The following is a 56,642-nucleotide window of genomic DNA, read 5'->3' on the forward strand; positions in this document are numbered from 1 at the left end:
ATGAGCAGAATCCCAATCCCCCCGGGATCACCATAGACTCTTTGGTCAATTCTGTAAAAAGTGTTTTAGGGCAGCTTGAGACCCAGGAGAGGCAGTACCGTATGGAATTGAAAAGACAGGAAGACCAGTTACTGGCCAATGAAATTCAGCTTAATAACAGGTTAAGAACCTTACTAAGTACTCTGGAAGCCGAAGAAAGAATGGCATCAATGAACCAGGTAGAGGCCTGGCAGGATACTATAGAAGACACCTCAACGACAATTCTCTTCCTGGGAATAGCAAGTCTCCTGGTCATTTTAACCTTTGTTTTTCTTGTGGTCAAGGACGTTTCCAGGAGCCAGCAGTACCGGCAGGAACTGGAGGCGGCAAAAACTTATGCCGAATCCCTGCTTTCCAGCCGCGAACAATTTATGAATACGGTTACCCATGACCTCAGGTCTCCCCTAAACACAGTTATTGGCTACACCGGGCTGCTTGAAAAGAGTGACCTCAACAAATCCCAGAACAGATACCTGCGGCAGCTCAAGCAATCTTCCAATTATCTATTGCGCCTGGTGAACGATTTGCTGGACCTCTCCAGGCTGGAAGCAGGAAAAATGTCTATTGAAGAACTGGCATTTAACCCAAAGAATCTCATTGAAGAAACCGTTGAAAATGCAGTTCCTCCCGAAAAACCCAGGGATGTCGAGGTGATAATAGACATAGCGCCCGACTTGGATCGACCAGTGATCACAGATCCTTTTCGTCTAAAACAGATACTTATTAATCTTGTAAACAACGCCTGTAAATTTACTCCGCAGGGAAGCGTAGAAGTAAAGGCCTGGCTGCGACAGGGAAGAAAAAACCCTGTGCTGTGTATTCAGGTAAAAGATACAGGGATTGGGATCTCAACGGAACAAAAGGAGAAGGTTTTTGAAGAATTTTCTCAAGAAGACAGCAGCATAGAAAAACGTTATGGTGGCACCGGGCTGGGCCTTGCCATTAGTAAGAAACTCACAGATCTTTTGGAAGGTAAAATAAATTTAGAGAGCGAACCGGGAAAAGGCAGTACTTTCCTTGTCGAAATCCCGGTAGAATATGCCGCATCCAGTGAGCCCGCTCTACCGGCAAAAGCCCTGGCTGTAAAAGATCCTGAAAAAATTTCGGTTCTTATAGTAGATGATGAACCGGCCCAATTAGGATTGCTTAAAGAATTGATCCGTAATGCCGGGATGTCCTACCGCACGGCCCAGAATGGGAAAGAAGCATTAAAAATAATAAAGGCTACCTCCCCACACCTTGTGCTTACCGATATTCAAATGCCAAAAATGGACGGTTTTGAATTGCTTCGAAAAATAAGAAAAGACCCTTCCCGGGAAGATCTGCCTGTTATCGCCCTCTCCGGGCAACCCGATGTTAGTGCGGCAGATTATCTAAAAAAGGGATTTAGTGGCAGTCTTTTGAAACCTTATTCCTCGCAGGAATTGCTCAAGATCATAAGCGATCTTCTGGATCTTAAGTTGAAGACTGGGGCACCACCCACTCCTTCTCCCCAAAAACTGCAAAAAGGTTATACTTTATCTGAAATAAGGAATTTTGCAGGAGAAGATTCCGATGCCATGGATGCTATATTGACTGCTTTTATAGAAAGTACAAGATCAAATCTCCTCGCTCTGGAACTGGCGTATCAAAAAGGACAAAAAAAGAAGGTTTCTGCCGTAGCTCATAAAATGCTTCCCATGTTCCGGCAGTTACAGGTGCCAAAAATCGTAGAGAAACTGGCTATCCTCGAAAATGTGAACGGTGAAGAATACAAGAACGTCAATGTAGCTTCTCTTGCAAAAGAGATAAATGAACTTCTGGAAAACCTTCAGGAAGAGATTACAGGTTGATACCGTACTGCTTCAGCTTGTTGTACAGGGTTTTCCTGTCAATAGAAAGAAGTTTCGCCGCCTTACTTTTATTTCCGTGGGTTTTTTCAAGCGCATCGAGGATCATTTCCTGTTCATTCTTGTTCTTGAAAAGACTGTAATCATGTTCTTCGGGTTTTTCTTTGGCTGCAACTACTTCCGAAGGTAAACAGGAAGAAGAAATATAGTCCCCTTCTGAAAGTAAAACCGCACGCTTTACCACATTTTTCAACTCCCGGAGATTCCCCGGCCAGTTATAATTTCTAAAGGCAGCAATTGTCTTTTCTGAAAAACCGGAAATGTCTTTTTCCAGTTCCTCATTCGCACTGTCAAGGAAATAATTAGCAAAGACCATTAAATCTTCCTTGCGATCTTTTAGAGGCGGCACCTTAATCGAAAACTCATTAAGCCGGTGATAAAGATCTTCTCTAAAATCACCTTTTTTAACGGCTTCAAAAAGATCTTCATTAGTGGCAGCGATAACCCGAATATTTACGTGAATCTCCTCGTTACTGCCCACAGGCTTAACCTTTCGCTCCTGCAATGCCCGCAGCAACTGTACCTGGAGCTCGTAGTTAAGGTTTCCTATTTCATCAAGGAAAAGGGTGCCGCCATTTGCTGCCTCAAAATGCCCTGTTTTATTGGTTACCGCACCGGTAAAAGAACCTTTTACGTGTCCAAAAAATTCGCTGGAAGCCAATTCCCGGGGAATAGCCCCACAATCTACGGCCACAAAAGGTGCAGCACTGCGCTTACTTTTTTCGTGAATGCTTTTAGCGATCTGTTCCTTCCCGGTTCCACTTTCACCCATGATAAGCACAGACATATTTGTTGGGGCAACCAGGTCGATATAATTATTTAGTTTGGCCGAAGCCTCACTCCCTCCTTTAATATAATCGTCCTTTTTTACAGAAGTCTCTTTTTTCTTCGTCACAGGTTTCACGCTACCGGGACCTTCCAAAGCATCATTGATCGCTTTCATGATCACCTCGGGATGAAAAGGTTTGGCTATATAATCCAGTGCGCCCTCTTTAATGGCATTTACCGCCATACTAATTTCGGCATAGCTGGTCATCATTATCACTCCCGTTTTATCTCCTTTCTGGTTGACAGCCTGCAGGATCTCGAGACCTTCTTTATCGGGAAGACGAACGTCAGAAATTACTACGTCATACCTGTTTTTGGCCACCAGGTTAAGGGCTTCGGTCGCAGTATATACGGCATCTACCTCACAATCCTTTTTTACCAGGAATGTCTTGAGCATAGTGCAAAATGCTACGTCATCTTCAACTAAAAGAATTTTAGCCATGGGTATTTTTAAATATTGACAAAATTAGAATTTTTAAACCCCTCAGCATCAAAAATAAGCATAAAAAAGGGAGCTAATTTATTAGCTCCCTTTCCTAAACTCCATTTTTCAGATTTCCCTCAACCTGGTTCCGGTAAAAAAACCGGAAAATTAATTAACCTATTAACACATGTTCCCCGGGATATCTGCCACCAGGAGTCGGCTTCTCCTTTAAATGATGGGTTTGGTTAGATATTTCTTATTTCTTCCAGTCGTCTTCAGACTTTTCTTTTTTCTCTTTTTCAATCCAGTTTCCTTCAGCATCGGCATAAAGTTCTTTATCCTCACCCTCAGCTGTACTCACTTTTAGTTTGAATTTTTGTGTTCCTTCATGATCTTTCACATAAGCTTCAGCAATTGTAGCTCCGGCAAAATCACGCTCTACAGCTTGTTGAACTTCTGCAGGTAATTCCTGGACTTCAATCTTAGTGAATTCTTCCTGTGCTCTTTGAACTACAGTTTCTTCTACTTCTTTTGTGGGATCTACTTCCTGGGCGGTAAGGTTCTGAGCCGAAAATAACATTGCAGATGCGGCCAGTACGGTAAAACATAATTTTTTCATAGCTTAAATTTTAGGGTTTAATGTTTTAGTTTGTTGTTAAGTCTATTGACAAAATCGCGCCAGTTTGTAGCATCAATAAGAAAGCCCCTGTAAAACAAGGGCTTTGGCAATATTTTAAGAATAAGAAAACAGATAAAAGGTTGAGGTTTTTCCCCAATTCTGTGTGGAATTTCTCCCCAGGATTACTCTTTTAGAGGGTCTTTTCTAGTTGCTTTTTTTTCTGAAAGCTTCTTTTTCTCCCTAAGCCGCTTAAGTTTTGCAGCCCTTGGGGTTTTGGTTTTCTTCCGAACCTTAGGTTTTATCAAAGATTCCTTAACCAGAGTCAAAAATCTCCTGGTGACCAGTTCCTTGTTCTTGTGCTGACTTCTGGATTCATCACACTGCAGGATCAATTCACCTGAATTAGTGAGCCTGGAAGCCAACTTTTTTAAAGCTAGTTGTTTTTCTTCATTGGATAATGCCTGCGTCTCCTCCAACTTAAAATGGAGCTCAACCTTTGAAGACACCTTATTCACGTTCTGTCCTCCCGCACCCGAGCTTCTTACCGCTTTGTATTCGGTTTCCTGTATGAGCAGCTGTTCATCCACCTAACTCACCTGGTGTGAAGGTTTGAGAAGATCGGCCACAGTTTTCACGGGGTTGAAAGTCTCCACCGGTACCTCAACAAAAATGGTATTCCATTGCGCCATTCCCCCATTCCACAGCCCGGGCAGTTCCAGGGCCTTAAGTTCTTTCCCGTCCTTAGTTTTATTGGCAATAAAACTTGTGTCTTCATCTACATATTTCTCAAGATCGAACTTTCCTCCACGATAGTCACGGGTGGAGCAAACCACATCTACGGGATTAAAGTGAGTTGCCTCCAGTGCAATTTTACTTTGCTGATAATTATCGTGGTCAATTTGTGAGCTCTCCACGATCTGCAAGGAAATTTCTCCATTCTTTTGCGTTACCCAAAAAGGCCCACCCCCTGGTTCTCCTTCATTTTTCACCATGCCACAAACCCGTATTGGCCTGTTGAGCAATTCTTTTATGACCGAGGGTTTCTCCTCCTCATTGAGATCTTTAAAATTGATCCCGAGGCCTGCATTAAGTTCCTTCTGCAGAAAAGACTCCATTTCCTCAAAATGTTCTTCCCCTGCACCTTTTTCCAGCTTCCCCAGAAACTTAAAAGCTTTCTCCTGAAGCTGAAGCAACTTTCCTCCCAGCATCTTTTTATAGGAAGCAAGCAACGCTCTATTTTTAGGAGTAACCACGTTGTCGATATTTTTTATAAAAATAACATCGGCATCCTGGTCATTCAGGTTTTTAATAAGGGCACCATGACCACCGGGTCTAAAGAAAATATCTCCATTTTCATCTCTAAAGGGCTCATTGTCTTTGGTTACTGCAACAGTATCAGTTTTGGGATCCTGGTAAGAATAAGTAACTTCAAAATTGTAACCGGTTTCCTGTTCCAGCCTTGGCACAACTTCCCTGGCTTCTGCTTCAAATTTTTCCCTGTGTTCCTCGGCAACCGTAAAATGTATCCTAACCTTCTCTCCTGCCGCCGCATAATCTATGGCTTCCACTAAATGTTCCTCGAAAGCTGTGGCAAGATGATCCTCATACTTGTGGAATGGCACCAATCCTTTGGGTTGATCTCCCAGGTTGAGCCCATCTTCCTGCAGCATGTACTTAACAAAAAGGTATTTTTGGCTATCCTCCGGCATTTCTTCAAAACCGGGTTCAGCTTCTATAGCTTTCTTTCTCACCTTGTCATAAAATGGAAGATCTTTTATTCGGCTAAAGAAGATCTCCAGGCTCTGTTCATTCTTTTTATCAATATAATCCTCAAGGTCATCATTCTCGGGATCAAACTCCTTCAACAGGTTATAAAATGCTTTAAACATCCTGGTAGCTGCACCAGATGCCGGTATGAACTTTAAGATGTCAAGATTATCTTTTTTGGATTCGTAAAAGTCGGTGAGTTCTTTTTGCTCTTCTTCGGCAACGGCCAGGATTCCATTCTTTACTGTAGCTGCCTCCCGAATATTTACAACAATATTTCCTCTTTTGAATATCTCGATTTGCTGTTCTACTTTTTCGGGGCTTATTCCTTTTTCCCTAAAATGGGAAATGTCCTTTTCGCTAAAGTTCAATTTTCTGGTTTTTTAAGTTGATCAATAATTTTAACTGCCGTTTCAAAACGCTGCTGGATATTTCCTTCCAGAATGCGGTACGGCAAATCGTGCTCATCAAGGGCTTTTTTGAACCTGGCGAACATTTGATCCCTGCCTTTAGGGCGGTCGCGCAGATCATCTTCAACCCATGGAACATCAATATACGTTAAAAAATATAGATCGTACTGCGCTTTTAACGCATGTTTAAGAAGGGCCGGTTCTACAGTTTCGTCATAATAGGCACGGGAATAAACGACCAGTTCCAAAAGGTTGGTGTCGCAAAAAAGAAGCTCTTTGTGAGTCGATGCTGCTTCATTTTCAAGGGCCATTTGACCTCTCGCGATAGGCAGGAGATCATGGGGTTCACAAGCCTTTTGCTCTTCATCCCATTTTAACTGTAAGTATTCGCGCATATATTCCGGCACCCAGCCGGTATTATAATGGTCTGCCAGCAATTGGGCCAGGGTAGTTTTCCCGGTAGATTCGGGCCCAAAAAGGACAATCTTTACGAGACCACGTGTCCGCCGCTGCTCAAGCTTTTCTTCCATGTCTTATATCCGTAAAAGGCAATGATCGTAAATAACAAATATTGAAAACTGGTAAAGGTAAGGCCTTTGTAAAAGTACAGAGGCACAGAGATCACATCGCCTATGATCCAGTAGATCCAGTTTTCCAGTTTTTTTCGCGCCATTAACCACATCCCCACAAAGAAAATCCCTGTTGTTACAGTATCTACATAAGCTTTCCAGTTATTCCATTTATCAAAGTATTCATAAATACCAAAGGTGAATAAAAGTGTTGCTGCAAAAATAAGCAGGCTCCAAAAATGCTCTTTTTGAGTAGTCTTAGTAATCGGGATAAAATGCACTGCGTCAATCTTCCTCGTCCATACATACCAGCCGTAGATACTCATGGTAGAATAATAGACATTGATCATCATATCACCCAGCAATTCCCACTGCCAAAGGAGATATACAAAAATTACAGTGCTTATAATTCCCGTAGGATACACCAGAATATTTTCTTCTTTGGAGAACCAGACTGAAAGGAAACCGAAGATCACCGCAATGATCTCCAGTACAATGTAAAGCGTGGGATAATCTGAATACTGCTGAAAGAAAAAATCAAAAATCGGCTGCATAGTCGCTTCTGTTTCCCTTCACAATTTTTATTGTTAGCAGCACATGATCTGAAGCCTGAAAAGTTTCCCGGACTTCTTCGGTAAGGAATTCCATCACCTTGTCATACTCCCCATAAATTTGGGTGCTTAAAGGATTTTCCATTATGGTCAAACCTGAACTTCTTAATTTTTTGATGAAAGCTTTAATTGGAGCTTCAAAATCATCCTGCAGGGGAGTAAGAGCAAGTTCTACTGAAATTTGCATATTTATTAATTTTTGTCTTCTCAAAATTAGGAAGATTAAGGCGTAAAACCGGCCTTTTTCAAAACTTTCGAAATGGCTGAAGGAGAATTTACAGGAAAAAATCCCCTTTTTCGAAGGCAGTACCTATCACCACCATATTTGCTCCCGCTTCATAAGCGGCTTCAAACTGACAGCGATTCCTTATTCCACCTCCCACAATGACCGGGATCTGCACTGCTTCTTTTACTGCAGAAATTATCTCGGAGCCCACGGGAATTTCCGCGCCGCTTCCGGCTTCGAGGTAAATAAGTTGCTTTCCCGAATATTCCCCCGCCAGGGCAGTATCTACTATTAACTGAACGTCTTCCTGCGAGAGTGGAGTTGTTCTACTCGCCCGTTGAACCGCACATTCTTTTCCGCCATCAACAAGCAGATAGGCCGTGGGAATAATTTCAAGGCCGCTCTCACGTAAAAGAGGCACAGATCTCACCTGCTGTTCAATTAGATAATCGGGATTCCTTCCCGAGAGCAGGCTAAGGAAAAGCAATGCATCGGCTTTGGCTGAAATTTGTTGGTGATCACCGGGAAACAAAACTACAGGTAAACTGGTTACCGCCTTAATAGCTTTAGTACAATTCTCCAGCTCTTCAGGGGTAGCCGTACTCCCGCCAATGAAAATATGGGTAGTCAAAAATGGTATTTTCCGAAAGAAATTTTGAGCGTTGGAAGAATCAAATTTTTCAGGATCGATAAGCACTGCCAGTAATCTCTTATTAGATTTTTCAGCAAAAATGATTTCCTCGAGCACTTTGGGCATTAGGAGATCTGTCTAAGGGTATAGACACAGGTGAAGCCTTCAAATTCGAGAAATTCAAATTCAAACCAGTTCGTCTCCCCATTAAAAGTGATTTTTCCGGTTGTTTTTTGATCTTCGAAATCAAAGTCGGTAATATTAATATGTTGCAAAAAGCTTACTTTTGGCTGGGCATACAGCTTGTAAACCGCTTCTTTGGCGCCCCACACTATGGTGAGCTTCCTCACTAAGGCATCGTTATTGGCGAGGGTCCTGTATTCCTCTATAGGAGTAAATTTATGGGCGATCAAAAGTATCTTTTCCCGCTGCTTTTCAATATCGATCCCCACCTCCCGGTCACTAAGAATAATTCCTGAAAAACTAAAGGAGTGAGTAATCGAGATAAACCGGCCGTCCTTTAGGTGTGGCTTACCTGCCTCATCATAGTAGAGATCGCTGTCCTGGTAGCCTTCCTGGGCAAGGAGATGCCGCACGCTCATAAAACCACGGCGATGAATATCGCTTTTCATGCCGTCCACTCGCTCCCTGCACAATGGAGTGAGTTCCATACCTTTACTTAACTCTTCAAAAGGCTCTTCGATCTTCCAAATGAGCACTTTAGTAGCATGATTTATTGTTATTCTTTTGTAAAGGGGCATATATAACTCTTAGATATTCTGTATTTTTGCATTTCTGAAAATGCTAAATCAAATATAATAATATGTCAACGAAAACAGTGCCTTACACTAAATATAAAGTGAAAGATATTTCCCTGGCAGAATGGGGAAGAAAAGAGATCGAACTGGCCGAAGCCGAAATGCCGGGACTTATGTCCCTGCGCGAGGAGTATGGAAAAGAGCAGCCATTAAAGGGTGCGCGTATTGCCGGTTGTCTTCACATGACCATCCAGACTGCTGTTCTAATTGAAACCCTTGTAGTCCTGGGTGCAGAAGTAACCTGGAGCTCTTGTAATATATTTTCTACCCAGGATCAAGCCGCCGCTGCGATTGCCGCTGCAGGTATTCCGGTGTATGCCTGGAAAGGAATGAATGCTGAAGAATTTGACTGGTGCATAGAGCAAACCTTATTCTTTGGAGAAGAACGCAAGCCGCTAAACATGATCCTTGATGACGGAGGAGATCTTACTAATATGGTTTTGGACAAGTACCCGGAACTAGCTGAAGGGATCCAAGGACTTTCTGAAGAAACCACTACCGGAGTTCACAGGCTTTATGAGCGCATGAAAAATGGAACGCTTCCTATGCCTGCGATCAATGTAAACGACTCTGTTACTAAATCGAAATTCGACAACAAATATGGATGTAGAGAAAGTGCGGTAGATGCTATTCGTCGTGCTACAGATGTTATGCTAGCCGGAAAAAGAGTTGTGGTTTGTGGATACGGGGATGTAGGTAAAGGTACGGCTGCTTCTTTTAGAGGTGCAGGTTCAATCGTGACCGTGACCGAGATCGATCCAATTTGTGCATTACAAGCTGCAATGGACGGATTTGAAGTTAAGAAACTGGAGACAGTGCTTCCAAAAGCCGATATCGTAATTACTACAACCGGAAACAAGGACATTGTTCGTGCCGAGCATTTTAAGGCGATGAAAGATAAAACCATTGTTGCCAACATTGGACACTTTGATAATGAGATCCAGGTTGCATGGCTGAATGACAACTACGGAAACACAAAATCTGAGATTAAGCCACAGGTAGACAAATATACCATCGATGGAAAAGATATAATTCTTCTTGCTGAAGGTCGTCTTGTGAACCTTGGTTGTGCCACAGGACACCCCAGCTTTGTAATGAGTAACTCCTTCACCAACCAGACTCTGGCGCAAATGGAGCTTTGGAACAACAACGGGGAATACGAAAACAAGGTTTACATGCTTCCGAAGCACTTGGATGAAAAAGTAGCTGCATTACACCTTGAAAAGATTGGAGTGGAATTAACCAGTCTTTCTCAAGAGCAGGCCGAATACATCGGAGTGACGGTAGAAGGACCGTTTAAACCTGAGTACTATAGATATTAGATTTGAGATTTGAGATTTGAGATATTGAATCTCAGATTTCATTAATTCAAAAAAGAACCCTTCAAAATGCTATTTTTGAAGGGTTCTTTTATTTTCATAGCAGCGGGATTGTAACAAAGTATAAGTGAATTAAAAAAGCCTCCGAAATTCCCGAAGGCTCTAAAAATCTAATTTATTTAATTTACTTTGTACTGGCCAGCATGCATTCTTCATAAAGAGCGATCTTTCCGTTTAAAACAGCCAGACCTTCTTCTTTTGACACATCATTCTTGATCCTTACTTCTTCGCCGTCGGGCAAGTAAACAATGTAAAATCCTTCTTCATAAGAAGAAAGTTTGATTTTCTCCCCATCCTTAACGGCATTCCATGACTTATCTGCAGGATCGAAAACCATTTTAAGTTCTTTCCCTTCTCTTTCTCCCGATAGCACTTTGATCCTGATCTCATTTTTAGTGGCGATCATTTCATAATTCACTCCATTTCTTTCGATAAGCTGTTTTTGCACTTCCCCCTCATTCATGGCTATAGGATTTTCGCCGGTCCAGAATTCGACCAGATTAAAAATAAACACATCTCCTGCATAAAAGAGTGGATAAATAGGGATGATATTTAATCCCCAAAATATAGCGTTATTGACAAATTTGTTGTCGGCCGCATCTTCATTCCAATCCCTAAGGTTATTCCAGGCACTAAAGGAACCTAAACAACTCGTTGTTAAAAAAGCCAGAGATAATACAGAGCATAAAATTAGTTTTCTCATAATTAATTTATTTTTAGTTAGATACATAAAGCTAACAAAAAGAATTGCTTCTAGCTGCCATGAATTACTTTAACCTTAAATATTTATGATATAAAAAATAAGAAGAAAAAGATCTACTTAAGACATCCACAAATTAATAAGAAAAGCTGCTATCACCAGGCATATCATAGCAATAACAAACCAGAGCCAGAATTGGGACATAGATACTTCTCCCGTTCCGGGAGCGGGGTCTTGTATGAAACCATTAACCCGCAATAGCCCTTCGGCCCGTTTCACATCATTTTCATGCACCTGCACCCTGACACCTATGGCAAAATTAGTATTAGAAGATTCATCAAGGATCCTGTACCGCAAATTGTTCTGCTCAAAGATATTTTTAAGCAGCAATAATTGGTTCTGTTGTGCGGTTTGATAGACGGTAATAAAAGCCATTACAGGTTTTACTTTTTAAGATGGGAAAGAACCTTTTATTCCACATTCATAAACATGAGGATAACCATGGCTACTATGATGATAATAAACGCAGCCAAAAAGATGAAGATCCATTTCTTCCCAGGCATACGGCGATGAACCGGGGCATGAGCCTGGCTCGCAGTGAGAAAACCTGTTTGGTCAAGAAGTTCGCGGGCCCGCGTCTTGTCACCCTCGGCAACCTGTATTCTTTTCACCTCCCCTATCTCGTCTGTATCATCCAGGCGGTGATCAATCCCTTCTTCGCTATAGACCCTTTGCAGGACATCAATTTCATTTTTGTCCTTTGTTGAATAAATTGTGATGTAATCCATCTTCTTAGAGTGTTGATTACTCTAAAGATAAAAAAAACCCTCCTGAATAAATTCAGAAGGGTTCAATATCTATAAAAGAAATAATACTAAGCCTCGAACGGTTCTATAGAAACGTAAGACTTATTGTCTTTCTTTTTAGTAAATTTCACAAGACCATCAACTCTGGCATGTAAAGTATGGTCTTTTCCTGCATACACATTCTCACCTGGATTGTGAGCAGTACCTCTTTGTCTAACGATGATGTTCCCTGCAATGGCAGCCTGTCCTCCAAAGATCTTCACACCTAAGCGTTTCGATTCAGATTCCCTACCGTTCTTGGAACTACCAACTCCTTTTTTGTGAGCCATTTTATTTTACTTTTTACTGTTCAACGTTTAGCTTAAAGCAGCTATTAATTCGGCTTTTTTCATTGAAGAATAACCTTCAATCCCTTTTTCTTTAGCCATTTCTCTTAATTCAACAACTGTGTTGTTGTTAAGATCATTGTTTGAAGCGTCATCTTTAGTAGATTTTGCTTCTTCTGAAGTTGCTTTTTTACCGTTAACAGAAATTCCTTCAATAGAAATTTCGGTTAGTGCCTGGCGGTGACCATTCTTTACCCGGTAACCTTTTCTTCTTTTCTTCTTGAAAACAATGACTTTGTCTCCTTTAAGGTGTCTGGTGATTTTTGCTTCAACCAAAGCTCCTTCTATAGCTGGGGCGCCAAGAGTAATGTCATCACCATCACCTGTAAGAAGAATTTTATCGAAAGAGACACTGTCTCCTTCTTCTCCTGCAAGCCTGTGAACAAATACCTTTTGGTCTTTTGCAACTTTAAATTGCTGCCCTGCTATCTCTACAATTGCGTACATAGCGTCTTAATTAAGGGTTTACGTTCTCGCCCTGAGATTTTTCAAGGCGGGTGCAAATATACTCCTAATTAATTAATTTGCAAAGGCTTTATCAATAGGTATGTTTTTTTCCTTCGGAAGTATTCCAGGAAGGTTTGTAAAGTTGCATAATAGCTAAAGTGACCACCAGAGAAGTTGCAAACCCCATAAGGGCAACAGTGAAAACAAGCATACCTATGTTAACAAACCAATCTGTTTCCCACATGGTAATTAATTCTTCCGAAAACCGTGGATTAAGTTCACTTGTATAAACCGCAAAAAATGCGGTGAAAATAACAGTGGCTATAAACCCGGTAGTTAAACCAGCCATAAATCCTTTTTGATATTTGAATTTCCCGGCCTTTTTATCTCTGTATTTTTTTATGGCTAAAAATATTCCCCCGGCAGTAATGACCATGTTGAAGACGCTGTAAACAGGATTCCTGTGCAGGTCAAATATTGACAACAACAAGAAGTAGACGATTAATGCCACGGCTATAAAAATCCCATAGAGTAATGGAACAGATGATCTTTTCATGTAGTTGTTTTTTATGATTATTTATAAATTTCCAAAAAATAAGAGGAAATATGCCTTAATAGCTTGTTAATTTAGAATTTTAAACAACTCTCAGGAAAATTAAATTCTAAAAACTTTGTAACAAAACAGCCTTTAGCACTACTTATCAAACGTATTTAATAATAAACCTTTATATAATGATCAACAAACTTAAATTAGCTGCCTTTGGCTTATTCCTGGGATTAACAGGAATGGCACAGGAAGTTGAATTTGTCGAGTACACGCTCGATAATGGTCTTGATGTAATACTTCATCAGGACAATTCTGCACCCGTGGTAACCACCGCCGTAATGTATGACGTGGGAGGAAAAGACCGAATTAACAACAAAACTGGTTTTGCCCACTTTTTCGAACATCTACTTTTTGAGGGCACAGAAAATATTGGCCAGGGAGAATGGTTTAAAATGGTTTCTTCGAATGGAGGATCAAACAATGCCAACACTTCCAATGACCGCACTTACTATTACGAGATATTCCCGTCAAACAATCTTGAACTGGGATTATGGATGGAATCTGAAAGAATGATGCATCCTGTAATCAAACAATCTGGAGTTGACACTCAGAATGAGGTTGTAAAAGAAGAAAAAAGAATGCGTTACGATAATGCCCCTTATGGAAATCTTATCAACGAGATCTCTTCCAAGCTTTTTGAAAAGCACCCATACAAGGATCCAAACGTAGGCTACATGGAGGATCTTGATGCTGCTACTCTTGAAGAATTTAAGCAATATTTCGACATCTATTACAAACCAAATAATGCCACTTTGGTGGTTGCAGGTGACATTGATATCTCTGAAACTAAAAAAATGATCCAGGATTATTTTGGTCCTATTCCTGCCGGAGAAGAAGTAACCCGAAACTTCCCTCAAGAAGAGCCTATTACTGAAACCATTGAGGCTACAGCATATGATTCAAACATTCAAATCCCTGCTATCCTTCTTGGTTACAGAACTCCCGGTATGACCGAGAGGGACGCTTATGTACTTGACATGGTATCGTCTGTGCTTTCTGACGGAAAATCTTCCCGATTATACAAGAAACTGGTTGATGAGCAAAAGCAGGCGCTGGAGGTAGCGGCAGTTAACCTTGCTCAAAAAGATTATGGACAGTATGTCGTTTTCGCTCTTCCATTGGCAGAAACTCCTTTGGATACTCTGGTTTCTGAAATTGATGAGGAGATCACTAAACTTCAGACTGAATTAATTAGCCAGAGAGAATATGAGAAACTTCAGAATAAGTTTGAGAACAGATTTGTTAACTCAAACAGCAGTGTTGCAGGTATTGCCGGTTCTTTAGCCACTTACCAGATGCTTTATGGGAATACCGATCTTATCAACGAAGAGATCGACATCTACCGATCCATTACAAGAGAGGAAATAAGAGATGTAGCTAAAAAATATCTCAATCCAAATCAGCGTGTGGAATTAGAATACCTTCCCAAGAAAGACTCTGAATAACAAAATAAAAATTGATTAAAATGAAGAATAAAATATTAGCTTTAGCAGTCTTACTCCTTACCACCACGGGAATCCAGGCTCAAATTGACCGCAGCACGCCGCCTAAGGCAGGACCTGCACCAGAGATCAACCTGGAAAAACCCGAAACTTTTACTTTGGACAACGGGCTTAAGGTCCTAGTGGTTGAGAACCACAAGTTACCAAGAGTTTCTATGGTACTTACCATGGATAACCCTCCTATATTTGAAGGAGATAAAGCGGGTGTTTCAACCCTTACCGGGGCCATGCTAGGAGAAGGGACTAAAAACATTCCTAAAGAAAAATTCAATGAAGAGGTTGATTACCTTGGCGCAAACATGAATTTCTCCTCCCGGGGAGCTTCTGCAAATACTCTTTCAAAATATTTCCCACGAATTCTGGAATTAATGGCTAAAGGAGCCCTTAATCCAGATCTTAACCAGGAACAGTTCGCAACTGAAAAGGAGCGCACGCTGGAAAACCTGAAGAGTGGAGAAAAAGATGTTTCTTCAAATGCCCGAAGAATTAGCAGTGCTTTGACCTATGGTAAAGATCATCCCTACGGTGAATTCACAACTAAAGAGAGTGTTGAAGGACTTTCTCTGGAAGATGTCAAGCAATTCTACAACAATTACTATGCACCCCAAAATGCATATCTGGTTATAATAGGAGACGTAAAACCTTCTGAAGTAAAGAAACTTGTAAAGAAGAACTTTGGTTCCTGGAAAAAGAGTGAACTTCCAAAAAACACAATGCCCAAAGTTAATAACGTAGCCGAGACGCAGGTGAACTTTGTTGACTTTCCTAATGCAGTGCAAAGTGAGGTACAGGTAACAAATGCTATCCAATTAAAAAAGGGAGATCCCGATTATTTCCCAGTATTGATCGCCAACAAGATCCTTGGTGGTGGTGGGGAAGCAAGATTGTTCCTAAATCTTCGTGAAGACAAAGGATACACCTACGGTGCGTATTCAAGCACAGGAGATGATAAATATGTAGCCAGATTTGTGGCTAGTGCAAGTGTTCGAAATGCAGTAACAGATTCTGCTGTAGTTGCCTTCCTGGATGAATTGCATAGAATTAGAAACGAAAAAGTTTCTGAAGAAGAACTGGCTAATGCAAAAGCCAAATACACCGGGGATTTCGTACTTGCCCTTGAGCGTCCTACTACTATTGCAGCATATGCCTTGAACATTGAGACAGATAATCTTCCACAGGATTTTTATCAGACTTATCTTAAAAAGATCAATGCAGTAACTACAGAGGATATTCAAAGAGTAGCTAAAAAGTACTACCTGGCAGACAATGCTCGTATCATTGTTGTTGGTAAAGGTAGTGAGGTGGCCGAAAAACTTGAGAATCTTACCTACAACGGTAAAGATATCCCGGTGAAGTATTTTGACAAGTACACTAATGCGATTGAGAAGCCAGATTACAACAAGAGTATTGATCCTTCAGTAAGCGTTGAAAATATCTTCAACGAATACATTAAAGCAATTGGGGGAGAAGATGCTGTTAAAGATATTGAATCTGTATATATGATCGCACAGGCAGAACTTCAAGGTCAAAAAATGGGTCTGGAGACTAAAGTAACATCTTCAGGTAAATCTTCTACCGTGGTTTCTATGGCTGGTAATGTGATGCAAAAGCAGATCTTTAACGGAGCTACCGGCTTTGTTGCTGCCCAGGGGCAAAAGATCCCTTTTACCGAAGAGCAGGTGACCGCCGCTAAGGCAGAAGCTCACCCGTTCCCGGAAATGATGAATGAAAATGCCACTTTAGCTGGTATTGAAGATGTTGACGGCGAAGAAGCTTATGCTGTAAAGATGGATGAAAATACCACCAATTACTACAGCAAAGAGAGCGGATTGAAAATCAAGCAGGTGAAAACCATGAAGCAAGGACCTCAAACTATGACTGTTCCTATTACCTATAGTGATTATCGTGAAGTGGAAGGTGTAAAGTTTCCATTTGGCCTTTCACAGAGCATGGGACCAATGACTCTTGACTTCCAGGTGAGTGAAATTCTGGTGAACGAGAATGTTACAGATGCCGACTTTGAATAAAAAGAAAAGGCTCTAAAATAAGAAACCGGTACTTCAAAGTGCCGGTTTTTTTGTGGCAAAAAATTTTACCCTTCCAAAAAGGGTAATTTCATTAACATTTCTTTAAACTGAATTTGGGCAACAACTCAAATAAACAAAGGCGTTTTAGATGGAGAAGAAGCCACTTCAACATTTTCTTTTTCAATTGGCACATCTACTTCTTTCTGAAGATCAGCTAGTTCGGCAGCAGCAAATTGCCAGGCAACCAAAAGAGAAAATCCGACGAAAAACGCAAAACCAAAAAATAATCTCTTCTTCATTATATAGGGATTTCAAGTTCAACACTAACGTGAAGTTAATAAATAGTTAAAAAGCTACCAAATGTATTCTAGACATTTTTTTTCCTGCTATTAACGATAAGCACCCCAACAATAATTATTATCCCCGAAAATAGCTGAATCAATGTAAATTTCTCCCCGTCGAGAAATCCCCAACCCAGCGCCACGATTGGAACAAGATAAGTAACCGAAGTTGAGAAGACGGGATCTGAGATTTGAATTAATTTATTGAAAAAGATCAATGCAGCCCCCGTACCTACAACTCCAAGGATACCTATATATAAAAGACTAAGCGGAATATTTGGCCCCGAAAGAACTTCAGCAGAGAAGAATCCTGTAGTTGCCAAAACGATAAGTGCGGGGACTACGATCACCATAAAATTGCCCGTAGTTATTGCCAGTGCCGGCAAGGTTTGAAGATGTTTTTTAATAACATTGGCATTAATTCCGTAGAAAAGAGAGGCCAATATCACAAGCAGGGAGTACCAGTAATTTTGGTCTGGGTTCACAGTGGCTCCGCTCCAAATTAAAGCTGTGGTCCCCAGAAGACCTACCATAACACCTACAAATTTCTTTCGTACAAAAGTGGCTTCAAACAGTGCTATTCCCACCAGCATAGATAGTAAGGGGGTGGTTGAATTGAGAATAGATACAATCGCGCTGTCGATTTCAGTTTCGGCAAAGGAGAAAAGATATGCAGGAAAAAACGTTCCGAAGAAACCTGAAAATGTTATCCACATCCACTGTTTTCCTTTTATATGTTTCAATGATCTTAAACCAATGGCCGCAAGAAAAAGGGCAGCAAAGACGGTTCTGAGGGATCCTACTTGTAAGGGAGTAAGACCAACCAGCCCTTTTTTAATTAAAATAAAAGAGCTACCCCAAACAAGGGCAAGCAGGCAAAGATAAATCCACTTTAGAGTACTATTCGGCATTTTGGAGCTTTAAACCCGCAAAAGTACTAAACTGGGACATTTAATTAATCCTGCATTCCATCCTTCCACTCCACCGTCTCCATGAGGTGCTTAATATCTTCTTTGAGATAAGCCGCGGCAGGTAAAATGGAATCAAAATTTGGTTGTACCTCGAAATACACCGAACCTGTGAGAAAATGTCTGGTGCTGTCGGTTAGATAGAACTGAGCCTGAGAGGCGGCGTTTCCTTCAACCTGATAAAACATGCCGTAAGTATTATGAAAATCATTGGTGTAAACCGAACCTTCTATCGCATCGGCCTTTATAGTGTGTTGTAAGGGTAATTTCTGAGCATCGGTAAGCAGGGAATCTAAGTTATTGCGAACTGGCTGATAGGTGATGAAAATAGTTCCCTTTAGATCCCTGTACTCAATATTTACCCAGCACTCATTACCTGCTCTTGAAGGCGCTACCGTGGCAATGGAATTTTTTTCAAAACTATAAGGACAATTTTCGTCCAAGTAGGTAGAATATTCAGCATCGGGATAATCCAAAGACAGGTAGGCATTAGGTTTTGGCTGTACCTCATCTCCACATGAGAACAAACTTCCCAAAAATATCAAAAAAATCAGTTTTTTCATAACTTCGTGATATTCACCTTAATTTGCTTGATCCGTTTTTTATCAACAGCTTCAACCGTAAAACTATAGCCGTCAAAAACGATCACATCATTTTTTCGGGGAAAGCTTCCGGAGATTTCAAGAAGGAACCCGGCAAGGGTTTCAGCTTCGCCTTTGTTCTCTTCAAACAATTCAGGGTTATCAAGCTTTATTACCCGGTAGAAATCTTTCAAAGGAGTCTTCCCTTCAAAAACATAATTATTCTCATCTAATTTTGAAAAGATAAGATCTTCATCATCGAACTCATCACTTATATCCCCAACGATCTCCTCGATTATGTCTTCAAGAGAAATAAGGCCACTGGTTCCACCGTACTCATCTACTACAATAGCCAGGTGGTTCTTTTTGATTTTGAAATCATTTAAAAGGTCGTCCAGTTTTTTATTTTCGGGCACAAAATATGGCTCCCTTAAGAGGGAAGTCCATTCATATTCTTCCTCTTCCAGGTACGGCAGTAAATCTTTAACGTAAAGTATCCCGGTCACATTATCGATATTATCTTTATATACGGGAATTCGGGAATAACCATTTTCAATGACTTCGGAAATTATCTCATTATATGGTTGATTCTCATTTAGTGCAAAAATATCCATCCTTGGCCGCATAACCTGCTTGGTATCTGTGTTACCAAAGGAAACAATTCCTTTAAGGATCTTGTGTTCCTCCCTGGTAGTATCATGATGACTCGTCAACTCAAGGGCTTGCGACAATTGATCAACACTAAGTCCTGCTCGTTGATTCCCTAATCGCTCATGAATTTGAAGTGTTATAGCCCTCATAGGAATGCTTAAGGGCGCAAATACTTTATCGAGTACGTTAAGAGGATAAGCCATAAAGTGCGAAAAGATCACCTTATTCCGGCTGGCATAAACCTTGGGAAGTATCTCTCCAAAAAGAAGGATAAGAAAGGTGACCACCACCACCTCCATTAAAAACTGAAGATCAACACCCATGACCACAGTGTCCAAATTGGCAAAAGCCTCATCTGTGAGATTATCGAACAAAAGGATAATAGCTATGTTGATCATGTTATTGGCAACCAAAATGGTGGCCAGTAACTTTTTTGGCTTATCCAGTAGATCAATTACGATTTGCTCTTTTACCGTCCTTTTTGCCTCCTCGGGTTCAAAATCGGCCGGAGTGAGCGAAAACAAAGCTACCTCGGCCCCAGAGATGAGCGCAGAGGACACCAGCAAAAGCAGGGCTGCAACAATACCAAAGAATTGCGAAAGGTTATCAACAAATAGGGAAATAAAACTGGCAGGATCGGGATCCAAATTCTATAGTTTTAATTAAACTTAAAACGGCAGGTCGTCTTCATCCTCCTGCGTAAAACTTTGAGGCTGGCTGGAAGGCGCCTTCTGCTGGGGCTCATTTTGTTGTTGCCCCTGGGATTGAGATTGTGACTGGCCGTAACCTGCACCTGAACTGCTTCCAGAGCCTGTAGCATCTTTAGGTGTCAAAAATGTGAAGTCTGTACATTGAATTTCTGTAGAATATCTTTCCACTCCTTTGTCATCCTGCCACTTGCGGGTTTTAATTCTTCCCTCGATATAAACCTTATCCCCTTTTTTGAGATATTTTTCACAGATTTCGGCAGCTTTATTTCGCACCACAATATTGTGCCACTCAGTGTTTTCTACTTTTTGACCAGTGGTTTTATTTGTATAAACTTCATTAGTGGCCAGAGGAAAACGTCCAATGGATCCACCTCCTTCAAAATAGTGCATTTTCACATCGTCTCCCGTGTGGCCTATTAGCATTACTTTATTTAAGGTTCCGGTCATGGTTTGAAGTTTTTGTTATAATCTAAAAATAATAAAATTGCTCTTCAATCACCTTCTAAAATGTCATTTTTGAAGAGCCGATTTTAAAAGAGCTTAAAAATCAAAGGTATCAATAAAATTTTCGATTAAAACCGGGACCGGTAATTTATTTACTTCGGCTAAAGAAAGAGCTTCCTGTGGCAGCTCCTTGCACTCCAGGATCCAGAATTTGGTATAAATATGTTGATGTGTTAATTTATGTACTATCGGCACCTCATTGAACAGCAAAGGTTTTTTATTTGAAGTGACATAAGCAGCAGGAACTTCCTCCACCAGATGTTCCAAACCGGCTTCGGTAGCTGTCTCCACTAAAGGAAATTCATAAAGCCCCTCCCATATTCCTTTTCCGCGCCGCTGCTGCATGATTGTTTTACCCTCTTCAGAAATATAAACAAGGTAATTAAAATGTCTTTTTTTGACCTTTAGCTTTTTCAACTTCACCGGCAGGTCATTGATCCGGTTCTGATTGAAAGCCACGCACCGGGTTGAGAAGGGACAGGAATTGCAGAGAGGATTTCGCGGTTTGCACTGCTCTGATCCAAATTCAATTAGCGCCTGATTGAAATTAGCAGGATCTTCCCTGCTTATAAGGTCTTGAGCAAGATTCCTGAATTGTTTTATACCCTGTGAGGAATTTGTAGGTGTATTAATTCCGAAGATTCTGGCGAGCACACGATAAACATTACCATCTACAGCCGCCTGGGGTTCATCATAACAAATGGAAGCTATTGCAGCGGCTGTATAATCCCCTACTCCTTTTAATTTTACCAGCTCGCTGTAGGAAGCAGGAAACCTTCCGCCGAGATCAAATGCGATATATTGGGCAGTGAAATGCAAATTTCTTGCCCGGGAGTAGTATCCCAGTCCCTGCCAAAGTTTTAGAACTTCTTCTTCAGAAGCATTTGCTAAGGAAAATACAGTGGGAAAAGCCTTGAGGAACTTAAAATAATATGGTTTTCCCTGCTCAACACGGGTTTGCTGAAGAATTATTTCACTAAGCCAGATTTGGTATGGATCTTTTGTGCTACGCCATGGAAGATCCCTCTTGTTTTCTAAATACCAATATATCAGGTTTTTATCAAAAGACATTAACGAATTTTCTTAAGTGCAATGATAATTCTTTATTCTCTTACTATTTAATGGGTTAGGATTAAAAAGTTGCAGATTTAATTCTTATATTTGCCCCTCGAAAATTTACAAACCCCATTTATTAAATTAAACGAAAATGACGAAAGCAGATATCGTGGCGAAAATCTCCGAAAAACTAGGTATGGAAAAGGGAGATGTTCAGGCAACTGTTGAGACCTTTATGGAAGAGGTAAAAACTTCATTAGAGGCTGGTGATAATGTGTACCTAAGAGGATTTGGAAGCTTTATCATCAAGACGAGAGCAGAGAAGACTGGAAGAAATATTTCTAAGAATACTACTATAAAGATCCCTGCTCATAATATCCCGGCTTTTAAACCGGCTAAGGTATTTGTTGAAGGCGTTAAATCTAACGTTGAAGTAAAATAGAATTTACGCTGCTTAAGGGCAGTACCAAAATAATATTATTAATTAAAAAGTCACACTATGCCAAGTGGTAAAAAGAGAAAAAGACATAAGGTTGCTACTCACAAACGTAAGAAAAGAGCAAGAGCAAACCGTCACAAGAAAAAGAAGTAGTTTTCATACTACTTTTTTTATTTAAAACGTTCTTTGAAATCGAGATTTAAATTCAGTTTTACGCTGTACTTAAATTTCTTCAGGATTTTAAAAACCCTGTGAATTTTATTGTTTAATCCATCCCGATACAACGGGATAAAAATCAATTTAGAGTGAACAAAGAGTTAATTATTCGAACTGGTTCCTCTGCTGTAGATTTTGCCTTATTAAAAGATGGAAAACTTGTAGAACTCAACAAGGAAGAAGACGACAGTAATTTTGCCGTTGGTGATATTTTTATTGCCAAAGTAAGGAAATCTGTCCCCGGCTTAAACGCCGGCTTTGTAAATGTAGGTTATACCAAAGATGCATTTTTGCATTATCATGATTTGGGCCCGCAGGTACTTTCCTTGTTAAAGTTCATAAAACGTGTAAGCACAGGTAAATTGAAGGATTATTCCCTCGCGGATTTTCCTTTAGAAAAAGATATTGATAAGGACGGAAGCATTGCCGATGTCATTAAATCAAATCAATCGCTACTGGTACAGGTAGTAAAAGAGCCCATATCAACCAAAGGCCCCCGAATAAGTTCTGAACTTTCCCTCCCGGGCCGTTACATCGTGTTGGTCCCTTTTTCAAACCGGGTTTCTGTTTCTCAAAAAATAGAAAGCAAAGAAGAAAAGGATCGCCTTAAACGACTGGTAAAAAGTATTAAACCAAAGGGCTTTGGAATTATTGTACGTACTGTAGCAGAAGGCAGAAAAGTAGCAGAACTGGATAACGACCTTCAGAATTTAATGAGTCGTTGGACAGGAATGTGTAAAAAGCTGTACAAAGCACCTCATCCATCAAAAGTATTGGGCGAATTAAACAGAGCATCCTCTATCCTTAGAGATGTCTTCAATGATTCATTTTCCTCTATTTGCGTTGACGATGAAACCTTGTACACACAAATTAAAGATTATGTGGGCGAAATTGCCCCAAAGAAAGAATCCATTGTAAAATTGTACGACTCCAATATTCCCATCTTTGAAAAGTTTGGGATTGAACGACAGATTAAAACTACTTTTGGCCGCACTGTTTCTATGAACAAAGGCGCATACCTGATCATTGAACACACCGAAGCAATGCACGTCATTGATGTGAACAGCGGAAACCGTTCAAACAAATCCAAGAATCAGGAAGATACTGCCCTTGAGGTAAACCTCATTAGCGCTACCGAAATTGCCCGCCAATTACGCCTTCGCGATATGGGAGGAATTATTGTGATTGACTTCATAGACATGAACAAAGCCGAAAATAGAAAAGCTTTGTATGATCACCTCAAAGAAGAAATGAGTGACGACCGGGCAAAGCATAAGATCTTGCCACCCAGTAAATTCGGTCTTGTACAAATTACAAGGCAGAGGGTTCGACCCGAAATGAATATCAAAACGAGAGAAGAAAACCCCAACAAAAACGGGGAAGAAATTGAAGCTCCAATAGTTTTGGTAAACCGGATCAACCAGGATCTGCAAAAGCTTCTTAAAAAAGACTATAAAAAGATCACGCTAAGTGCTCATCCTTTTATAGCAGCCTTTTTAACTAAAGGTTTTCCATCACCCCGCTCCAAGTGGTTCTTTGATCACAAAAAGTGGGTAAAAATAGTACCCAGAGATGCTTACACGTATCTTGAATATCATTTCCACGACACTGACGGGGAAGTGATTCAATAACATTAAGAGACGCCTTTCATTAATTTGGGAGGCGTTTTTTGTTTATAGATATGAGATGTTAGATATGAGATCTGAGATAGTGATGGCCTGAAAAGAGTCAAGATCGCTGCGCTTCTAGAGCCAAGAACCAAGACTTCTATCCGTACTAATTGAAAAATAAAATCTTTGCTTTGATTCAACATTAGCAGAGCCTTCTAAAATCCTTTTAATGGTTATAGTTTTCAGATTTATAAAATTTCAGAACTTATACACGCTTCGCTACAAGAATCGATAACCAGGACTGCCTCATCTTAAAAAAAGCTATTTTTGATTAGTGAATCCTGAATCTTGAATTTTAAATCTTGAACCTTGAATAAAGAATCCGGAAAATCCTATACCGTAAAAGAAGCCACTTTAAAGCTAATGCAATACTGTGCCTACCGCGACAGGTCGCAAAAGGAGGTGGAAGATAAATTAACTCAAATGCGCATGATTCCGGCTGCAAGGGAAGAGATCATCATAAAGCTTATGCAGGAGAACTTCCTAAATGAAGAACGCTTCGCACGCAGTTTTGTACGAGGGAAATCCAGGATCAAGAAATGGGGACGGCACAAGATAAAACAGGAACTAAAGCTAAAGGAGGTTTCTTCACCCGTTATTAGACTTGCCATGACCGAGATTAACGAGAATGATTATAAAAGTACCCTCTACGCTCTGGCCGAAAAAAAAATACCTCTTATAAAAGAAACAAATCCTTTCAAAAAGAAGAAAAAGTTATATGATTTTCTCTCTTCAAAAGGATATGAATCTCACCTTATACTTGAGGTTATTGACGATCTTACTTCTTGATCAAAACATCTGCACCTATTTGTTTAAGGATTCCAAGCTCATCACTACTTCCCCATCTTTCTACCATCTTACCGTTTTTAAAGCGACTAATTTGCATACCCCTCACATTAATTGGTTTGTTTGTTCCTTCTACTCCCATAAACTCCCCTTTATGAGTTCCGGTCAGGGTGTAGGCAAAAGCCACATTGTCTTCATCTGCAACCAAGTGTTCTACCTCCACCTGCATATCTGGAAAGGCATTACGCATCATGCCAAAGAAATCTATATACCCTTGAGGTCCCGGACCTTGATTAGGCGCGGGATCGTGGTCTACAACATCCTGTGCAACAACTTCCCTTAACTTTTCCAGATTTCCTGAATTAATTGCATCTCCAAATTTTTCCTGTGCTTTCTTATTCTCTTCTTTATTCATTTCAAGTTTATTTTTGGTTATGACTTAATATCATGATTATCAGATAATCAAAAAACTAAATTTAGCCAATTATGAAAACTTTAAAACGAAGCTATACTAAAAGACAGAGAAAGATCAGGAAATTTTATTCTTTTCGTTCGTCCTCTTTACGGCCTGCGCATTTTTGTAGTCTATCCATTTCTGGCCTTTCCAGCTCCTCATGGCATTATCAAAATGTCGCATAAAGAAGATATTATAAAGAGCTTTGCAAAGGTTTTGAAGATTTCGTGGTGCAGCGCGCAGGCTCATGGAAAATCCTGGTGTGAGGTACGTCATTTGATGCCAGTACCCTTCGGGCATATACAAGGTCTCCCCATGATTTAATTCTGTCACCATGCCTTTAGCATTTTTTAAGGCAGGAAACGCTTTAAAATCAGGATTGGTAAAGTCAATATCTTCACGGGCTATAAGCGCATGAGGCACCTTGTAAAGATATTTTGTTTCTGAAGGAGGGAATAGGATACACCTCTTTTTCCCGTGGAAATGGAAGTGCAGGATATTGGCAAGGTCAATATCGTAATGCATAAAAACCTTTGAATTTTCCCCACCAAAGAAAAGCATTGGGATCTGCTTCAGGATACGCAGTCCAATTTTGGGATACCGAATGTCTTTTTGAAGGGCAGGTACTTCTCGCAACAGGTGATAAAGAAAGATTCTATAGCTGGTAGGACCTTTTTCCAGAAGATCCAGATATTCGCTCATCTTCATATGAAGATGCGGCTCATTAAACTTGTATTTGGAAGAAATTGGTTGCTTACCGTCAAAGAGCGGGACAGTTTTTTCACCCGCCACTTCCCTAAGGTACTCAATGTTCCATTTGGTATAAGCCGGCCAGTCTTCGATCAACTGCTCGATTACCACCGGCTTTTGTGTCTTTACATACTTCTCTAAAAAATCCTTTTTAGATATCTTTTTTTCTCTCGGGATCTCAGCTAATTCCATAGGCTCTCTCCTTTTTCCCTTTCAGTAAATTGCCCTAAATCATTAGAAACTTAAGCTTTGGACTTTCCCTGGGCAGCGAGATTACGCTCGATAATATGTCCCGGTCTAGTCCATCTTGGTTTTTCTCCAAGAGCCCTGTATTCAGAATTCTCTGCGTCTACCGTCTGCGGTTGAGCTTTCTTAACAAAAGGTTTTTGAGGGTTTAGCCCCAGAGTTTTGAACATTTCCATATCCTCATTAACATCGGGATTGGGCGTTGTCAAAAGCTTGTCTCCTGCAAAAATCGAGTTCGCTCCTGCAAAGAAACACATGGCCTGTCCTTCCCTGCTCATCTGGGTCCTTCCGGCAGAAAGTCTTACCTGAGTTTCTGGCATTACGATCCTGGTCGTAGCGATCATTCTCACCATTTCCCAAATAGAAACCTGCTTCTGTTTGGCCATTGGCGTCCCTTCAACAGGCACCAGAGCATTAATAGGCACAGATTCGGGTTGTGGGTTTAGCGTTGAAAGAGCTACCAGCATTCCTGCACGGTCCTCTGCGCTTTCTCCCATTCCAATGATTCCGCCGCTACAAACAGTTACGGCAGTTTTTCGAACATTTTCTATGGTGTCCAGCCTGTCCTGGTAACCCCGGGTAGAAATAACTTCTTTATAATATTCCTCAGAAGAATCCAGGTTGTGATTGTAAGCATACAAACCTGCTTCGGCAAGTCTTTTTGCTTGGTTTTCGGTGATCATTCCCAACGTACAGCAAACCTCAAGACCTAATCTATTAATGGTTCTCACCATTTCCAGCACATCATCAAATTCCTGTCCATCCTTAACATTTCGCCAGGCAGCCCCCATGCAAACACGGGAACTTCCGGCTTCTTTAGCCCTCATAGCCTGGGCTTTCACCTGGCTCACGCTCATAAGGTCATTGCCTTCAACGTTAGTATGATATCTCGCTGCCTGTGGACAGTAGCCACAATCTTCGGAACAGCCCCCGGTTTTAATTGATAATAAAGTCGAAACCTGGACGGTGTTCGGGTCGTGATTTTGACGGTGAACAGTAGCTGCTTCATAAAGCAGGTCCATAAAAGGTTTGTTATATATTTCAAGGATTTCCTCCCTGGTCCAGTTGTGTCTAGTTGTGTCCATTAAACGATATTTACTTCAAAAATAATGAAAAGCCGTTGTATGTAAGGGCTTAATTGAAAAAGTTTACTTTTTACTTCGGAAGGCTCACAAGTACCGATACTGCATTGCCTCCAAAACCAACCGCGTTTACCATAATATTCTTTAATTCTGAAGGCTCTCTTTCTCCGGAAGCAAAGGGAACCGGGATGAATTTTTGATACTGCAACATCATAACTGCCAGTTCCAGACTAAGTACGCCGGAAGCGCCATAGGTGTGACCTAGTTTCCATTTATTGGTAGTCATCGCCGGAAGTTGCTCTCCAAAAATGGCTTTTATAGCACTAACTTCCGAGAGATCCCCTTTAATGGTACCCGGAGCATGCATAACTACCGCATCCACTTGTCCCGGAGGCAAACTTCCCAAAGCCATTTGCATGGATCTTTGAAAAGCAGTGCCATTTGCCGAAATAGATACAGGATGCTTTAGTTTCTCTGTTGCATAACCTACACCAATAATTACCGCAAGGGCATTTTTTTTCTCCCCTGCTTCCATACCTATTGTAGCGGCTCCTTCCCCAAGCACCATCGAATTTTGCCCTTTTTGAAGGTTAAGTGCCTGGCAGGGATAATCGAGGTCCTCCCTCGCATTTATTTTCATTGCCTGCACCTGCGCAATAGTGAATGGTGTTAGAGCAGCTTCACTGCCCCCGGCAAGGAATTTATCGGCCATCCCTGAAGACAACCAGGCAACGCCGTTTAACACAGCATGAAGCCCTGTGGAACAGGTCACAGAATGAGATATATCGGGACCCGAACTCTGTAAATCCTGGGCTACCCAGGAGGAAATATTCCCCAGGGTAGTTGCAGGGGAGGCAAGAGTTTCTGCTTTACCTTCTTCTAAAAAATGTTGATGGTATTGCTCAAAAAGACCAGTTGCCCCTCTGGAGCTGCCAATGTTTATTCCTATATTTTCCCCTTTTTGCCATCCGCCCATTTTCACCGCCTGCCGTGAGGCCTGCATAGCATAGAGCACAGAATCATCAATATTTCTGTAGTTTGGATTTTCGGCTCGCAACTCCTCAAGGTTTTCCTTTAAGAAATCGGGCAGGAATGCGGCAAAGGACGTTTGTCCTTTGAAGTCGTGCTTCTTTAAAAAATGATTTTTGGAAAGATAATTTTCCCACACCTCTTCAGGCTTTGATCCAATTGCAGAAACAGAAGCCACAGAGGTAATGGAGACAGGAATTTTCAAAGCAGAATTTTCGGCAAAATTAAGGGGTAAAATCTACATTTTTTGATCCTCTGCCTTTTATTTTTCCTCGTAGTACAAATTTAAAATTGAATCCAGAGGTTCATTTTTTGCCAGACTTGATTTGATCTTTTCAAGAACTGCAGAGGATACGAATTTTATTAGCGGCTGCTCCACGTGTTCAAAATTCTCAAAGGCTGTTTCCAGCTGCCGGTCCCACTTCTCGTGATATTTCAAAAGATCATCGGGATAAACCGTATCGCGGCCGGTGCCTTCATCTACTGCCTTAAAAGGTTCAGATATGTTGAGATAGCCATAATCATCTGTCAGCTGCTCCCCCGGCTCAATATCCCGCACCGCGACCTCAAAATCATACGCTGAAGACAGGCAGTTCGCATTAAAACTATGATTGACATATTTTGCAAGATCCCAGCATAAAACCAGTTGCCCCTTATTATTCCTGAAACAATATTTTTCCACCTGCTCCTGCACATCGGGGTGCATTTTCTCCACCTCGTTTTCTGTAAGCAATTGATCCAGATCATCCTGTACCCAGGTTATCGTTCCGCGGGGAATAAATTTTTTCGCGACCACCCCGTAGCCAACCACGTCGTTAATAAAACGAACTTCTGTATCTGGATGCATCATAAGATCATATTTTGTATAAATGCCGGTTCAAAGATAAAGGCACATTATCGCCATTCCTTTATACTTTCAAAATTAAAATTTCTGTGTTGATGATCCCAAAAGCCTGTAACACAAAACAGTGAAGACTTTTTAGGAATCCTACAACCTAATTATAATTCTAAAATACAAAAATTGAGATGCAAAAATTGAGATGCAAAAATTTAAAAATTTTATGGTGCTAGAATTTTTCCAGGGCATCCTCTATACTTCCATAGATCTTCTCCAGTTGTTTATTGGTGGTGATGTAAGGAGCTGCGATATAAATGGTACTCCCCAAGGGCCTTAAAAACACACCATCTCCCATAAAATGTTCAAAAAGCCGGTTTCGCAGACTTCCGTAGCGTTCCATTTCTACATTAAGCTCAAAGGCTAGAATTGTCCCTAGTTGCCGTAAATTCTTGACCTTAGGATTCTGCCCAATCTTCTTTATAAAAAATTGATGCGAAGCTATCACTCTTCCAATGTTTTCCTGCATTTCAGCCGAAGCGAGCAGCTCAATTCCTGCCAGTGCAGCTGTACATGCTAAAGGATTTGCAGTATAGGTGTGACCGTGAAAAAAACCTTTGGAAAGCTCTTCAGAATAGAAAGCATTATATACTTTTACAGTACAGGAAGTTACTGCCATTGGTAAAAGACCGGCCGTTAGGGCTTTGGACATGCAAACAATATCGGGCTTTGTTTCCAGGTGATCTGAAGCAAAATTCTTTCCGGTTTTTCCAAAGCCGGTCATCACCTCATCGGCAATTGTAAGGATGTTATTTTCTTTACAAACCTTCAGGATTTGATCTAAACCTTCAGGATCGACAAATTTCATTCCGGCGGCGCCCTGTATGAGAGGTTCATATATGAAGCCGGCTAAATTCTCTTCAGAAATGGCCTTTTTGAGAAGTTCAAGGACCTCTTCATTATTATTTCCGGTTGGTACAGGCAAACGGAGAACTTTTAAAAAGTGATCTTCAAAAGCTCCATTGTAAACCGAAAGTCCCGACACCGACATGGCCCCAAAAGTATCCCCGTGAAAACCCTCTTCGAAAGCAAGCAAAACTTTTCGGTCATTACCCAGGTTATGGTGGTACTGCAAAGCCATTTTGATGCCGACCTCGGTTGCAGTAGAACCGTTATCGCTAAAGAACAGCTTTTCCTGATTTTTGGGTAGAATATTAATCAGGGCTTCAGAAAGAGCAATTGCAGGCTCGTGGGTAAATCCGCTAAAAACCACCTGGTCGAGCTGTAGCATCTGTGATGCGACTTTTTTTGTGATCTCTTCATTGCAATGGCCATAAACTGCCGTGTACCAGCTGGAAATTCCATCTATATATTCCTTCTCGTTCTCATCATAGAGAATTGCTCCTTTTGCTTTGACAATCGCGAGCATATTCCCCGCGAGTTTGTGTTGTGTCAAAGGGTGCCAAAGGTGCTTTTTATCCCGCTGGGAGAGAGTTTCAGTCTTCATTTTTCTTTAATTTGCTTCTGAATTTATCGGCATATTCCAAAACTACATTCCGGTCAAAATATGGTTCAAGGTCAATTCGGCCTATCACGGGCAGCCCTGTCATTTTTTTAATGATCTCTTCTGAAGAAGGGTTTTCTTCTCCGCTAAAAATGATCCCTGCACAGGAAAGATTCCGGGATTTGAGGGCCTCGACTGTAAGTAAGGTGTGGTTAATACTACCCAAATAATGTTTTGAAACGATGATCACCTCATGATCGGGCTTGATAAGATCGGCAATTGTTTCCTTATCATTGATTGGCACCAAAAGGCCTCCCGCACCTTCAATTACCAGTGAATTTTTGGTCTTTGGCTGCTTTATTTTTTTAGCCGATACCTTTACTCCATCTATTTTTGCCGCAGCATGCGGACTCATAGGAGTATTAAGTTCAAAAGCATTTTCATGAAAAACGCTCTTTTTGTTGGTAATAAGCCTCTTTACCTTGTGAGTATCTGAGTTTTCCAGATCTCCCGCCTGGATTGGTTTCCAGTAATCGGCTTCAAGAGCTTCAGTTACTATTGCTGAAGCAATGGTTTTTCCAACTTCGGTTCCTATACCGGTAATAAAATATGTTTGTTTCATTTTAAGTTAAATTTGTTGTTGCAGGCCGCGCAGTGGTATTCCCGTTTAATATGCATGGGCAGCACATATACTAAAAAAGAGATGCAAAAAAAGAAAAAGGATTTTAAACTTTTGACGCTGGTAAAAAGCTGTACCTTTTCGCCACCACACTTTGGACAGGTGATCTGCACCCCTTCATCATCGACAGAATATTTACTGATGTCTTCCAGGACCTGCAGCGCCTTTTCTTCGTCCTCCTTTCTTACCCTAAGCTTGACTCCACCAATGGCATTACTTACCAAAGGATCTGTGTCTATCGTGTGATTATCGGCCAGGAAAGTTTCAATCCCTTCGGCTTCAAGCCTGCCTTTGATTATTTGTGCTTCCGCCGAATACTGGAACACCGCAACGTTTGAAAAACTTCCTTTCATAACACCTTTTTTAAGACCTCAAGTAAGTCATTTATTTCTTCTTCAGAATTAAAGCTATGCAAACAAATCCGAAGCCGCTCAGCCCCTTTTGGTACAGTAGGCGAAAGTATTGGTCGCACATCAAATCCATTCTCTGCAAGTGTATTTGATGCCGCCTTCACCCGTTCATTTCCGGGTAGAATACAGCAGTGAATAGCAGAACCACTCTCCAAAAAATGCTTCTGAAATCCCCTTTTTGACACCTGAGTTTTGAAGAAATCAATATTCTCCTGAAGTCTTTGAACCTGGGTTGCACCTTCTCCCTGAAGTTCCCTGTAAGCCGAAATAATGGTGGCCAAGGAATGCGGTGGCAGCGCAGTACTATAAATAAGGCTCCGGGCGAAATTCACCAGGTAATCTTTAAGATCCTCAGCTCCCAAAATGGCAGCACCATGGGCTCCCATTGCCTTTCCAAAGGTTGCCAGCCGGGCAAAAACCCTATCCTGCAGTCCTTCTTCAGCGATTATTCCCGCACCTTTTACTCCCACGGCATGGGCCTCATCCACGATTAAGAAACTTCCACTTTCTTCAGCAAGAGAAACCAGGGCATGAAGATCGGGAGAATCCCCGTCCATAGAAAAAATACTTTCGGTTACCAGAAACACCTCTCCTAAAAGACCATTTTGGAGCCGGTTGATTTTCTTTTCCAGATCTTTAAGATCGTTATGCCTGAACTTGACAGCTTTAGCAGCGCTTAACATGATTCCATCGCGGATAGAAGCATGTATGAGTTCATCATATAAAATGAGATCGCCCTTTCCCGGCACAGCCGAAAAAAATCCCAGATTGGCATCATATCCCGAATTGAAGATAAGGGCGGCTTCGGCTTTATGAAAATTCGCTACTAATGCTTCGGCGGGGGAATAGAGGGCATGGTTCCCAGTAAGCAGGCGCGAACCCCCGGCTCCATTTTTTAAAATGAGATTTTCTTCAAGTATTTTATTCGCCTTCTTCCAAATAATATGGCTCCGGGAAAATCCCAGGTAGTCGTTCGAGGAAAAGTCCAGGAGATCTTTAGAAAATTTTAATTCTCTAATGGACCCTTCGCCTTTTCTTCTCTCGAGGCTTTTGCCTATTTTTAATGGTAATTTCGACATTGAAAGCTAAATTAAGAATATAAATGGAGCTACTGGAATTCGGTTATAGAATTGGTGCGGCATTATTGGCCGGTCTTCTTATTGGAATTGAACGGGAAATACATAACAAGAATGCAGGATTAAAGACTAATGCCCTGGTTTCTCTTGGTGCTGCCGTTTTTGTTCTCACCTCACTTGCTTTTGCAGGAGATGATTATGTGGATACCACCAGGGTAATTGGGCAGGTGGTAACCGGGATAGGCTTTCTTGGAGCAGGGGTTATTCTTCATAAAGGAAATGTGGTACGGGGATTAACTACAGCTGCTACTGTTTGGTGTAGTGCCGGTGCGGGTTGTTTAGCGGCCATTGGACAATATTCAGAATTACTTTTGCTTGTAGGCGTAATTGTTTTTGTGAATGTTGTTTTTAATCCTGTGGACAGGTTTATTGCACGGCTGTTTGGGCACAGGGATGATGAGAAGATCGACGATTAATGTGTCTCCTTATCATGATCCATATTACGGGGAAGACTAATGTTTTTACCCGTTTTTCTATATTTCCCCTCAAGGTCATCCATAACAGATTTCTTCCACAGCTTGTTCCCTTTAATATATGAAGCCTTTCCAATAAGATGTGCACCTACGGGGGCCGTCAATAAAATGAAGATTATAACGGCTAAAACACGTGTTGTGGTGGAAAGATCATTAAAATAAATAGCCGAGGCTACAAGGATAAGACCAATTCCCAGCGTCGCAGCTTTGGTAGTAACCCCCATGCGAAGGTATGTATCTGGCATACGCAGAATACCAACTCCCGCGAGCAATACGAAAAGAGTTCCTAAAGTTGCAATTATTCCTATGATTGTATCTACTATCATTCGTCCCTGTTTTTTCGCTTCTGAATATAAAATGAATACGCCACAGTTGCCAAAAACCCAATAAGAGCCAGGATCAAAGCAATATCCAAAAAGGTGGGTTGGTGAGAAAGTATGCTATAAACGGCAATAAATCCTATTCCAATGGTCACCAGAAGATCTACCGCTACTACCCTGTCGGAAATCGTAGGCCCCTGAAAGAACCTGTAGAACACCAGCAGGATCGCAATTGATAATGCCGGAAGAATAACAAAGTACAGGTAATTATCTAAGGTCATGATGAGATCTCTATAATGCGTTTTTCAAATCCGTTCTTGATGTCCCGAATGAAATCTTCCCTGTTCGTAATATACATGGAGTGCACGTAAAGAACTTTTTTATCTTCGGAAACATCCAGGCTTAGGGTTCCGGGGGTAAGGGTGATCATATTTGCCAAAAGAGTGATCTGGCCATCGGACTTTACATCGAGGGGTACTCCTACAATTCCCGGTGTCATATGTAATTTCGGAGTCCCCACTTCCCAGGCTACCTGTACGTTCGCTTTTATGAGCTGGTACAGAAAATAGAAAAAGAAACTAATAAGTCTTGGTACGAGCCTAAAATACCTGGCGCGGCCGCCACCCCGTGTAATCACAAAAAGCACAAAATAACTCAGGAAAAAACCAAAGAAAATATTGGCAAAAGTGAAGCCCCCGGTAAGAGCCACCCAAATAAATGTTAGAAGTAAGTTTGCCAAAAACCGGTTTTTCATCTTCTTTTATTTTCTTAAAACAGTATTTATATATTCCTGGTTATCCATAAGTTCAAATGCTATCCTTTCAGCTAAATTCTGAATATTTCCTGCACCAAATCCAAGGTACAGAGTCACCAAAGTCAGGAAGATTATAGGAGCCAGCATTTGGGTTCGTTTCACTTTGCTTAACTTATTAAAGTACGGAAAATTTCTCACTTCAGGCAACTTTTCACCGGTCTTCCAGAACACCTCTCCCCACAATTTCACTATTACAACAAGCGTAATAAAACTCGCGAACAGAATAGCGGCGATAACAGTAAAATTCTCTGTATTCCAACCTTCAGAAATAAGAGAGAGTTTAGGCCAAAAGCCAGACAAAGGAGGCACACCCACCAATGAGAAAAGGGGCACCGCAAATAACAGGCTTAGCTTTGGATATTCTGCATATAGATCGCCAAGCTTTCTAATATTGTGATTTGCCTTAATTTTATAGATCACCCCGCTTACCATGAACAGGTTTGTCTTTACCATAATGTCGTGAATAAGGTAAAATATGGCTCCTGTTATGGCTACTTCGGTCATCATTCCCAAACCTGCGATCATATATCCAATATGGCAGATTACGAGATATGAAAATATTTTCCGAATGTTATTCTGAACAATGGCACCAACTGCCCCGCTAAACAGCGTTAGAACCGCAACCGCAAGAAGAACATTCTCCAGGAATGGATCTACCTCAAAGATGAGGGTGAAGACTCTAATCAAGGCATAAACCCCAACTTTCGTCAAAAGCCCCCCGAAAATGGCAGAAACAGCCGAAGGCGGTGTATGATATGACGCCGGCAGCCAAAAATAAAGCGGAAACAGCGCCGATTTAATTCCGAAGCCAACCAGGAAAAGCAGGGCATTCACCTGTACAAGAGTACGATTTTCTACCGCAGCCACTTTTGAGGCAAGATCGGCCATGTTAAGGCTTCCTGTAAGTCCATACAAAACAGCGATAGCAGTTAGAAATATAATTGAGGCAAGAATATTAAGGGTAAAATATTTCACCGCTCCTTCCAGCTGTGCCTTTTCTCCGCCTATTGTAAGCAGCACAAAGGAAGTGATGATGATTATTTCAAACCACACATAAAGGTTGAAAATATCCCCTGTGAGAAAGGCCCCATTAAGCCCCAGTAACAAAAAATGATAAATTGGGAAAAACCCGAATTTGAGACGGGCAGAGATGACCGATCCGGCCGAAAAACTGGAAACGGCAAGTCCGGCAATAGATGTCAATAAAACCAGGGTCGCTGCGAAGGTGTCGGCTACAAAAGTAATTCCGAAAGGTGCCTCCCAGTTTCCCGCCTGTATGGATTGGGTTCCATTCTGCCACACCAGGACAAAAAGCCATACAGCCATACCCAGGTTGACCACACTTCCTATTATACTTATAACTCTTTGCCACTTAATCCTGCTCCAAAAGAACATCAAGACGATCGCCAGGAGCATTTGAATAACAAGGGGATAAATAACTAACTGTTCGATCATGAGTATTCGTCTGTTGCGTTCATTTCATCAAGATCATCTGTCTTCACCACCTTATGCGCCCTCTTTACAAGGACTATGGCGAAAGACTGCAAACCAAAACTAATTACAATAGCTGTAAGAATTAGGGCCTGCGGAAGCGGATCTGAGTACGCTTCAAGAAACACTTTTGAATCTTCCGGAATTATTGGTGGTGCACCCTTGGCAATACGCCCCAACAGGAAAATAAGCAGGTTGGCACCATTCCCCAGCAGGATAATCCCAATGATGAGCTTCACCAGGCTGCGCCTAAGGATCATATAAATGCCCGCAGCGTAAAGAGTACCAATCATGACCGCTAAAAGTATTTCCATAGTTTAAGCAGATTCAGATATTGTGAATATAATGGTGAGGGTTACTCCCACTACTACGAGAAAAACCCCGATATCAAAAAATAAAGCCGATCCAAGGTTTCCTACGATAGGCAAGTGGTGCGGATACCACAATCCCGTCATTAAAGGCTTATTAGCAAATATGATGGGTGATATCCCACTTAGGAAGGATACTGTCAATCCAGCAGGCATAAGAAATCCGGGATGGAACCGGATGAGCTTTCGTGTATCTTCAAGGCCATTTGCAAAGGCATGAAGCACAAATGCAATTGAGGCAATCAATCCACCTACAAATCCTCCACCGGGTAAATAATGACCCCGCAACAAAATGAAAACCGAAAACACAAGTAGCAACGGCAACATATAATTCGAGGCGGTACGTAATATTATCGTCTTCATGTTTTAATCTTTTAATTCCCTGTCATCTCTTCTTAACCTTAACTTCAAAAGGCTGAATACCCCAATAGCTGCAATAGTAAGTACCGAGATCTCCATTAAAGTATCAACACCTCTAAAGTCAACCAGGATCACATTTACAACATTTTTCCCTTTTGCCAATACATAAGCATTGTCCGCATAGAAATTACTTACCTCCTTATTAACCGGTTGGCTAAGTACTTCAAGCGCAATTAAAGTTATCAGGACTCCAAAAGAAATAGAAAGAATTCCATCTATGGCCTTCATCCTGTAATCTGAAATCGATAAATATTTTGGCAAACTTGACAATACCAGCACAAAGAGAATCACGGTAAGGGTATCAATTGAAAATTGTGTCATGGCAAGATCTGGAGCGCTGTAAATCACAAACATAAGGCATATAGCATAGCCCACAACACCCATAGCTACCACAGCTGTTAACCTTGACCTGGCTCCCACAACAAATAGTACTGCCAGGAACATGATCCCCATTATGATCATTTCATAATAGGTCATCCTTGAAAAAGAAGAAAAATCTATTGGAATTCCATCATGTTTTGTAAACAAAGAATAACCAACAAGAACCACCAGGAACAGGATTATGGTCGAAACATAATTCCGAAGGAATCCATTTTGGAAGATACGAGTCCACCAGTTCGAAAATGATTTAAAAAGATTTCCAAAGTCGGTTATAAGGGTAAGAGGCGCAATAAAATCCAATCTCGCAATTCCTCTCTCTTTGCTCCGGGAGGGCTTCACCGTTAAGTAAAGCACAAATCCTACTGCAAGCGTTAAAGCACTTAACCCAAGCACAAGATTGAATCCATGCCACAACTTTAAGTGTACTTCGCTCCCGGCCATTCCCACGGCGTCTACCACAGGTTTAACAAGGGGACCATCAATAAGGGCAGGAAAGATTCCCACGACCAATCCCAGCACCGCCAGAATCACGGGCGGAAGCCACATGAGAAAACTTGGAAGATGAACTTTTGAGAGACCTTCGGGAAGTTTCCCCGTAAAAGGTTTAATACCCGCCACAAATCCTGCATATAACACAAGAATATTTGTTGCAATTGCGATTATAGTAAGCACAATAGACCATGAGCCCATTTGCAGCGTTGATTCATAAACAAGATCTTTCCCCACAAACCCCACAAAAGGTGGCATTCCCGCACTGGAAAGGGCTGCCAAAAATCCGGCGATTGCCACCGGCAACATTACTTTTCGCAATCCGGCAAGACGGGTAACATCGCGTGTCCCTGCTTCGTGATCTATGATCCCGGTTACAAGGAATAATGTAGCCTTATAAAGCGCATGAACAATAATATAGACCGCTGCGGCAGTTAGGGCATACTGCGTGCCCAGGCCAATTAGAAAAACCAGGATCCCAAGAACCGAAATAGTGGAATAGGCCAGTACGCCTTTGAGGTCTGTTCTAAACAGGGTATGTACGGCAGCATAAAACATGGTTATACCTCCAACTATTATTAATGTAGTGTTCCAGATTTCTTCTCCTCCCAAAACTGGCGTAAAACGCAACAACAGGTAAATCCCTGCTTTTACCATCGTAGCCGAGTGCAGGTAAGTAGATACCGGCGTGGGTGCTTTCATGGCGCCGGGAAGCCAGAAATGAAATGGAAACTGTGCAGATTTTGTAAAGGCTGCACCAAATATTAAAATGACGATCCAGAGGTAATATTCACTTTGAACAATACTATCACTAAGGCCGACCATTTCGGTAATGCTATAAGTACCTGCCACACCTCCCAGCAAAAGGGCGCCCGCCAATAGCAAGAACCCACCGGAGCCGGTGATTGCAAGGGCCAGCACAGCCGATTTTCTTGAAGCCTCACTGGTATTATTAAAACCAATAAGGAAAAAAGAACTTATACTGGTAAGCTCCCAAAATATGAACATGGACAACAGGTTATCACTTAGCACCAGGCCTAGCATAGCGCCCATGAACATTCCTAAATAGCCATAAAACCTATCGAGATAATCATGCCCTTTTAAATATGCCGCCGTATAAGCGAAGACCAGGAATCCAATCCCGGTGATCAACAGCGAAAACAAAAGGGAAAGTCCGTCAAGGGCGAAATTTAAGTTAAGACCCAGGGAAGGCACCCATTCAATATTTTGCCTTATCACTTCTCCACCGGATACTCGTGGTAGAAAAGAAAGGAAATATAAAAACAGCGCCAGTGGAACGAGCGAAGAAAGTACAGCAAGTTTACCTTTAAAGAATTTCCCGGCGAAAACCAGGAAAATGGAAAAGATAAAACCTAAGAGTATAGCTGAAAGCATAGGGAACGTTCAAATATCTGGAAACACAAATATAGCAGGAAAAACTGAGGATTTAAACCCACAGGGACTTTTTACTATTGTGGAATTCCATTTCTTACTCAATTTATTACAGGAAAAACTCAGCTGAAATTGTCATTTTTGAATTTTAAAAAACAAATCAGCTTCAGCAGCAGAAATTTTTGATTCTGAAACTCAGCTACTTTGTAAAACCTCAAGGGTTTCTGCTCCTGCACAGGCATATAGTTCCTTCAGGAGCAGCAGTCTGCTCAAAATTTTATATTTTCAGGCAAAAATTTTTTATGCGTATTCTTTTTCTTTTTTTCCTTTTGACTTCCGCAGGTTTTTCCCAAACCAATACTTACACCATTTCATTTGAAAATGCCGGGCATCATGAGGCAAATGTGAAGGTTACTTTCCCCTATCTTAAGCAGGACAGTTTGAGCGTGCGAATGAGCCGCACTTCCCCGGGCCGTTATGCCCTGCACGAATTCGCTAAAAATGTTTATGGAGTTAAAGCAACCAATTCCAAAGGAGAAAAGCTGGAAATAATTCGACCAGATCCATATTCATGGACTATCACAGATCACGACGGAACGGTGAATCTGGAATATATCCTCTTCGGAAACAGGGCCGATGGGACATATACGCAAATAGATGAAAATCATGCTCACCTCAATATTCCGGCGACTTTCATGTATTCTGAAGCCCTTAAAAAACGACCTGTAGAAGTCACTTTTGACACTCAGGCTCATCCTACATGGAAGATTGCAACCCAACTGAAGCAGCTCGAAGGCAACAAATATTACGCTCCAGATCTTTACTACTTCATGGATAGTCCAACTGAGATTAGTGATTTTGATAGTCGGGAATTTGAGATTGATGGAGAAGAGATAAAATTTATTTTACACCATCCGGGAACAGAACAGGAATTCGACGAATACTGGGAGCAGGTTAAGGAAATAGTGAGACAGCAAAAAGCCATTTTTGGAGAGCTACCGGAATTCGATTTTGGCGAGTACACTTTCCTGGCCTGTTATATGCCAAATGTCTCCGGTGACGGGATGGAACACAGGAATAGTACCGTCCTTACAGATGTTACCAGTCTTGGCGAAGGAGGTATGAAGGAAAATATTGGAACTGTAGCACATGAGTTCTTTCATGCTTGGAACGTGGAGAGAATACGGCCGGAATCTCTTGAACCCTTTGATTTTACTGAAGCCAATATGAGCGGCCTCCTCTGGTTCGCTGAAGGATTTACAAGCTATTACACAGGTGTCACTCTGGCGCGGGCGGGAATACTCACACCAGAGGAATATGTAAAAAGCCTCAACGGCACCTTTAACTACGTCTGGAATTCTCCTGCAAGAGAATTTTTCAATCCGGTGGAGATGAGTTATCAGGCACCTTTTGTTGATGCTGCAGCTTCTATCGATCCTGTGAACAGGGAGAATACGTTTATCTCTTATTATTCTTACGGAAGTATGCTTGGACTGGCCCTGGATTTACAGCTCCGTCAAAAAGGGCAAAATCTGGATGAATTTATGAAGCTTGTATGGGAAACCTATGGAGAAACTGAAATTCCTTACGACATTGAAGATCTGGAAAGAGCCCTATCCACTTACGCCGGAAAGGAATTCGCCAAATCTTATTTTAATGATTACATCTATAGCAGTAAAATGCCAGATTATGAAAAACTTTTTGCCCACGTAGGACTACAAATAAAAAGGGGTGCCAAAAATGCCTTTTTTGGAGCCTCAGTAAGAACAGATGATGACGGGTTTTACATTAGCGGCAATCCATATAAAGGTTCTCCCGCCTATACCTCTGGCTTGAGTGAAGGAGACCAGATAATTTCATTAAGTGGAATCGTACTGGAGAAAGATCATTCATGGAAAGATAAATTCAGCAAATTTAATCCGCAGGATACAATAACACTGGAAATCGAAAGATTTGGGAGGAAGATGAAGAAAACTGTGATGCTGGAAAAAGACCCTGCTTATACTATTTCAATAGATCCAAAGGCAACCGCCAAAGCCGTGAAAGAGCGGGAAGCATGGTTGTCAAAAAAGTGATTTTTTGATGAGATATTCGGTTGCGATTAACATTGGGCTGAAGCCCTGTTTTAAATCCTTGGGCTGAAGTGGCAGTTTATGGACGCTCTTCATCCATAATACCTATGTCGCTCCCCTGGAGCTTTGATTTTCTGAAAGGATCTTTCTGCTATAAACATGCCGCCTCTCTGAGGCTCATAACTCTTGAAACAACCAATTCTTTTAAAAACTATCCTGGATATTTGTTTTATTCTACTGGCACTAACCTTCTTTGGCGCAGTTGTTATTTTTATACTTGCACTAATAATGAGTCCGGATTTTTATCCCATTGAGGTGAACGACAGAATCCTTTCAGAATTCACTCCTGTAACCATAATTCTTGTAACCTCGGAACTCGCCATTGGAGGATTGGTTTTGTATACTGTTTATGTTCTTAGAAAACTGGTGAGAAGTTTCTTTAAAGGCAAATTGTACACGAGGTTTCAGATCGCTGCGTTGCACCTGGTTGGTCAGCTGATCGTAATTATAACATTAGCACAAGCATTTACAGATTCCACTGGCAAAATGTTGATTGAAGCCAAAGCAGATATCGCCGTAGGAATTAATTTTTCTTTTGGTTCATTTTGGTTCGTTCTTGCCATTGGCTTATTCTTCATGTACCTGAGCAAGATCTTCAGGAGCGCAAAAATTCTGAAAGAGGAAAACGAACTAACTGTATAAGCCATGCCAATTATTGTAAATCTTGACACCATGCTTGAAAAGCGAAATATGAAGAGTAATGAACTGGCTGAAAGGATTGGGATAACAACAGCAAACCTTTCAATTCTAAAAACCGGTAAAGCAAAAGCAGTTAGATTTTCAACCCTTGAAGCTATCTGCCGAGAATTGGATTGTCAACCAGGGGATATTTTGGAATTTGAGAACGAAACATAGTTTCATTTCTCTGAAATTTCAATTGAGCTAAAGCCCTTTTTCTAATCTATTTTTACCACGGGCTGAATGGCTATTAATTCCTTTCCCTAAATATGAGTCTATGGATTGCCTCCGGCTTTAGCCGGAGGAAGAAAGAATCTCCTCCCCATGAGCTTTAGCTCAATATCTTAATGAGCTCCGGAGGAGCTACATGTTTTTAGAACACAAGGTTCACCCGAGAAAAGAGGTCCAGAGGAGCGGCATATCCGGGTACCTTTAAAAACAAAAAAACCTGTTGCTTTCACAACAGGTTTTTCTATTATAATTTGTTCAGCTTAATCGGCCAGAACAATGACTTTATTGTCTTTCATCTCAACTACCCCACCTTCAACAGAAAGAACCAGGATCTTACTGTCGGCTGAATCTCTTGTGAAACTCTTTGACAGATCTTCTGAATTCACGGGATGAGAGTGAGTAAAGACTTTAATTTCTCCTTTAGAAAGCACCGAAACGATGGGAGCGTGATTGTTCAACATCTGGAACTGCCCTTCAACCCCGGGTACGCTTACTGAATCAACTTCTGCGCTAAGCAAAACGGCTTCAGGAGTAACTATTTCTAAGTACATAATTGCTATTATTAGAAAGAGGAGTGAAAATCTGACCCCTCTGCCCTAAGGGCATCTCCCCTTAAAAAGGGGAGAATTTTATTAACTTCTTTTAAGCTTCAGTTTAATTACGCCTCAGCTAACATTTTCTCACCGGCTTCGATAGCTTCTTCGATAGTTCCTTTAAGGTTAAAGGCAGCTTCGGGAAGGTGATCAAGTTCACCATCCATGATCATATTAAATCCTTTGATGGTTTCCTTAATATCTACAAGCACTCCTTTAAGACCGGTAAACTGCTCGGCTACGTGGAAAGGCTGAGAAAGGAAACGCTGAACACGTCTTGCACGCGATACAGCAAGTTTATCTTCTTCAGATAGTTCTTCCATACCAAGGATGGCGATAATATCCTGAAGTTCTTTATATCTCTGTAGTAATTCTTTTACTCTCTGTGCACAGTCATAGTGATCTGATCCAAGAATATCGGCTGTAAGGATCCTGGAAGTAGAATCTAATGGATCCACTGCAGGATAAATACCAAGCTCGGCAATCTTTCTTGAAAGTACAGTTGTTGCATCAAGGTGGGCAAAGGTTGTAGCAGGCGCAGGGTCTGTCAAGTCATCTGCAGGTACATAAACCGCCTGTACAGATGTAATAGATCCATTCTTGGTAGAAGTAATACGCTCCTGCATCGCACCCATCTCTGTTGCAAGTGTAGGCTGATATCCTACCGCAGATGGCATACGCCCAAGAAGTGCTGATACCTCAGAACCTGCCTGGGTGAAACGGAAGATATTATCTACGAAGAAAAGTACGTCTTTCCCCTGTCCTTCCCCGGCACCATCACGAAAATATTCAGCAATGGTAAGTCCAGAAAGAGCAACACGTGCACGTGCTCCGGGAGGCTCATTCATTTGTCCAAAAACAAAGGTTGCCTTTGAGTCAAGTAAAGCTGTTTTATCAACTTTTTCAAGATCCCAACCTCCATTTTCCATAGAGTGCATAAAGTCATCACCGTATTTAATAATACCAGACTCAAGCATCTCTCTCAAAAGGTCATTTCCTTCACGTGTTCTTTCCCCAACTCCTGCGAATACAGAAAGACCACCGTGACCTTTTGCAATGTTGTTAATTAATTCCTGGATCAAAACAGTCTTACCAACCCCTGCACCTCCAAAAAGGCCAATTTTACCTCCTTTTGCATAAGGCTCAATAAGGTCAATTACCTTGATCCCGGTAAATAATACTTCTGTAGAAACAGACAGATCTTCAAATTTAGGTGCTTCACGGTGAATTGGAAGACCCTTTTCATTTGCCTTAGGTAAGTTCCCAAGACCATCAATAGCATCCCCGATCACATTGAACAAACGACCAAAAACTTCTTTCCCGATTGGCATCTGGATTGGAGCTCCAGTCGCAAGAACTTCTACTCCACGGCTCAAACCATCGGTAGAATCCATAGAAACTGTTCTTACTGTGTCTTCACCAATATGAGACTGCACCTCAAGGACCAAAATGGATCCATCTTTCCTGGCAATCTCAAGAGAATCAAAGATTCTTGGCAATTCAGCATTCTCTGAGTCGAACTTTACGTCAACCACAGGACCAATAACCTGCGCAACTTTACCTGTAACTTTAGACATTATCTATTCCTTTAATATTGTGTGTTTTTATAAATAACTAAAAAAGAACCAGTAACAACTTTTGTAAAATGACGAAAAGCCATTGCCTTTTTCAGGCTGCAAAGATAGTTTTTTTGTCTAAAAGTCTCTAAGAGAAATAATAACTTTTTTATTAAAGCCAGCTACTTAAGTTCCGGGTCGAAAAAATACTCATTCAAAACAACTTTTTTGGCCTTTTTATATGAAATATGGGCCGAAATTTGCCTACTTTTAATTCACAAGTCCTGCTTCAAGAAACCAGGAAATGCAGACATGATAAAAATTGCTGAAACATATTTTTTCCGGACTATTCTTTTCCTGATCATATTTTTAAATATATATGGGGTCCTGGATTTCTATTTTCCCAACCTCAAGAAAAGTTTTGCTCTTCTAATCTCTCTACTGGTTTCGCATTTGTTATCCCCCAGCTTTAAGTTCATTCAAATTAAAGGGGTGAGCAGGATACAGATCAAATGGTTATTTTTACGAAAACCGCTGGTTTTTGACTGCTAAATAAAAAAAGGATGCTTTTGAAAAAGCATCCTTTTTTTATTTAGGTTCATTGATCCTCAAAAAGTGATCACTGAATATTATTCCACTGTAACAGACTTAGCCAAATTCCTGGGTTGGTCTACATTTTTACCTAGCATAACTGCGATGTGGTAAGAAAGCAACTGTAAAGGTATAGTGGTCAAAAGTGGGGTAAGAGACTCAATAGTATCGGGCACTTCTATTACATAATCTGCAAGATCACGAACACTTGTATCACCTTCGGTCACGATCCCTATGATCTTACCCTGCCTGGATTTGATCTCCTGGATGTTACTTACCACCTTTTCATAATGTCCTTTTCTGGTAGCAATCACCACTACAGGCATCTCTTCATCTATAAGTGCAATAGGTCCGTGCTTCATTTCGGCAGCAGGATAACCTTCAGCATGAATATAAGAGATCTCTTTAAGCTTTAAAGCTCCTTCCAGCGCAACAGGGAAGTTAAAACCACGACCAAGGTATAGGCAATTACGGGCATCTTTGTATTTGAAAGCAACTTCTTTGATATGCTCATTTGCTTCTAATGCCACTTCGATCTTCTGCGGAATTGTTTCCAGCTCCTGCAGGTGCATGTGAAAATCTGTATTGGAAATAGTACCTTTAGCTTTAGCCAGCTTGAGAGCAATAAGGGTTAGTACGGTAATTTGCGTTGTAAAAGCTTTAGTTGAAGCTACTCCAATTTCTGGACCGGCATGTGTGTAAGCACCTGCATTAGTCTCTCTAGAAATTGAAGATCCCACTACGTTACAAACCCCAAAAACAAAAGCTCCTTTTTCTTTGGCCAGTTTGATGGCTGCCATAGTATCGGCTGTCTCCCCGCTTTGGGAAATAGCGATCACAATATCATCTGGATAAATGATAGGATTTCTATACCTGAATTCTGATGCGTATTCCACCTCCACAGGAATTCGGGCAAGATCCTCAAAAATATACTCGGCTACGAGTCCGGCATGCCATGAAGTTCCGCAGGCAACAATAACTATCCTTTTAGCATTTAAAAAACGCTCCAGGTTGTCATCGATTCCAGCCATGCGAATTAATCCTTCTTCGGCATTCAACCTTCCGCGGTATGTATCTTTTATAGCACTTGGCTGCTCATAGATCTCCTTAAGCATGAAATGATCAAAATGGTTTTTCTCAATTTGCTCAAGGTTTAACTGTAACTCCTGGATGTAAGGATCCACAAGGGTATCATCTTTTATCTTTCGAACTTTTACTCCTTTGGTACGTCTTACAACTGCCATCTCGCCGTCTTCCAAGTAAATAGCATTGTTTGTAAATTCAATGAACGGGGAAGCATCTGAAGCAATAAAATACTCATCCTCTCCAACACCTATGGCGAGCGGGCTACCCAAACGCGCAACTACGATCTCGTTTGGTTTTCGTTTATCAAAAACAGCGATAGCGTAGGCTCCCACAGTTTGATTAAGGGCGATCTGTACCGCTTTCCCAAGCTTAACATCCTCCTTTTTTATAACATCTTCAATAAGGTTAACAAGAACCTCAGTATCAGTATCTGATTCAAATTTGTAACCACGCTTGGTCAACTCTTTTTTAAGACTCTCATAATTTTCAATAATCCCATTGTGAATGATCACAAGATTACCTGAATTGGACAGGTGCGGGTGCGAGTTCACATCATTTGGCACCCCGTGAGTTGCCCACCTGGTGTGACCTATTCCCAACGTTCCCGAAGTATCATCAAGTTCGCTCTCCATCTTTGCCTTAAGATCGGCAACTTTTCCTTTAGTCTTGCTAACCTTTAGCTCCTTCTCATCATACAGTGCAATACCAGCACTGTCATATCCTCTGTACTCAAGCCTCTGAAGACCTTTTAGCACGATTGGGTAAGCCTCTCTATGGCCTATATACCCTACTATTCCACACATAATCTAACTCTTTGGTTCTGTATAATAAATTTTCAACTTGAGGCGCTTGTCCTCATCTTGTGCATTTGGGCCGTAAAGAACGGTTGCTTCCGGAGTGATCAAAGCACTACCGGGTACCCTTTCTACCTCAGGATTTACTGCAGGAAGCACCTTGTATGTAGAAATTAAATTGATATTTTGTGTTACTACCAATCCAAGTTTCACATTGGTTGAATCCCGGTTTAGAAGTTTATCGATATGGTTGGTGATCCTTATTTTATAACTTATTCCATTTCCGTTTTCATCGCGGGACAATGGCTGCAGATGCCCGTTATTTGATATTGAAGTTGTTTTGTTGGCCTGCCCGGGAGAATCCAGGATGTAATCGGCCAAAATTGTATTATTATCAAGGTCATACAAATAGAGTCTCTCTGCTTCATCAACATCACCTACCTCATTGCGGTTCACAAAAAACTCGAGATTGGCTTCATTTATAAGCCAGTTGTTCTCACGCAGAAACTCCAGTTCATCAGAAACTCCATCATTATCGGCATCGGGCCCGGCAAATAATTCAATTATTGCCATAGCGCCTTCACCTCCTTTTAAATAAAGATTTTCGTCATCAAATTGTGGAGCTTCCTGTTCGAAAGTATTGACCCGCACCCCGCCAAAATTAAGGTCATAAGATCTTCTCATCTCAACCAAGTCCTCAACATCACCATCCTCGTCAATATCGGTTACATCAACAACGCGTGTCTTATAATAAATGGTTATTCCCGCATCTCCCTGAACTAAGTTAAGCAACATCATTGTGCCACCGCTGTTTACCTGATCGGCCTTTAAATAAATTCCTCTAAAGTAATTCCTGAAGCTGCTTTGATTAAGCAAAGCGGGACTTCCAGCCTTGTCCAGGATCCTATTCTGAAAAAAGGTATTATCAAGTTTCAACCTTAAAGCAGGTGCTTTTCTCACAGTATCTGTCACCCCTGCTTCATCTACAGTATATTCAACCCTTTCTTTGGCCGAAGGGATAAAGCTTTCATTTTCGTAAAGTGGTGCAGGATTAATATTACTCATGAACTTTGGCTCCAGATTAGAATAATATCTCTGCGACTGCTCAAAATCTTCTTCAGGATCAAGGTCGTTCAAAAAATACCCCGATTCATAAACTGAAAGTTTAAAAGGAGAACTTCCGTAAATAGAATCAAGAGCATACGTCACTTCATCATCCACCATAGTTTCATGAGAAAAATAAGGAATTGCGAGGACTACACTGTCAATTACCGGCTCTGTTCCAAAAGACGGGTTGGAAGTGGAAAGCAGCACGTTTGACAGCACACTGGCTTCCTGAGCACCAAATACTTCATCCTCATAAACTCCCAGAAGGTTAAGTGGTAATCCATTGGTTTGTACAGGGGGAAGATCATAAGAATGAGCAGAGAGCAATGCATCATCATAAAGATCGGCGTTAAACCCAGGCTCTCCAATAACACTGCTACCTACGGTATCAAAATCGTCTTCGCAAGCAATTAACGAAATAACAACAGCTACAACTGTTGCCATTCTCAACATTGTATTCTTTAAATTCATCAAATTTCTTCTAATTATGATAACACCTTGTTGGTATAGAATTCCTGATAAGCCTGGGCAAATTCTTCCCTGTTCTTATAATCCAGTACTGGCTTATCAAGTTTACTTAAATATTTTTTTAGTTCATCAGGAATATTATCTCCTGCAATCACAACAGCATCAGAATTATCTACAGCTGTTTTCATAATATTAACGTAGGTTGGCTTCTTTAAGTGTTTAACCTGTTCATTTTCCAGACCATCAAATAATACTTTCTTGTACATTTGATTATCTAACGCACCTTCAAAGTCCTGATTGTATACCGAAGTCACAATTTTCGCCTCATTAAACAAGGGCTCATTGCCATAGTAGTTGCGAAGGTAAAGTGGCAGCAAAGAAGACAACCACCCGTTCACATGAATAATATCTGGTGACCAGTTGAGTTTTTTTACTGTCTCGATTACCCCTTTTGCAAAGAATATGGCTCTTTCATCATTATCGGGAAAAAGATTTCCCTCTTCATCTGTAAGGGTAGCTTTTCTTTTAAAATAATCCTCATTATCTATAAAATAAACCTGCATCCTTTCCTTGGGAATTGACGCAACCTTTATTATAAGCGGCATATCCAGGTCGTTAATGACCAGGTTCATACCAGATAGCCTTATAACTTCATGAAGCTGATGCCTCCTTTCATTAATGTTCCCAAAACGCGGCATAAAAATGCGGATTTGTCCACCCTGGTTATTAACCATTCTGGGGGCTTCAAAAGACATAGATGAAATTTCTGTTTCGGGTAAGTAGGGAATAACTTCAGATGATACGTACAATATCCTCTTATCTTTCATAGGATCACTTTAAATGCTGTTGTAAAATAAAAACAAGCAAAAATACAAAATTTTATGCAGATTGCCAGTATTATATTAAGTTTGCAGGCCCTTAATTTTGGAATAAGATGCAGATTTTAAAGGAGAAGGAAGCTCTAAAAAAGAAAGTTAGAGCTCTCAAAAATGACCAGAAGAGCATAGGTTTTGTCCCTACAATGGGTGCATTGCACGAAGGCCACCTTTCCCTAATCAAACAAGCTCTTTCTACCTGTGACAAAGTAGTAGTAAGTATTTTCGTGAATCCCACCCAGTTTGAAAATCAGGACGATCTTCAAAAATATCCACGCACCCTGGATGAGGATGTAGAGCAAATAAAAAAAATAAGTGAAGAAGTTATTGTCTTTTCCCCTCCTGCGTCTGAGATGTATGGTGACACTGTATCTTCGGAAGAGTTTTCTTTTGACGGGCTGGAACACCAAATGGAAGGGAGATTTCGCCAGGGGCATTTTAACGGCGTAGGCACAATTGTAAAAAGGCTTTTTGAAATGGTTGAGCCCGATAAAGCCTTTTTTGGAGAAAAGGATTACCAGCAGTTACAGATAATTAAAAAACTGGTGGAAAAACATGGCTTGGATGTCGAGGTGATTGGCTGCCCAATTTTTAGGGAGACCAGTGGATTGGCAAGAAGCTCCCGCAATGAAAGGTTGAGCCCGAAGGAGCGACAAACAGCTGCTTTCATTTACGAAATCCTGCAACAGGTAAAGGAGGAATTTGGCACAAAAAGTGCAAAAGAGATAAGTACCTGGGTGACAGAAAAATTCAAATCACAACCCTCCCTGGTCCTTGAATATTTTGAAATTGCCAATGCAGATGACCTGGTGAGTATTCAGGAAGAAGACAAAAGTAAGAAGTATCGTGCCTTTATTGCCGCGTATTCTGGGGATATAAGGTTAATAGATAATATAGCTTTAAATTAAAAGTATGCAAATCCACGTTGTTAAATCAAAAATTCATCGCGTAAAAGTAACCGGAGCAGATCTCAACTACATCGGCAGTATTACTATTGATGAAGATCTTATGGATGCGGCCAATATCATTGAAGGTGAAAAAGTGCAGATCGTGAACAACAACAATGGCGAAAGACTTGAAACTTACGCTATCCCAGGGCCGAGAAACAGCGGGGAAATCACCCTTAATGGCGCTGCTGCACGCAAAGTGGCAAAAGGAGATATTTTGATTCTTATCACTTATGCTATTTTGGATATTGAAGAAGCCAAAAACTTTAAGCCATCCCTCGTTTTCCCAAACGAAGAAACTAATCTCCTTAATTAAGTCTTGAAGAAAAAGCTTTTAAAGTTTTCCAAAACTTTTCTCCCCCTGTCGTTGGGGGTTTTTCTTATTTGGTATTCACTTAGCAGTGCCACTCCCGCCGAACGCGAGGAACTGTGGAATAATATTCTTCTTGCCGACCTAAAATGGGTTTTTATAAGCGTTTTTTGCGGAATACTATCCCATCTTTCACGGGCATATCGCTGGAAATATTTACTGGAACCACTGGGATACAAACCCCGTCTCGCCAACAGCTTTATGGCCGTAATGGGAGGGTATCTTGCAAACCTGGGGGTACCCAGATCTGGTGAAGTATTAAGGGGTGCAACAATTTCTACATATGAAAACATCCCGTTCGACAAGGCCTTTGGCACCATAGTTTCTGAAAGAATTGCCGACCTTGCAATGGTCCTAATCATTACAACTTTTGGATTTCTTATTCAAACTGAAGGGCTGGTCACTTATTTTCAGGATAATGACATCAATCCATTTGTTTCCATTGGAATTTTCCTTCTCCTGGTCATTTTGGGCGTTACCCTTCTCAACCTGGTAAGACGATCGGGTCATCCATTTATGGTTAAAATAAAAGATTTTGCCAGGGGTTTATTAGAAGGTATGCGCAGTATTGTGAGGATGAAAAAGAAAAAAGAATTTGTTCTCCACACCTTCTTTATCTGGGCTATGTACCTGTTGATGTTCTACCTCATAAAATTTGCAATTCCCGAAACGAACTCCCTATCGATAGCAGGGTTCATGGCTGCTTTTATAGTTGGCACATTTGCCATTACCACCACTAATGGTGGCATAGGCGTCTACCCCATTGCAATGGGTGCCGTACTGTTGCTTTTTGGTATAAATCAACAGGCAGGTGAGGCATTTGGATGGATCATGTGGGGCTCTCAAACCTTGATGGTAGTAATCCTTGGGGGACTTTCCTTCTTAATTCTCCCCATTTACAATCAAAAGAAATAATATCTATATTGCTTTAGGAAAAAAACCTATTGCATATGAAGAAATTATACTTATTTACCCTCTTTTTTTTAGCTGTACAGTTAACTTTTTCTCAAACCATTTACAAGACGATTAACTCTTCGAAACTCCGACAACAACGGGAACTGAAGATTCAACTACCCAGGAATTACGATCAAAATACCGGCAAAAAATATCCGGTGATCATTGTTCTCGACGGCGACTATCTTTTTGAACCCATGGCAGGGAATGTAGATTATTATTCCTATTGGGATGAAATACCCGAATCTATAGTAGTAGGTGTAAACCAGGTGCGCAGCAGGAATGATGATTGCCTTTATAATCCCAAAACTTTTCTTCCGGAAAAAGAAGGAGCCCAGTTCTTTGAATTTCTTGGTATGGAATTACTTCCCTTTATTGACAACACCTACCGAACATCGAAATTCGTTGCCATTGCAGGTCACGATTATACCTCCAATTTCATCAACTATTACCTTTTTAAACCCGATCCGCTTTTCCATGCCTATATTAATTTAAGTCCAGATCTGGCTCCTGAAATGAGCAACAGGCTGGTTGAAGCACTTTCAACAGCCGAAGCTCCCAAATGGTTTTACCTCGCCACCGGTTCAAATGATGTGCCCGACCTCAAAAAGAACATTAGAGCACTGGACCAACAACTTTCCCTTATTGAAAATCAGGATGTCCATTATCAATTTGATGATTTTGATGCTGCCACTCATTACACCCTTGTTGGAAATGCACTACCCAGAGCCCTTGAACATATTTTTTCATCCTATAAACCTATAAGTCTTAAGGAATATGATGAACTGGTAATAATGGAAAAATCTGCCTTTAATTACCTGGTAGAAAAATACGAGGTAATCAATAACAATTTTGGTATTGAAAAGCCGGTTAGAATCAACGATTTTCTGGCGGTAGGTAAGGCCCTGGAATACCGGGAAAAATGGGATGATCTGGAAAGACTTGGTGACCTTGCACAAAAACAGTATCCACACATGGCACTGGGTGATTACTATCTCGCCCGTTCCTACGAAGCAAACGGAAGACCAAAAAAAGCAATGAAAACATACCAGAGTGCCTATGGCAAAGAAGAGGTTGCCTTTGTTACCATTGATTTTATGCTCAAAAAAGCTGACTTAATTAAACAGGATTTCGGTTATTAGCAGTTCAATTGAAGTAACTCCCTAATGGCTAAACCCAAGACTCTGTATTATTGTCAAAATTGTGGTGCACAGCACAGCAAATGGCAAGGCCAGTGCAATTCCTGCCGTGAATGGAATACACTTGTCGAAGAAGTGATCCAAAAAACCGAGAAAAAACCCTGGAACAGCGAGGCAGCTCCAGACCTCCGCAAAACATCAAAACCACTCAGAATATCAGAAATTGAAGTTTCCAAAGAGGAGCGGCTTAAGACAAACAATCTTGAACTCGACCGGGTTTTAGGTGGCGGAATTGTTCCTGGCTCCCTTACCCTTCTCGGCGGGGAACCGGGAATTGGAAAAAGTACCCTTCTACTGCAAATTTCTCTTAATTTGGCCTATAGAACCCTTTATGTTTCAGGGGAGGAGAGCCAGCAACAAATTAAGATGCGGGCACAGAGAATTAATCCCAATTCAGATAAGTGCTTTATTTTAACTGAAACGAAGACCCAGAATATTTTTCAGCAAATAGAAAAACTATCCCCCGAAATTGTCATTATAGATTCCATTCAAACCCTACAAACCGATTATATTGAAAGCGGACCGGGGAGCATTTCACAAATAAGAGAATGCACAGCCGAGCTAATTAAGTTTGCAAAAGAAACTGCTACTCCCGTTATCCTTATAGGCCATATTACGAAGGAAGGAAGTATTGCGGGTCCAAAAGTCCTGGAACACATGGTAGACACGGTGCTTCAGTTTGAAGGAGATCGAAATCATGTCTACAGGATTCTTAGAGCCCATAAGAACCGTTTTGGCTCCACAAATGAACTGGGAATTTATGAAATGCAGGGCAACGGACTTAGGGAGGTGAGTAATCCTTCAGAAATCCTTATATCAAAAAATGAAGAAGACCTTAGTGGTACAGCAATCGCTGCGACCCTGGAAGGGATGCGGCCACTCATGATCGAGGTACAGGCCCTGGTAAGTTCTGCGGTTTATGGCACTCCACAGCGTTCGGCTACGGGTTACAATGCTAAACGGCTCAACATGCTGCTCGCCGTTCTTGAGAAGAGAGCAGGGTTTAGATTGGGCGCAAAAGATGTATTTTTAAATATTACCGGTGGAATTTCTGTAGATGACCCTGCCCTTGATCTTGCCGTAGTGGCAGCAATACTCTCCTCCAACGAAGACATTGCAGTACCTAAAGACATTAGTTTTGCAGCCGAAATTGGTCTGGCCGGCGAAATTAGACCGGTCACCCGGGTGGAACAGCGCATTTTGGAGGCAGAAAAATTAGGCTTTAGCAGCATAGTGGTTTCTGCTCAAAATAAGTTCCCGAAGAATAATTTTGGGATCAAAATTCAGAAAGTCTCAAAAATAGAAGACGTGGTGAGTTATCTATTTGGGTAAAGCAGCCATATCCTGACCTTTAAAAATTAGAAATAATGTCTGCCAAAAATGTCATTTTCGAAAAGCTTTCTCCAAAAGAACTTCAGGAGCTCAAAGAATTAAGCAGGAAAACCTTCACCGATGCCTTTGGTGCCGACAATAATCCCGATGATCTCGAAGCCTATCTAAATTCTGCTTTTGGAGAAGAGAATCTACGACTGGAGTTATTGAATCCGCTTTCAGAGTTTTACTTCGCAAAATTGAAGGTGAGACTGTGGGTTATTTCAAGATCAACCTGGGAGATGCACAAACAGATTTCCGGAAGGAAGACGCGATGGAACTTGAGCGAATTTATGTAAAAAAGGCTTTTCAGAATAAACAGATTGGGCAAAAGATGCTCGATGAGGTGATAGAAATGGCTGTACAACGAAAAATGAGATACCTATGGCTTGGAGTCTGGGAGAAAAATACCAGGGCGATCAACTTCTATCTAAGGAATAATTTCCAACACAACGGCTCACATCCTTACATGGTGGGCAGGGATCTGCAAACAGATAAGATCATGAAACTGCAGCTCCTTTAAGTAAAGAAGGAGCCAAAAATGAATTTTTGGCCCCTCTTCAATATTTTCCAAAATTATTTATTCCATCTCCTGCAGCAATTTTTCGATCTCATCCAGTTTTGGAGTTAAAATAACTTCAATCCTTCGATTCTTAGCACGCCCCTCGGCAGTATCATTTGAAGCAACCGGAGCATATTCACCTCTTCCCGCAGCTGTAAGGTTCTGCGGATCGATATTCGCATTTTCACGCAGCAATTGAACTATTGCAGTAGCACGCTTAGTGGAAAGATCCCAATTGTCTGTCAACTGGCCGCTGCCATTATAAGGCACATTATCTGTATGGCCTTCTATAAGAACAGCAATATCGGGATTTTGAGCAAGAACAGAGGCCAGCTGTTGTACTGCCCTTCTTCCTTCGGAGCCAACTGCCCAACTACCAGAGCTAAACAAAAGCTTGTTTTCCATGGAAACATAAACTTTTCCATCCCTCTGTTCAACGGTTAATCCTTTTCCTTCAAAATTTACAAGAGCCTTGGAAATAGCATTTTTAAGGGCATTCATTTTTGCATCTTTTGCCGCAATCACACCCTCAAGTTCATCCACACGCTTAGACCGTGCAGCAAGATCTTTCTGTAGTTTTTCAAGACGGGTCTTTTCAGCAAGCAGCGCTTGTTCCTTTGCATCCAGTTCTGCCAAAAGCTGGCGGTTTCTCTTTGAATTTTCAGCAAGGGCAGAAGAACTGTTAGCTTCAAGGGCATCATATGAAGCCTTTAGCTTTTCATAACTGGTTTTCGTGGTGTTATATTCCTGCTGTAAACGGTCTCTTTCGGCTATGGCCTGTGCATATTCTGCCTGTAAGGCTGTCAAATCGGCCTCATTTTGCCGGTTTCTTTCTTGAAGATCCTCAAATTCCCGGGACAACTCGCGGTTTTCTTCCTGCAACTGGGCATGTTGACTCTCGAGGTCCTTGTAAACTTTAGAGGAAACACAAGAGGTAAGAAAAAGTGAACTACTTACAAAAGCTAAAAAAAGATGTCTTTTCATAAAAAGAGGGTTTGGTTTGATCTAAGTTAATTCGAGAAGAACGGGACAGTGGTCACTATGTTGTGCCTCGGGCAAAATTACCGCACGCTCAAGGCGGTCTTTTAAAGGCTCGCTTACCATGTTGTAGTCAATTCTCCATCCTTTATTGTTTCCGCGGGCGCCGGCACGGTAGCTCCACCATGAGTAGTGGCCGGGATCTGAATTAAAATGCCTGAAGGAATCTACGAATCCACTTTTAATAAAATCCCCAATCCATTCCCTTTCTACAGGTAAAAACCCTGAAGTGTTTTTTAATCTTACGGGATCGTGAATATCTATTTCTTCATGACAAATATTATAATCTCCACATATTACTAAATGCGGAATCTCCTGTTTTAACTCATCAACATACTTCTGAAAATCGGCCATGTACTGGAGCTTATGTTCAAGACGGGCAATATTGGTGCCCGAAGGTAAGTACAAGCTCATTACTGACAAATCATCGAAATCCACTCTTACATTACGGCCTTCAAAATCCATATAATCGATCCCGGTTCCAAAGACAACATTCTTTGGTTCTTCTTTGCTAAGTATAGCCACCCCGCTGTATCCTTTCTTTACAGCCGGAAACCAGGAATTGTATTTATATCCCAGATCTTCAAAGGGTTCATGGTCAAATTGTTCGGGAGTAGCTTTAATTTCCTGAAGGCAAACTACATCGGCATCGGTCTTTTCGAGCCAGTCTATAAATCCTTTTTTAATAGCAGCCCTTATTCCATTAACGTTATATGAAATGATCTTCATTCTTCTAATTTTATTGCTGTCCAAAAATAGCATTTTTGAACGGCTCTTCAGAAGGAATGGAAGGGGAGTTTTCCCTAGTTAATGAACAATGATCCGTTTTACCTTCCCCTCATCTCGGGTACCGATACGCACAAGGTAAACTCCTGAAGCTGCATAAGACATATCGAGCACGTAATCATAACCTATCGCTCCTTTTTTAATCATCGCCTCCACAAGTTTTTGCCCCAGCATATCATGTACAGTGAGCCATAGTGGGCGCTGGTAAGGCGTGGTGAAGTTAAGTTCGAAAATATCCTCTTCGGAAGAACTTATGATGAATTCTCCCTGCTGTAATTCAGATTCTTTAATTCCGTCTACCAGCACCACCGTATAATCTTCTGTAGTACCAAATTCCATCACACTGCATGGATCATTGAGCTCCCCCTCATACCTTGAGCTCACATCTCCTGCCCTGGCCCGCAGAATGTGTTCTCCTAAGGGT

63 protein-coding genes (2 of these 63 only partly in view) are annotated in these 56,642 nt (G+C 41.2%); 18 read left to right on the top strand and 45 right to left on the bottom strand.

The features are described from left to right. Positions 1–1,871: the 3' portion of a hybrid sensor histidine kinase/response regulator gene (locus OU683_RS03710; protein WP_268135283.1), read on the top strand. It extends 544 nt beyond the left edge of the window; 1,871 of the gene's 2,415 nt are visible here — the last part of the coding sequence; its start codon lies beyond the left edge, outside the window; its stop codon occupies positions 1,869–1,871. Here OU683_RS03710 and OU683_RS03715 read toward each other — a convergent pair. The 9 genes from OU683_RS03715 to OU683_RS03755 all read right to left on the bottom strand — a co-directional run bounded on the left by OU683_RS03715 (position 1,861) and on the right by OU683_RS03755 (position 8,774). Next, complete coding sequence (locus OU683_RS03715) at positions 1,861–3,198, bottom strand: sigma-54-dependent transcriptional regulator (protein ID WP_268135285.1); 1,338 nt, start codon at positions 3,196–3,198, stop codon at positions 1,861–1,863. The two genes, OU683_RS03710 and OU683_RS03715, sit on opposite strands and share 11 nt — an antisense overlap. Before the next feature lie 238 nt (positions 3,199–3,436). Then, complete coding sequence (locus OU683_RS03720) at positions 3,437–3,799, bottom strand: hypothetical protein (RefSeq protein WP_268135288.1); 363 nt, start codon at positions 3,797–3,799, stop codon at positions 3,437–3,439. A 182-nt stretch (positions 3,800–3,981) separates the two neighbouring features. Further along, positions 3,982–4,386: an alternative ribosome rescue aminoacyl-tRNA hydrolase ArfB gene (gene arfB, locus OU683_RS03725; RefSeq protein WP_268135290.1), complete on the bottom strand. Its 405-nt coding sequence runs from the start codon at positions 4,384–4,386 to the stop codon at positions 3,982–3,984. Next, the gene (locus OU683_RS03730; RefSeq protein ID WP_268135292.1) at positions 4,387–5,937 is read right to left on the bottom strand and encodes a DUF4301 family protein; all 1,551 of its coding nucleotides are present in this window, start codon (positions 5,935–5,937) and stop codon (positions 4,387–4,389) included. It abuts the gene before it with no gap. Further along, the gene (locus tag OU683_RS03735; RefSeq protein ID WP_268135294.1) at positions 5,934–6,506 is read right to left on the bottom strand and encodes an ATP-binding protein; all 573 of its coding nucleotides are present in this window, start codon (positions 6,504–6,506) and stop codon (positions 5,934–5,936) included. The genes OU683_RS03730 and OU683_RS03735 overlap by 4 nt, the downstream gene beginning before the upstream one ends. Further along, positions 6,464–7,099: a nicotinamide riboside transporter PnuC gene (gene pnuC, locus OU683_RS03740; RefSeq protein WP_268135296.1), complete on the bottom strand. Its 636-nt coding sequence runs from the start codon at positions 7,097–7,099 to the stop codon at positions 6,464–6,466. The genes OU683_RS03735 and pnuC overlap by 43 nt, the downstream gene beginning before the upstream one ends. Continuing rightward, entirely contained in the window at positions 7,083–7,343 is a 261-nt protein-coding gene (locus OU683_RS03745; RefSeq protein WP_228913591.1) for a YkoF family thiamine/hydroxymethylpyrimidine-binding protein, read from the bottom strand. The genes pnuC and OU683_RS03745 overlap by 17 nt, the downstream gene beginning before the upstream one ends. Before the next feature lie 88 nt (positions 7,344–7,431). Further along, positions 7,432–8,139, bottom strand: coding sequence for a phosphoglycerol geranylgeranyltransferase (locus OU683_RS03750; RefSeq protein WP_268135303.1), 708 nt, complete (start codon positions 8,137–8,139; stop codon positions 7,432–7,434). Next, positions 8,139–8,774, bottom strand: coding sequence for a 4'-phosphopantetheinyl transferase family protein (locus OU683_RS03755; protein ID WP_268135305.1), 636 nt, complete (start codon positions 8,772–8,774; stop codon positions 8,139–8,141). Before OU683_RS03755 ends, OU683_RS03750 begins: the two co-directional genes overlap by 1 nt. Before the next feature lie 62 nt (positions 8,775–8,836). On the opposite strand from OU683_RS03755, the gene ahcY reads away from it, so the two are divergent. Then, complete coding sequence (gene ahcY / locus OU683_RS03760; RefSeq protein WP_268135308.1) at positions 8,837–10,153, top strand: adenosylhomocysteinase; 1,317 nt, start codon at positions 8,837–8,839, stop codon at positions 10,151–10,153. A gap of 181 nt (positions 10,154–10,334) precedes the next feature. On the opposite strand, the gene OU683_RS03765 is transcribed toward ahcY, so the two are convergent. The 6 genes from OU683_RS03765 to OU683_RS03790 form a co-directional block, all read right to left on the bottom strand. Continuing rightward, entirely contained in the window at positions 10,335–10,913 is a 579-nt protein-coding gene (locus OU683_RS03765) for a DUF3332 domain-containing protein (RefSeq protein WP_268135311.1), read from the bottom strand. A 117-nt stretch (positions 10,914–11,030) separates the two neighbouring features. Further along, positions 11,031–11,345, bottom strand: coding sequence for a putative signal transducing protein (locus tag OU683_RS03770; RefSeq protein WP_268135314.1), 315 nt, complete (start codon positions 11,343–11,345; stop codon positions 11,031–11,033). A gap of 35 nt (positions 11,346–11,380) precedes the next feature. Next, the gene (locus tag OU683_RS03775; RefSeq protein ID WP_268135316.1) at positions 11,381–11,698 is read right to left on the bottom strand and encodes a hypothetical protein; all 318 of its coding nucleotides are present in this window, start codon (positions 11,696–11,698) and stop codon (positions 11,381–11,383) included. 86 nt (positions 11,699–11,784) lie between these two features. Further along, a complete protein-coding gene (rpmA, locus tag OU683_RS03780; RefSeq protein WP_228913598.1) occupies positions 11,785–12,045 on the bottom strand; it encodes a 50S ribosomal protein L27 in 261 nt (86 codons plus the stop codon). Between the two features lie 27 nt (positions 12,046–12,072). Beyond that, positions 12,073–12,549 carry a 50S ribosomal protein L21 gene (gene rplU / locus OU683_RS03785; protein ID WP_268135319.1) on the bottom strand — a complete coding sequence of 159 codons (477 nt, stop codon included), beginning with the start codon at positions 12,547–12,549 and terminating at the stop codon, positions 12,073–12,075. A 91-nt stretch (positions 12,550–12,640) separates the two neighbouring features. Continuing rightward, complete coding sequence (locus tag OU683_RS03790) at positions 12,641–13,105, bottom strand: DUF4199 domain-containing protein (RefSeq protein ID WP_268135321.1); 465 nt, start codon at positions 13,103–13,105, stop codon at positions 12,641–12,643. 176 nt (positions 13,106–13,281) lie between these two features. Between OU683_RS03790 and OU683_RS03795 the strand changes: the two genes are divergently transcribed. Both OU683_RS03795 and OU683_RS03800 read left to right on the top strand, forming a co-directional pair. Then, entirely contained in the window at positions 13,282–14,601 is a 1,320-nt protein-coding gene (locus OU683_RS03795) for a M16 family metallopeptidase (protein ID WP_268135323.1), read from the top strand. Positions 14,602–14,621: 20 nt separating this feature from the next. After that, positions 14,622–16,685, top strand: coding sequence for a M16 family metallopeptidase (locus OU683_RS03800; protein WP_268135325.1), 2,064 nt, complete (start codon positions 14,622–14,624; stop codon positions 16,683–16,685). Between the two features lie 125 nt (positions 16,686–16,810). Here OU683_RS03800 and OU683_RS03805 read toward each other — a convergent pair whose 3' ends face one another. From OU683_RS03805 to mutY, 6 genes are all read right to left on the bottom strand, one after another. Then, positions 16,811–16,984, bottom strand: a complete 174-nt coding sequence (locus OU683_RS03805; RefSeq protein WP_268135327.1) for a hypothetical protein — start codon at positions 16,982–16,984, stop codon at positions 16,811–16,813. Positions 16,985–17,052: 68 nt separating this feature from the next. Continuing rightward, a complete protein-coding gene (locus OU683_RS03810) occupies positions 17,053–17,937 on the bottom strand; it encodes a DMT family transporter (RefSeq protein ID WP_268135329.1) in 885 nt (294 codons plus the stop codon). 44 nt (positions 17,938–17,981) lie between these two features. Continuing rightward, on the bottom strand, positions 17,982–18,557 hold the full coding sequence (gldD, locus tag OU683_RS03815) for a gliding motility lipoprotein GldD (RefSeq protein ID WP_268135331.1): 576 nt from the start codon (positions 18,555–18,557) through the stop codon (positions 17,982–17,984). Next, complete coding sequence (locus tag OU683_RS03820; protein ID WP_268135333.1) at positions 18,554–19,873, bottom strand: gliding motility-associated protein GldE; 1,320 nt, start codon at positions 19,871–19,873, stop codon at positions 18,554–18,556. Before OU683_RS03820 ends, gldD begins: the two co-directional genes overlap by 4 nt. Before the next feature lie 21 nt (positions 19,874–19,894). Beyond that, complete coding sequence (locus OU683_RS03825; RefSeq protein WP_268135335.1) at positions 19,895–20,383, bottom strand: single-stranded DNA-binding protein; 489 nt, start codon at positions 20,381–20,383, stop codon at positions 19,895–19,897. A 93-nt stretch (positions 20,384–20,476) separates the two neighbouring features. Next, complete coding sequence (gene mutY, locus OU683_RS03830; RefSeq protein WP_268135337.1) at positions 20,477–21,511, bottom strand: A/G-specific adenine glycosylase; 1,035 nt, start codon at positions 21,509–21,511, stop codon at positions 20,477–20,479. Between the two features lie 136 nt (positions 21,512–21,647). Between mutY and OU683_RS03835 the strand changes: the two genes are divergently transcribed. The 3 genes from OU683_RS03835 to OU683_RS03845 all read left to right on the top strand — a co-directional run bounded on the left by OU683_RS03835 (position 21,648) and on the right by OU683_RS03845 (position 24,610). Next, the gene (locus tag OU683_RS03835; RefSeq protein WP_029033986.1) at positions 21,648–21,938 is read left to right on the top strand and encodes an HU family DNA-binding protein; all 291 of its coding nucleotides are present in this window, start codon (positions 21,648–21,650) and stop codon (positions 21,936–21,938) included. 302 nt (positions 21,939–22,240) lie between these two features. After that, positions 22,241–23,782, top strand: a complete 1,542-nt coding sequence (locus OU683_RS03840; protein WP_268135377.1) for a ribonuclease E/G — start codon at positions 22,241–22,243, stop codon at positions 23,780–23,782. Positions 23,783–24,130: 348 nt separating this feature from the next. Next, entirely contained in the window at positions 24,131–24,610 is a 480-nt protein-coding gene (locus OU683_RS03845; RefSeq protein WP_268135392.1) for a regulatory protein RecX, read from the top strand. Here OU683_RS03845 and OU683_RS03850 read toward each other — a convergent pair. The 9 genes from OU683_RS03850 to OU683_RS03890 all read right to left on the bottom strand — a co-directional run bounded on the left by OU683_RS03850 (position 24,600) and on the right by OU683_RS03890 (position 32,675). After that, positions 24,600–25,022 (bottom strand): ester cyclase, encoded by a 423-nt coding sequence (locus tag OU683_RS03850; RefSeq protein WP_268135394.1) that lies wholly within the window; start codon positions 25,020–25,022, stop codon positions 24,600–24,602. The two genes, OU683_RS03845 and OU683_RS03850, sit on opposite strands and share 11 nt — an antisense overlap. A gap of 114 nt (positions 25,023–25,136) precedes the next feature. Continuing rightward, on the bottom strand, positions 25,137–26,003 hold the full coding sequence (locus OU683_RS03855; protein WP_268135396.1) for a cupin-like domain-containing protein: 867 nt from the start codon (positions 26,001–26,003) through the stop codon (positions 25,137–25,139). A gap of 50 nt (positions 26,004–26,053) precedes the next feature. After that, positions 26,054–27,142: a biotin synthase BioB gene (bioB, locus tag OU683_RS03860; protein ID WP_268135398.1), complete on the bottom strand. Its 1,089-nt coding sequence runs from the start codon at positions 27,140–27,142 to the stop codon at positions 26,054–26,056. Positions 27,143–27,212: 70 nt separating this feature from the next. After that, entirely contained in the window at positions 27,213–28,373 is a 1,161-nt protein-coding gene (locus OU683_RS03865; protein WP_268135400.1) for a beta-ketoacyl synthase N-terminal-like domain-containing protein, read from the bottom strand. A gap of 57 nt (positions 28,374–28,430) precedes the next feature. After that, a complete protein-coding gene (locus OU683_RS03870) occupies positions 28,431–29,018 on the bottom strand; it encodes an SET domain-containing protein (RefSeq protein WP_268135402.1) in 588 nt (195 codons plus the stop codon). 217 nt (positions 29,019–29,235) lie between these two features. Further along, positions 29,236–30,510 carry an adenosylmethionine--8-amino-7-oxononanoate transaminase gene (gene bioA / locus OU683_RS03875; protein WP_268135404.1) on the bottom strand — a complete coding sequence of 425 codons (1,275 nt, stop codon included), beginning with the start codon at positions 30,508–30,510 and terminating at the stop codon, positions 29,236–29,238. Beyond that, the gene (bioD, locus tag OU683_RS03880) at positions 30,500–31,129 is read right to left on the bottom strand and encodes a dethiobiotin synthase (protein WP_228913617.1); all 630 of its coding nucleotides are present in this window, start codon (positions 31,127–31,129) and stop codon (positions 30,500–30,502) included. Before bioD ends, bioA begins: the two co-directional genes overlap by 11 nt. After that, the gene (locus OU683_RS03885) at positions 31,126–31,539 is read right to left on the bottom strand and encodes a putative signal transducing protein (RefSeq protein ID WP_268135407.1); all 414 of its coding nucleotides are present in this window, start codon (positions 31,537–31,539) and stop codon (positions 31,126–31,128) included. The genes bioD and OU683_RS03885 overlap by 4 nt, the downstream gene beginning before the upstream one ends. After that, positions 31,536–32,675 (bottom strand): aminotransferase class I/II-fold pyridoxal phosphate-dependent enzyme, encoded by a 1,140-nt coding sequence (locus OU683_RS03890; RefSeq protein ID WP_268135409.1) that lies wholly within the window; start codon positions 32,673–32,675, stop codon positions 31,536–31,538. The genes OU683_RS03885 and OU683_RS03890 overlap by 4 nt, the downstream gene beginning before the upstream one ends. A gap of 23 nt (positions 32,676–32,698) precedes the next feature. On the opposite strand from OU683_RS03890, the gene OU683_RS03895 reads away from it, so the two are divergent. Further along, complete coding sequence (locus tag OU683_RS03895) at positions 32,699–33,148, top strand: MgtC/SapB family protein (protein ID WP_268135411.1); 450 nt, start codon at positions 32,699–32,701, stop codon at positions 33,146–33,148. Here OU683_RS03895 and mnhG read toward each other — a convergent pair. The 7 genes from mnhG to OU683_RS03930 are packed head-to-tail and all read right to left on the bottom strand — an operon-like array spanning position 33,145 to position 38,883. Beyond that, positions 33,145–33,531: a monovalent cation/H(+) antiporter subunit G gene (gene mnhG, locus OU683_RS03900; RefSeq protein WP_326493542.1), complete on the bottom strand. Its 387-nt coding sequence runs from the start codon at positions 33,529–33,531 to the stop codon at positions 33,145–33,147. The genes OU683_RS03895 and mnhG overlap by 4 nt on opposite strands. After that, on the bottom strand, positions 33,528–33,806 hold the full coding sequence (locus OU683_RS03905) for a cation:proton antiporter (RefSeq protein ID WP_268135413.1): 279 nt from the start codon (positions 33,804–33,806) through the stop codon (positions 33,528–33,530). The genes mnhG and OU683_RS03905 overlap by 4 nt, the downstream gene beginning before the upstream one ends. Beyond that, complete coding sequence (locus tag OU683_RS03910) at positions 33,803–34,279, bottom strand: Na+/H+ antiporter subunit E (protein WP_268135415.1); 477 nt, start codon at positions 34,277–34,279, stop codon at positions 33,803–33,805. The genes OU683_RS03905 and OU683_RS03910 overlap by 4 nt, the downstream gene beginning before the upstream one ends. Before the next feature lie 6 nt (positions 34,280–34,285). Further along, a complete protein-coding gene (locus tag OU683_RS03915) occupies positions 34,286–35,794 on the bottom strand; it encodes a proton-conducting transporter transmembrane domain-containing protein (protein WP_268135417.1) in 1,509 nt (502 codons plus the stop codon). Then, complete coding sequence (locus OU683_RS03920) at positions 35,791–36,144, bottom strand: Na+/H+ antiporter subunit C (protein ID WP_268135420.1); 354 nt, start codon at positions 36,142–36,144, stop codon at positions 35,791–35,793. The genes OU683_RS03915 and OU683_RS03920 overlap by 4 nt, the downstream gene beginning before the upstream one ends. A gap of 3 nt (positions 36,145–36,147) precedes the next feature. Then, entirely contained in the window at positions 36,148–36,561 is a 414-nt protein-coding gene (locus OU683_RS03925; protein ID WP_268135422.1) for a Na+/H+ antiporter subunit B, read from the bottom strand. A gap of 3 nt (positions 36,562–36,564) precedes the next feature. Beyond that, complete coding sequence (locus tag OU683_RS03930; RefSeq protein ID WP_268135424.1) at positions 36,565–38,883, bottom strand: putative monovalent cation/H+ antiporter subunit A; 2,319 nt, start codon at positions 38,881–38,883, stop codon at positions 36,565–36,567. 299 nt (positions 38,884–39,182) lie between these two features. Here OU683_RS03930 and OU683_RS03935 point away from each other — a divergent pair, with 299 nt between their 5' ends. From OU683_RS03935 to OU683_RS03945, 3 genes are all read left to right on the top strand, one after another. Beyond that, entirely contained in the window at positions 39,183–40,955 is a 1,773-nt protein-coding gene (locus OU683_RS03935; protein WP_268135426.1) for a M61 family metallopeptidase, read from the top strand. A gap of 183 nt (positions 40,956–41,138) precedes the next feature. Further along, positions 41,139–41,654, top strand: a complete 516-nt coding sequence (locus OU683_RS03940) for a DUF2975 domain-containing protein (RefSeq protein WP_268135428.1) — start codon at positions 41,139–41,141, stop codon at positions 41,652–41,654. Positions 41,655–41,657: 3 nt separating this feature from the next. Next, positions 41,658–41,867, top strand: coding sequence for a helix-turn-helix domain-containing protein (locus tag OU683_RS03945; RefSeq protein ID WP_268135430.1), 210 nt, complete (start codon positions 41,658–41,660; stop codon positions 41,865–41,867). Positions 41,868–42,181: 314 nt separating this feature from the next. Here the strand turns inward: OU683_RS03945 and OU683_RS03950 are convergent, their stop codons facing one another. The 5 genes from OU683_RS03950 to OU683_RS03970 form a co-directional block, all read right to left on the bottom strand. Beyond that, positions 42,182–42,472, bottom strand: coding sequence for a FoF1 ATP synthase subunit delta/epsilon (locus OU683_RS03950; RefSeq protein ID WP_268135432.1), 291 nt, complete (start codon positions 42,470–42,472; stop codon positions 42,182–42,184). A gap of 107 nt (positions 42,473–42,579) precedes the next feature. Then, positions 42,580–44,091 carry a F0F1 ATP synthase subunit beta gene (gene atpD, locus OU683_RS03955; RefSeq protein WP_268135435.1) on the bottom strand — a complete coding sequence of 504 codons (1,512 nt, stop codon included), beginning with the start codon at positions 44,089–44,091 and terminating at the stop codon, positions 42,580–42,582. Positions 44,092–44,699: 608 nt separating this feature from the next. Then, complete coding sequence (glmS, locus tag OU683_RS03960) at positions 44,700–46,550, bottom strand: glutamine--fructose-6-phosphate transaminase (isomerizing) (RefSeq protein ID WP_268135437.1); 1,851 nt, start codon at positions 46,548–46,550, stop codon at positions 44,700–44,702. A 3-nt stretch (positions 46,551–46,553) separates the two neighbouring features. Then, positions 46,554–48,092: a BamH family beta-barrel-assembly machinery protein gene (gene bamH, locus OU683_RS03965; protein ID WP_268135439.1), complete on the bottom strand. Its 1,539-nt coding sequence runs from the start codon at positions 48,090–48,092 to the stop codon at positions 46,554–46,556. 41 nt (positions 48,093–48,133) lie between these two features. Then, positions 48,134–48,943, bottom strand: coding sequence for a glycogen/starch synthase (locus tag OU683_RS03970; protein WP_268135441.1), 810 nt, complete (start codon positions 48,941–48,943; stop codon positions 48,134–48,136). A 107-nt stretch (positions 48,944–49,050) separates the two neighbouring features. Between OU683_RS03970 and panC the strand changes: the two genes are divergently transcribed. From panC to OU683_RS04005, 7 genes are read left to right on the top strand one after another with little or no spacing between them, the layout of a single operon-like run. After that, on the top strand, positions 49,051–49,899 hold the full coding sequence (gene panC / locus OU683_RS03975) for a pantoate--beta-alanine ligase (protein WP_268135444.1): 849 nt from the start codon (positions 49,051–49,053) through the stop codon (positions 49,897–49,899). A gap of 4 nt (positions 49,900–49,903) precedes the next feature. Then, positions 49,904–50,254 carry an aspartate 1-decarboxylase gene (panD, locus tag OU683_RS03980; RefSeq protein ID WP_268135446.1) on the top strand — a complete coding sequence of 117 codons (351 nt, stop codon included), beginning with the start codon at positions 49,904–49,906 and terminating at the stop codon, positions 50,252–50,254. A gap of 3 nt (positions 50,255–50,257) precedes the next feature. Further along, complete coding sequence (locus tag OU683_RS03985; RefSeq protein ID WP_268135448.1) at positions 50,258–51,223, top strand: lysylphosphatidylglycerol synthase transmembrane domain-containing protein; 966 nt, start codon at positions 50,258–50,260, stop codon at positions 51,221–51,223. 35 nt (positions 51,224–51,258) lie between these two features. Continuing rightward, positions 51,259–52,404 (top strand): alpha/beta hydrolase, encoded by a 1,146-nt coding sequence (locus OU683_RS03990; RefSeq protein WP_268135450.1) that lies wholly within the window; start codon positions 51,259–51,261, stop codon positions 52,402–52,404. A 24-nt stretch (positions 52,405–52,428) separates the two neighbouring features. After that, positions 52,429–53,793, top strand: a complete 1,365-nt coding sequence (radA, locus tag OU683_RS03995) for a DNA repair protein RadA (protein WP_268135452.1) — start codon at positions 52,429–52,431, stop codon at positions 53,791–53,793. 35 nt (positions 53,794–53,828) lie between these two features. Next, positions 53,829–54,131, top strand: a complete 303-nt coding sequence (locus OU683_RS04000) for a hypothetical protein (protein ID WP_268135454.1) — start codon at positions 53,829–53,831, stop codon at positions 54,129–54,131. Next, positions 54,032–54,355, top strand: a complete 324-nt coding sequence (locus tag OU683_RS04005) for a GNAT family N-acetyltransferase (RefSeq protein WP_491731099.1) — start codon at positions 54,032–54,034, stop codon at positions 54,353–54,355. The genes OU683_RS04000 and OU683_RS04005 overlap by 100 nt, the downstream gene beginning before the upstream one ends. Positions 54,356–54,412: 57 nt before the next feature. On the opposite strand, the gene OU683_RS04010 is transcribed toward OU683_RS04005, so the two are convergent. From OU683_RS04010 to OU683_RS04020, 3 genes are all read right to left on the bottom strand, one after another. After that, complete coding sequence (locus OU683_RS04010) at positions 54,413–55,378, bottom strand: OmpA family protein (protein WP_268135458.1); 966 nt, start codon at positions 55,376–55,378, stop codon at positions 54,413–54,415. A gap of 21 nt (positions 55,379–55,399) precedes the next feature. Then, positions 55,400–56,161, bottom strand: coding sequence for an exodeoxyribonuclease III (locus tag OU683_RS04015; protein WP_268135460.1), 762 nt, complete (start codon positions 56,159–56,161; stop codon positions 55,400–55,402). 78 nt (positions 56,162–56,239) lie between these two features. Next, positions 56,240–56,642, bottom strand: partial view of a T9SS type A sorting domain-containing protein gene (locus tag OU683_RS04020; RefSeq protein WP_268135461.1) — the final stretch only. It continues 2,582 nt past the right edge of the window; 403 of the gene's 2,985 nt are visible here — the last part of the coding sequence; the start codon falls outside the window, past its right edge — the gene reads right to left on this strand; the stop codon is at positions 56,240–56,242.

The sequence above is a fragment of the Salinimicrobium sp. TH3 genome (assembly GCF_026676115.1).
Taxonomy (GTDB): Bacteria; Bacteroidota; Bacteroidia; order Flavobacteriales; family Flavobacteriaceae; genus Salinimicrobium.

Excerpts from the sequence above, each read along its gene's own strand:
- OU683_RS03715 (WP_268135285.1), bottom strand. The coding sequence starts at position 3,198 with ATGGCTAAAATTCTTTTAGTTGAAGATGACGTAGCATTTTGCACTATG.
- OU683_RS03720 (WP_268135288.1), bottom strand. The coding sequence starts at position 3,799 with ATGAAAAAATTATGTTTTACCGTACTGGCCGCATCTGCAATGTTATTT.
- OU683_RS03735 (WP_268135294.1), bottom strand. The coding sequence starts at position 6,506 with ATGGAAGAAAAGCTTGAGCAGCGGCGGACACGTGGTCTCGTAAAGATT.
- pnuC (WP_268135296.1), bottom strand. The coding sequence starts at position 7,099 with ATGCAGCCGATTTTTGATTTTTTCTTTCAGCAGTATTCAGATTATCCC.
- OU683_RS03745 (WP_228913591.1), bottom strand. The coding sequence starts at position 7,343 with ATGCAAATTTCAGTAGAACTTGCTCTTACTCCCCTGCAGGATGATTTT.
- OU683_RS03750 (WP_268135303.1), bottom strand. The coding sequence starts at position 8,139 with ATGCCCAAAGTGCTCGAGGAAATCATTTTTGCTGAAAAATCTAATAAG.
- OU683_RS03755 (WP_268135305.1), bottom strand. The coding sequence starts at position 8,774 with ATGCCCCTTTACAAAAGAATAACAATAAATCATGCTACTAAAGTGCTC.
- ahcY (WP_268135308.1), top strand. The coding sequence starts at position 8,837 with ATGTCAACGAAAACAGTGCCTTACACTAAATATAAAGTGAAAGATATT.
- OU683_RS03765 (WP_268135311.1), bottom strand. The coding sequence starts at position 10,913 with ATGAGAAAACTAATTTTATGCTCTGTATTATCTCTGGCTTTTTTAACA.
- OU683_RS03770 (WP_268135314.1), bottom strand. The coding sequence starts at position 11,345 with ATGGCTTTTATTACCGTCTATCAAACCGCACAACAGAACCAATTATTG.
- OU683_RS03775 (WP_268135316.1), bottom strand. The coding sequence starts at position 11,698 with ATGGATTACATCACAATTTATTCAACAAAGGACAAAAATGAAATTGAT.
- rpmA (WP_228913598.1), bottom strand. The coding sequence starts at position 12,045 with ATGGCTCACAAAAAAGGAGTTGGTAGTTCCAAGAACGGTAGGGAATCT.
- rplU (WP_268135319.1), bottom strand. The coding sequence starts at position 12,549 with ATGTACGCAATTGTAGAGATAGCAGGGCAGCAATTTAAAGTTGCAAAA.
- OU683_RS03790 (WP_268135321.1), bottom strand. The coding sequence starts at position 13,105 with ATGAAAAGATCATCTGTTCCATTACTCTATGGGATTTTTATAGCCGTG.
- OU683_RS03795 (WP_268135323.1), top strand. The coding sequence starts at position 13,282 with ATGATCAACAAACTTAAATTAGCTGCCTTTGGCTTATTCCTGGGATTA.
- OU683_RS03800 (WP_268135325.1), top strand. The coding sequence starts at position 14,622 with ATGAAGAATAAAATATTAGCTTTAGCAGTCTTACTCCTTACCACCACG.
- OU683_RS03805 (WP_268135327.1), bottom strand. The coding sequence starts at position 16,984 with ATGAAGAAGAGATTATTTTTTGGTTTTGCGTTTTTCGTCGGATTTTCT.
- OU683_RS03810 (WP_268135329.1), bottom strand. The coding sequence starts at position 17,937 with ATGCCGAATAGTACTCTAAAGTGGATTTATCTTTGCCTGCTTGCCCTT.
- gldD (WP_268135331.1), bottom strand. The coding sequence starts at position 18,557 with ATGAAAAAACTGATTTTTTTGATATTTTTGGGAAGTTTGTTCTCATGT.
- OU683_RS03825 (WP_268135335.1), bottom strand. The coding sequence starts at position 20,383 with ATGACCGGAACCTTAAATAAAGTAATGCTAATAGGCCACACGGGAGAC.
- mutY (WP_268135337.1), bottom strand. The coding sequence starts at position 21,511 with ATGTCTTTTGATAAAAACCTGATATATTGGTATTTAGAAAACAAGAGG.
- OU683_RS03835 (WP_029033986.1), top strand. The coding sequence starts at position 21,648 with ATGACGAAAGCAGATATCGTGGCGAAAATCTCCGAAAAACTAGGTATG.
- OU683_RS03850 (WP_268135394.1), bottom strand. The coding sequence starts at position 25,022 with ATGAATAAAGAAGAGAATAAGAAAGCACAGGAAAAATTTGGAGATGCA.
- OU683_RS03855 (WP_268135396.1), bottom strand. The coding sequence starts at position 26,003 with ATGGAATTAGCTGAGATCCCGAGAGAAAAAAAGATATCTAAAAAGGAT.
- bioB (WP_268135398.1), bottom strand. The coding sequence starts at position 27,142 with ATGGACACAACTAGACACAACTGGACCAGGGAGGAAATCCTTGAAATA.
- OU683_RS03870 (WP_268135402.1), bottom strand. The coding sequence starts at position 29,018 with ATGATGCATCCAGATACAGAAGTTCGTTTTATTAACGACGTGGTTGGC.
- bioA (WP_268135404.1), bottom strand. The coding sequence starts at position 30,510 with ATGAAGACTGAAACTCTCTCCCAGCGGGATAAAAAGCACCTTTGGCAC.
- bioD (WP_228913617.1), bottom strand. The coding sequence starts at position 31,129 with ATGAAACAAACATATTTTATTACCGGTATAGGAACCGAAGTTGGAAAA.
- OU683_RS03885 (WP_268135407.1), bottom strand. The coding sequence starts at position 31,539 with ATGAAAGGAAGTTTTTCAAACGTTGCGGTGTTCCAGTATTCGGCGGAA.
- OU683_RS03890 (WP_268135409.1), bottom strand. The coding sequence starts at position 32,675 with ATGTCGAAATTACCATTAAAAATAGGCAAAAGCCTCGAGAGAAGAAAA.
- OU683_RS03895 (WP_268135411.1), top strand. The coding sequence starts at position 32,699 with ATGGAGCTACTGGAATTCGGTTATAGAATTGGTGCGGCATTATTGGCC.
- mnhG (WP_326493542.1), bottom strand. The coding sequence starts at position 33,531 with ATGATAGTAGATACAATCATAGGAATAATTGCAACTTTAGGAACTCTT.
- OU683_RS03905 (WP_268135413.1), bottom strand. The coding sequence starts at position 33,806 with ATGACCTTAGATAATTACCTGTACTTTGTTATTCTTCCGGCATTATCA.
- OU683_RS03910 (WP_268135415.1), bottom strand. The coding sequence starts at position 34,279 with ATGAAAAACCGGTTTTTGGCAAACTTACTTCTAACATTTATTTGGGTG.
- OU683_RS03915 (WP_268135417.1), bottom strand. The coding sequence starts at position 35,794 with ATGATCGAACAGTTAGTTATTTATCCCCTTGTTATTCAAATGCTCCTG.
- OU683_RS03920 (WP_268135420.1), bottom strand. The coding sequence starts at position 36,144 with ATGGAAATACTTTTAGCGGTCATGATTGGTACTCTTTACGCTGCGGGC.
- OU683_RS03925 (WP_268135422.1), bottom strand. The coding sequence starts at position 36,561 with ATGAAGACGATAATATTACGTACCGCCTCGAATTATATGTTGCCGTTG.
- OU683_RS03930 (WP_268135424.1), bottom strand. The coding sequence starts at position 38,883 with ATGCTTTCAGCTATACTCTTAGGTTTTATCTTTTCCATTTTCCTGGTT.
- OU683_RS03935 (WP_268135426.1), top strand. The coding sequence starts at position 39,183 with ATGCGTATTCTTTTTCTTTTTTTCCTTTTGACTTCCGCAGGTTTTTCC.
- OU683_RS03945 (WP_268135430.1), top strand. The coding sequence starts at position 41,658 with ATGCCAATTATTGTAAATCTTGACACCATGCTTGAAAAGCGAAATATG.
- OU683_RS03950 (WP_268135432.1), bottom strand. The coding sequence starts at position 42,472 with ATGTACTTAGAAATAGTTACTCCTGAAGCCGTTTTGCTTAGCGCAGAA.
- atpD (WP_268135435.1), bottom strand. The coding sequence starts at position 44,091 with ATGTCTAAAGTTACAGGTAAAGTTGCGCAGGTTATTGGTCCTGTGGTT.
- glmS (WP_268135437.1), bottom strand. The coding sequence starts at position 46,550 with ATGTGTGGAATAGTAGGGTATATAGGCCATAGAGAGGCTTACCCAATC.
- bamH (WP_268135439.1), bottom strand. The coding sequence starts at position 48,092 with ATGGCAACAGTTGTAGCTGTTGTTATTTCGTTAATTGCTTGCGAAGAC.
- OU683_RS03970 (WP_268135441.1), bottom strand. The coding sequence starts at position 48,943 with ATGAAAGATAAGAGGATATTGTACGTATCATCTGAAGTTATTCCCTAC.
- panC (WP_268135444.1), top strand. The coding sequence starts at position 49,051 with ATGCAGATTTTAAAGGAGAAGGAAGCTCTAAAAAAGAAAGTTAGAGCT.
- panD (WP_268135446.1), top strand. The coding sequence starts at position 49,904 with ATGCAAATCCACGTTGTTAAATCAAAAATTCATCGCGTAAAAGTAACC.
- OU683_RS03990 (WP_268135450.1), top strand. The coding sequence starts at position 51,259 with ATGAAGAAATTATACTTATTTACCCTCTTTTTTTTAGCTGTACAGTTA.
- radA (WP_268135452.1), top strand. The coding sequence starts at position 52,429 with ATGGCTAAACCCAAGACTCTGTATTATTGTCAAAATTGTGGTGCACAG.
- OU683_RS04000 (WP_268135454.1), top strand. The coding sequence starts at position 53,829 with ATGTCTGCCAAAAATGTCATTTTCGAAAAGCTTTCTCCAAAAGAACTT.
- OU683_RS04010 (WP_268135458.1), bottom strand. The coding sequence starts at position 55,378 with ATGAAAAGACATCTTTTTTTAGCTTTTGTAAGTAGTTCACTTTTTCTT.
- OU683_RS04015 (WP_268135460.1), bottom strand. The coding sequence starts at position 56,161 with ATGAAGATCATTTCATATAACGTTAATGGAATAAGGGCTGCTATTAAA.